Source organism: Paragemmobacter kunshanensis (assembly GCF_011059185.1).
Taxonomy (GTDB): domain Bacteria; phylum Pseudomonadota; class Alphaproteobacteria; order Rhodobacterales; family Rhodobacteraceae; genus Paragemmobacter; species Paragemmobacter kunshanensis.
In genome coordinates this window covers 1-50,371 of the sequence record NZ_JAALFE010000023.1, presented here as the reverse complement: position 1 = coordinate 50,371, position 50,371 = coordinate 1, and the positions used below count along the sequence as shown (strand labels likewise).

The following is a 50,371-nucleotide window of genomic DNA, read 5'->3' as shown; positions in this document are numbered from 1 at the left end:
GCCGTCAACGCCATGATTTATATGCGAAATATCACGATTACGACAGCGAAATCAGCGACTTACTTGGAGAATGTGGGATAAAGGTGCTGAACGTGGGCAACATTTTACCGAACGGTACCATCGATCTTTCAAGGACTGATAGGCATCTGTCCGTCGAAGAGTTTGATCGTAAGTATAGACATTTCGCAGTGGATGCGGGCGATTTGGTGATCGCGAGCAGCGGCATATCCTTCGACGAGGACGGCTTTCTGCGCACTAAGGTTGCATTTGTTCACGAACAACACCTTCCGCTGTGCATGAACACAAGCACGATACGCTTTAAGGCCAAGACCGATGTATCCGATCTGGCATTCCTGAGGCATTGGTTTCAGTCAGCATCCTTTCGGACGCAGATCAGTCGGCTAGTCACAGGTAGCGCCCAGTTGAACTTTGGGCCAAGCCACCTGAAGCAGATGACTATCCCCCTCCCCCCCTTGGAGGAGCAAAAGCGCATCGCGGCGATCCTTGATCAGGCGGACGCGCTGCGCCGTCTCCGCGCCCGCGCCCTCGACCGCCTCAACGCCCTCGGGCAGGCGATCTTTCAGGAGATGTTTGGGGATGACCAAGCGTCGGCTGAACGACAAAAACTCGGGGAGGTTTGCGTCAAGATTGGAAGCGGTGCCACGCCTCGCGGTGGTGACAGTGCATACAAGGAACAGGGGGTCCCCCTTATCCGAAGCATGAACGTGCGGGACGGCTTTTTTGACAGGAAGGGCTTAGCGTTCCTTGACGACGCACAGGCCGACGGCCTGAAGAATGTGATCGTGCAGGGGCGTGACGTTCTTCTGAACATCACCGGAGCATCCGTCGCGCGGGTCTGTATAGCTCCTCCTGAACTAAGTGGGGCGCGGGTAAATCAGCACGTGGCGATCATTCGCCCCAATAGGATCGTGGTGCCTGAGTTCTTGGAGGCTTTTCTCCTGTTGCCAAAATCAAAATCCGAGCTTCTTCGAATTGCAGAGGCTGGTGCAACACGCCAAGCGATCACCAAAGCCCAGATAGAAGACTTCGAAGTCCCAATTCTGCCGCTGGCAGAGCAGCAGAAGTTCTTGGACCGCCGAAACGAAGTGGCAAATCAGACCCTTGTTGCCGAGAGGCAGGCTATGGCTTTCGACCAGCTATTCGGATCGTTACAGCATCGAGCTTTCCGAGGTGAACTGTGACCGCCCCTATCCATAAGTTAACTCTGCCAGGTCCAATGCTGCGCCGAGGTTTCTGGCTCTATGTTTGGCGTGTAGACGCCGGAGATAACACGCTGCTCTACGTTGGGCGAACCGGCGACAACTCCAGCCCCCATGCAACCGCGCCATACACACGCATGGGTCAGCATCTGGGGTTCCAGACCACCCAAAACGCCCTGCGAAAACACCTGCTGAAACGCGACATCCGTCCCGAAGATTGCAACAGCTTCGATCTGATTGCACACGGGCCGATCTACGATCAGGTCGCGCATGACGGCGCTGACCGTGCCGCACTGATGTTAAAGCATACCCCGCTACGCAATCAGGTCGGTGCAATGGAAAAGCTGCTTTGCGACGGGCTGAAGGCTGTCGGCTACAACGTGATGAATACGGTCGCCTGCAGCTGGTCGCTGTCACCGGACGGTTTAGAAAAATGGGAGGCGGCCAAGGAAGCCTTCCGGAGCGAATTTCCTGAACTTCGGTAAAATTCGAAGCTGCGCATCGCAAGGCTTGTTCTGGTTTAGTCTTCGCGTAACATTTGGTCTGATTGCATCAAGGGTGTACATTAATGATCATTGATAACCAGTGGCGTCACGGCATCAAGGACTTCGCGCTCCCGCCCCTGCCCAGAGAGATGCGGACTTACGGGTGTGGTTTCTATCGAGTGACCTTTGACGCCGACGTTGGCGACGAGGTTGTCGTCTTCTTTAGGGAGGAACCGCCGCACGCCAAAGGTCTTGCGCACGTTCAGCCCATGACCCTGATTGCCCATAAGGGGATCGTCAGCACTCCGCACGGCATCGTTGCCTATGTCGTCTGGCAGATCGCTGCAGGGACGCCACAAGAAACCTATGTTGAGACTTTCCTGAACCCCTTCCAGTTCGGCACGCTGAAACTGGTCGCCGATGCGTCCAGTCAGACGCACTTGAAGTTCCTCGCCTACGATCTGGGATCGCATGAGGTCGTTTCGATGGTAGATTTCGAGAACGTCTTCGATCTTGACCAGCTACTGTTTCAGATGGCGATGAACTTGGGGAACGAAGAAGAGGGCGATTTCTCGCAAGCCGTACAGTTCATCATGTCAAACGCCTCGGTGATGGACCTCGTCACGCGGTCGATATGACCCAGTTCGCATTTCTGCGCGCCGAATTTAAAGACCTCGCCGATCCGGCCCAGCGGGCCGAGGCCTCCGCTTTGTCTGACCCGCGTGGCGCGTGCTTCTACGCAAGGCTCGCGCTCGAAGTCGGCCTCACATGGCTCTACCAACGTGAACCGCTGCTGAAACGGCCCTACGAGACGACCCTCGCCGCCCTGATCGCCGAACCCAGCCTGACGGCCCTCGCTGGCCCCGCCATCGTCACCAAAGCGCGGTTCGTCAAGGACACCGGCAACCGCGCCGTCCATGACATGAAGCCCGTAACCACCGCCTCAGCCTTGGCGGTGCTGAAGGAACTGCACCACATCTGCTACTGGATCGCCCGCACCTATGCCAAAGGGGCCAAGCCTGACGCGGGCATAGCCTTTGACCCCGCCAAGCTGCAAAAGACGCTGACGATCAGCGCTTCCACGGTCGACCAGATCAGGAAGCTGAAGGAAGACCACGACCTAGCCGTAAAAGCCGCCAAACAGGCCGAGGAGGCGCGCCGCGCCACCGAAGAGGGGCGCGCAGCGGTCGAGGCGGAACTGGCCGCCCTGCGCGCCGAAATCGCGGCCATCCGCAAGGCGAACCAAGCCGCCCCCGACACCCACGACTACAACGAAGCCGCCACCCGCGACGCCTTCATTGACCTCTTGCTGGCTGAGGCTGGCTGGCCCCTGACCGACGCCCGCGACCGCGAGTTCGAAGTGCACGGCATGCCGAACGCGGAAGGTAGGGGTTTCGTCGATTACGTCCTCTGGGGCGATGACGGCCTGCCCTTGGCGGTGGTCGAGGCCAAGCGCACCCGCAAGGACGCGCTGGTTGGCCAGCAGCAGGCGAAGCTTTACGCTGACTGTCTGGAAAAGGCCTTTGGCCGCCGCCCCGTGATCTTCTGCACCAACGGCTACGAGCATTGGCTCTGGGATGACGCGATGTACCCGCCGCGCCCCGTGTCCGGCTTCTACAAGAAGGACGAACTGCAGCTCCTCCACCAGCGCCGCGCCAGCCGCAAGCCTCTGGAAACGGTCGACGTCGACGAAGACATCGCAGGCCGCTTCTACCAAGCCCGCGCCATACGCCGCGTGGGCGAGGCGTTCGAGAAGGACCGCCAGCGCAAGGCGCTGCTGGTTATGGCCACCGGATCGGGCAAGACACGCACCGTCATTGCGCTGATAGACCAGCTGATGCGGGCGAACTGGTGCAAGCGCGTCCTCTTCCTCGCCGACCGCGTGGCATTGGTGAAACAGGCCCACGGCGCGTTCAAGAGGCACCTTCCCACGGCCCCAAGCGCCAACCTGCTGGAGAAGCACGATCCGAAGAAGAACGACCACAGCGCCGCGCGCGTGTGCCTGTCGACCTATCCTACCATGATGGGCCTGATCGACGAGGTGAAGGACGGCACCAAACGCTTCAGCGCGGGCCATTTCGACCTGATCGTGATCGACGAGGCGCACCGCTCGGTCTACCGCAAATACCGCGCGATATTCGACTACTTCGACAGCCTGCTCGTAGGTCTGACCGCCACTCCGCGGGACGAGATCGACCGCGACACATATTCGCTCTTCCAGCTTGAACGCGGCGTCCCGACCGATGCCTACGACCTCGACGACGCCGTGGCCGATGGCTACCTCGTCCCGCCGCGCGTGGTATCGGTGCCGCTGAAGTTCCAGCGCGAAGGGATCACCTATGACCAGCTGTCCGAGGAAGAGAAATCCGAGTGGGACGCACTGGAGTGGAACGAAGACGGCGAGGTTCCTGACCGCGTCGACGCCAATGACCTGAACAAGTGGCTATTCAACGAGGATACTGTCGACAAGGTCCTCGAATACCTGATGACCCACGGCATCAAGGTGGCTGGCGGAGACCGGCTTGGCAAGACGATCATCTTCGCCAAGAACAGCAAGCACGCCCAGTTCATCGTCGAGCGGTTCGACGCGAACTACCCGCATCACGCGGGCCAGTTCGCCCGCCTGATCGACTACAGCGTGGTCTATGCCCAAAGCCTGATCGACGACTTCTCGGAAGCCGAAAAGGCCCCGTACATCGCCGTTTCGGTCGACATGCTCGACACCGGCATCGACGTGCCGGAGGTGGTAAACCTCGTCTTCTTCAAGATCGTCCGCTCGAAGACCAAGTTCTGGCAAATGATCGGTCGCGGCACCCGCCTGCGCCCAGACCTTTTCGGCGTCGGGCAGGACAAGGAAAGCTTCCAGATTTTCGACTTCTGCCAGAACTTCGAATTTTTCAACCAGAACCCCGACCGCGTCGAACCCACGATAGGCCTGCCCATCGGCGCGAGGCTATTCAACACCCGCGTCGAGTTGATCGCCGAGCTGGCGGGCAAGGAAGACCATGCGGACCTGACCACCACCCTGCGTGACCGACTGTATGAAGAGGTGGCGGGCATGTCAGTCGAGAACTTCCTCGTCCGGCAGCAAAGGCGCACGGTTGAACGGTTCCAGAAGCGCGACGTGTGGGACAGCCTTGGCATCGAGGATCGTCTAGACCTGACGACCAAGGTCTCCGGCCTGCCCAGCGCCTTCCAAGACGACGACCTCGCTGCAAAGCAGTTCGACCTTCTCGTACTGGGCGCGATGCTCCGTCTGCTGCAGCAGGACGCCACCTTCATCCAGTATTCAAACAGGATCAGGCAAGTGGCATCGGACCTTGAGGCGCTGGCAAACGTGCCGCTGGTCAAGAACCACTTGCCGCTGATCCTTGAAGTGCAGACCGACGAGTTCTGGCAGGACACCTTAGCAGAGGACCTCGAACGCGTGCGCCGCTCGCTGCGCGATCTGGTCAAGCTGATCGAGCCGGTTGAGCGCAAGATCGTCTACACCGACTTCACCGACGAGATTGGGGCAGGCACAGAGGTCACCGTCGAAGCCATTGGCACCGGCATCGACAAAGCCCGCTTCACCACAAAGGTGCGCCGCTTCCTTGAAAAGCACAGAGACCACATCGCCTTGCAGAAGGTTCGGCGCGCCGAGCAACTCACCCCGATGGATCTGGCCGAACTGGAAAAGATGTTTGATGCCGAAGGCGTGCCCGTGTCCGATGGAGCTCAGGAGATCGCGCAAGCTGGCGGTCTCGGACTATTCTTGCGTTCATTGGTTGGTCTTGACCGGAAGGCCGCCAAGGAGGCCTTCAGTGCACTTACAGAAGGAAAGACACCAACAAGCGCACAGAAAGAATTTCTCGACTTGCTTATAAATCACCTCACCGAACAGGGTGTAGTAGATCCGGCTCGGTTCTACGAAAGCCCTTACACTGACCTTAGCGACCTTGGCATCTCAGGTATTTTTCCGGAGGCAGACATTCAACGGATCATCGCTACGGTAGATGATCTCCGCAGAAAGGCGGTTGCGTGAAAAGTGTACCGAAACCGATCAGAAGATGCAGACGGTAGCCCAAAACAGCCAGAAATCGATCCAAAGATCTGCGAATAGCCTTGCCTACGCGCGTTAATCACACTCTCGCGCTGACATGCAAGCAGGCGATCTCGCTACTTTGCCGAAAGGCGGGGTCATGCTCCAAGGGAAACGTTCTGCCTCAACTCGTGCAAGATATATGCAAGATCTGTCTCGCTTTATCTCACGAACGAAACAACAAACTCGGCCTAGGTTGTTGTTTTTATTGGTGCCCCCAGAGGGGCTCGAACCCCCGACCCCCTGATTACAAATCAGGTGCTCTACCAGCTGAGCTATAGAGGCACGTCCCGCGCGAAATAGCCCGTTTCCCGCAGCCGCGCAAGTCCGCGCCGCGGCTCAGGCCCGGTTTGCCCGCGCCAGAAGGGCCACGGCGCAAAGCCCCACAGCAATCACCACCAGCGCGGCGGGCGAGGCTTCGCCCAACCTCTCAAGGCTGGCAAGCTCATAGACCCGCGTCGACAATGTGTTGAAGTTGAACGGCCGCAACAGCAGCGTCGCCGGCAGTTCCTTCACGCAATCGACAAAGACCACCAGCATGGCCGTGGCCACCGATCCCCGCATCAGCGGCAGATAGACCGCCGTCAGCGTGCCGCCCGCATCCCGGCCAAGCGACCGCGCCGCCATCGGTAGGTTGGGCGAGATGCGCCCGAAGGCCGCGTCGACCGCCCCCTGCGCAATCCCGAAGAACCGCACCCCATAGGCCAGGATGATCGCCCCCGCCGTGCCCGTCATCAAGAGGCCCGGATCATGCCCCGTCAGCGCAAGCACGGCATCGGCCAGGCGGTTGTCCAGCGCGGCCAGCGGGATCAGCAGCCCCACCGCCAGCACCGCCCCCGGCGCGGCATAGCCCAGCGTCGTCAGGGGCAGCACCACCCGCGCGACACCCCGCCCCGCCATCCGCACGGCATAGACCAGAAACACCGCCGCCCCCACCGTCAGAAGCGCGGCCACCCCGCCCACCGTCAGCGTATTGCCCATCGCCGCGATCAGGCCCGGCGCCAGCCAGACCTCCGGATTGGCCAAGGCGTGATGCAGCATCACGCCCACCGGCAGGCCGAACCCCATCAGAAAGGGAAACAGGCACAGCCCCGTCGCGGCCCAGGCCCTTGCCCCCTGCAACTGCGCCCGCTCCACCGGGCGGGCCGACCGGCCCATCCGGTAGAACCGCGCATTGCGCCGCCCCACCCGTTCCAGCGCCACCAGAAGCAGGATCAGCATCAGGATCACCCCGGCGATCTGCGCCGCGCCCCCGGCATTGTTGCCGTTCAGCCAGGTGGAAAAGACCCCCGTCGTCAGGGTCTGCACCCCGAAATAGGTCACCGTCCCGAAATCGGCCACCGTCTCCATCAGCGCCAGCGCCACCCCCGTCGCGATGGCCGGCCGCGCCAGTGGCAGGCCCACCCGCAGGAACAGCCCCCAGGGCCCCGCCCCCAGCGCCCGCGCCACCTCATAGGCGCAGCCCGAACTTTCCCGAAAGGCCGCCCGCGCCAGCAGATAGACATAGGGATAAAGGACCGAAGCCAGCACCAGGATCGCCATCTCCTCGGATCGCACCTCGGGAAACCAGTAGTCCCGCGCGCTTTCCCAGCCCATCATCGCCCGCAGCATGCCCTGCACGGGCCCGGCATATTGCAGGAAATCCACAAGCGCATAGGCCCCCACATAGGCCGGAATGGCCAGCGGAAAGAGCAGCGCATAATCCAGCCAGCGCACCCCCGGAAAGCGGTACATCGCCACCAGCCAGGCCGTCACCGTGCCTGTCACCGCCGTCAGCAGCCCGACCCCGGCCATCAGATAGAGCGTGGTTCCGAAATAGCGGGGCAGCACCGTCGATGCCAGATGCGGCCAGATGTTCTCGGTCGGGTGAAAGGCGATCCAGACCACCGACAGCATCGGCGCAAGAACGACCGCCGCGATCAGCACCGCGCCCACTGTCCAGACATCCGGCCTGAACCGGGGCCAAGACTGCGAAACCCGACTGTCCTGCTTGGTCATCATGTGCGGCGCATAGCGGAAAGCGGTTTCCCTGTCCAGAAAGGGCGTATAGTCTGCCCCCAAAGACGACAGGAAGCAGTTCAGTCCCCATGCGTATCGTTTACCACCTCGGCGCCCATTGCACGGATGATGAGCGGCTGATCCGTTGTCTATGGAAAAACCGCGACATCCTCGGCGCGCAGGGCATCGTCGTGCCGCCGCCGACGCGCTATCGCTCGCTCCTGCGCGACACGGCGGTCACGCTCAAGGGCCGCGCCGCCAGCCGCGACACCCAGGCCGTCGTCCTTGACCAGATCATGGAGGAAGAGCGCGCAGATCGCCTGATCCTGTCCTGGGACAACTTCCTCAGCTATCCGCAATGGGTGATCCGCTCGCGCAGGCTCTATCCTGCCGCGGCCGAACGCATCCGCGCCTTCACCCAGATCTTCCCCGAGATCGAGGCCGAATTCCACATGGCGATCCGCAGCCCGGCCAGCTTCCTGCCCGCGCTGCATTCCCGCCTGAACGGCAAATCCTTCGAAGAGGCGATGGGCGGTGCCGATCCGATGGATATCAGCTGGTTCCGCCTGGTCGAGGAAGTGCGCACCCTGAACCCCGACGCCAATCTCACCATCTGGTGCGACGAGGATACGCCGCTGATCTGGCCGGAAGTGCTTCAAGCCGTCTCCGGCCATTCCCCCGGCACCCTGCTCGAGGATACGGATCAGCTTCTGGTGGAACTCATGTCGCCAGACGGGATCGAACGGATGCGGGCCTATCTCTCGGCCAATCCCCCCGCCAGCGTCACCCAGAGACGGCGCATCGTTTCGGCCTTCCTCGACAAGTTCGCCCTGACCGACCAGATCGACATGGAACTCGATCTTCCCGGCTGGGACGAAGACCTCGTCGACCGGCTCGAGGAAAACTATCGCAACGACATCGCACGCATCCGCGCCACGCCGGGCGTGACCTTCCTCGATCCCTGATCGGGCCGAAAAAGGCCGCGCGCCCGGCGCAAGGCCGGGCTCAGTTCATCCCGAGCGCGGCCTTGTACATCTCCAGCACCGCCTCTTCCTCGGCGATCTCGTCGGGCTTGCGCTTGCGCAGCGCCACGACCTTGCGCAGCACCTTGGTGTCATAGCCGCGCCCCTTGGCCTCGGCCATCAGCTCTTTCTGCTGCTCGGTCACATCCTTCTTTTCCGCCTCAAGCTGCTCATAGCGCTCGATGAACTGACGCAGTTCATCGGCGGTGACGTTATAGGCGTCGGTCGGGTCGCTCATCCTGCCCTCGTGAAATGAAAGATTGCCTCGCCCCTCCCTACCCCGGCTTTCGCCCCGGGTTCAAGCCGATGCTGACGGCACCACGACAGCATCGCCCGCCTTGCCCCTGTCCGCCTGCCAAGCTAGGACGATGGCCGGACGGGAAGAAGCGGGTGGCGGGAATGGATTATCTGATCTGGGGCGGCGCGGCGCTGTCGATGCTGGGCATCCTGGGCCTTGGCTGGTGCGTCGTGCTGGCCGTGCGGGCGCGCAAGTCCGGCCTGCCCGACGATCAGATGAAGGCGCGCCTGCAACAGGTGGTGGCCATCAACCTCGGCGCGCTGGCGATTTCCGCGCTGGGCCTCATGGCCGTGGTGATCGGGATCATCCTCGGCTAGGCGGCCCGCGCGGCATCTGCCGCCAGGGGCCGCCCCTCGGCGATCAGCCGGTCGAACAAGGGGGCCGGGCTGAACAGGTCCGGCGCCTCGGCGGCCCAGACCCGCAGATCGCGGCGCAACACGATCAGCCCCCGCCGGTCCGCCTGCAGCATCGGCCCGCCAGTCCAGCGCGCCATGATGCCCGCCCCGATGGCCACGGCATCGACAGTTGCACTGTCGCGCGCCGTGCCCGCCTCGATCAGCCGCGCCCCGGCATTGGCCAGCGCGCCCAGACAGCGCCGCGCCACCGCCTCTTCCGTGGCCCGCGGCTGGCCTGCCCGCCCCTCGCCCGCGATCCCCGCCAGCGCCAGCGCCTGCGCAATCACCGCCCGCGGCACGCCGCGCCCTTCCAGATGCGACACCGCCTCGGCCAAAGCCGTGGCCAGCACCACCGCCACCGGCCCGCCAGCGCCGACCGGCACCACCGACCAGCCCAGCCGCCGAACAAAGGCCACCGCATGCGCGGCACGCTGGGGGGCGATGGTTTCCCCCGTCAGCCCCATCTCGGCCAGCGTTCCGCCAGCCCCACCCGGCGGCGGCACCACCGACAGGCTCACCGCCCCCGGCAGCGCGGGCACGCCGAGGGCCAGCACGCTGCGCGGGGCCTTCAGCGCCAGATCCGGGCGCGTCGTCACGATCACCTCTCCCTCGCCCAGTCGCGCAGGGCCAACCAGCGGGATCAGCCGCGCCCAATCCGCATCCCGCGCTTCCGGCGCAAGACGCCCCGCCTGAACCGCCGCCTCCTGCCGCGCGGCGATCCGCTCCAGCGCGGCGATCAGATCCTCGCGCGCCGGATCCGCCAGAAGCACCGTCATCCCCGCCTCCAGCGCGGCCATCGCAACCAGCGTTGCATCGCCCCGCGCCCCCCATATCGCCAGACGCGACGGAACCGGCACAGTCAGGCCCGCCACCTGCCGCGGCAGGCGCATCGCCGCCCGCTCCACCCGCGCGGCATGGCGCAGGCCCTGCGATTCCGCGGTGGCGAGAAGATCCTCGATCACGGCCCCCTCAAAGGCCAGGCCCTGTTCAAAGGGCAGCAGCAGCGCCGCCTCGACGCAATCCACGATCCGCCCCGGCGCCGGCAGACGCGCGCCCCGCAGGCGCTGCCGTGCGGCATCCACCGCCCCGCGATAGGCCGTCACATCCCGCAGCCCGGACCGCAGATCGCAGACCCGCTGCCATACCGCGCCCCCGCTCAGACCCGGCCGACCTGCCGCCTCCGCGGCAATGGCCCGCGCCCCTGCCACGGGATCCTCTCCCGGCATCCTGTCGAACAGTCCGGCGGCAAGCCCCTCTGCCGCGCCGATCGCCCGCCCCGACAGCATCAGATCCAGCGCAAACCCAGCCCCCACAAGCCGCGGCAACCGCTGCGTCGCACCCGCCCCCGGCGCCAATCCCACCCGCACCGCTGGCAAGGCCCAAGTCACCCCTTCCGCAGCCAGCCGCAGATGCACCGCCAGCGAAAGCTGCGCCGCATCGCCACCTACCACCTTGTCAAGAAGCATGATCACCGGACAGCCAAGCATCTCGATCCGCTGGCAAAGCGGCCCCAGGGCCGGCACCGGCCCCTCTGGCCCGTCCTCCGCCGCTTCCGGCCCGGCCTCGGCTGCATCGCCCGCGCGCAGAAGCACGGCCCGGCACCCGGTCGTTTCCGCAAGATCCAGCGCCCCGGACAGCGCGCGGCACAGATCAGGACCGAAACCCCGCGACAGCGGGGCCTGCAGGACAATCTCCAGAACGGGGCCGATCCGCCCCAGGGTCAACCCTTGCCCCGCTCCGTCCGTCATGCCGCGCCGCGCTCCGCCACCGTTTGTCTCCATTAAGAGCTGCGCGCCGCGGCTTGGCAATGGCCCCGGTCCGATCAGACCGGCATGTTGTCAAATCCCGCCTCGATCTCGGCCTCTTCTGCCGCATGGCGCGCCTCGGCCTGCGCGGCATCCTCTGCGGGCTCGGCCCCCGGCATCACCTTCGAAAGCGCCTCCATCTCGGCCCGCAGCACCGCCAGGCCCATCGCCTGCCCCGCCGCCGCAGCCTCCACAGCCTCGCCCATCAGACCCGCAATATCCGTCAATCTGGTCATCGCCATGTCGGTCTCCTCCTTCTCAGGCCGCGCAGTCGCGGCAGAACGGGGTGAAGGGCAGCACATCCAGCCGCGCCGCGCCGATCTCGGCCCCGCATTTCACGCAATATCCGTATTCGCCCGCGGCGATCCGCTGCAGCGCCGCCTCGATCATGCGAATCTCCTGCTGCCCGCTCAGGCCCATGCCTTCCAGCACCTCATCGCCTTCGCGTTCGGTCGCCAGTTCCTCCCAATCGGCGGCATTGTGGGAATCAAGCTCGGCCTCGATCCCCGCAAGCCTGCCCTGCAGATCGGCCAGCCGGGCCTCCAGTTGTTCCCTGCGCATCGTGAGCGAAGTCATCGGCACCCTCCTGCTTTCCGGTTCGCCAATCCTAACAGGCCCGCATTTCCCGTCCTTGACCTCGATCAAGACTCACGCCGATTTCATACATTCAAGACTTGTGATATCTTCTCTCTGCCCCATATGATCGGCACCGGCGGCGCGATGCCGCCCCCACCACCCCCCGCAAGGGGCCCTGCAGGATGACCCACATGTTCGATATTGCCTGGCTCTGGGGCCTTCTCGGCGGCCTGATGATCGGCGGCGCCGGGGCGCTCTATCTTCTGGTCAATGGCCGCGTCATGGGCGCCTCGGGCATTGTCGGCGGTCTGGTCGATGGCAGCGGGCGCGACAGCTGGGCCGAACGCGCCTCCTTCCTTGCCGGGCTGATCGCCCTGCCCGGCCTTGCCGTCCTGCTTTCGGGCGGATCGGACACGCATCTCACCGGCAACTGGGCGCTGGTGATCCTGGGCGGCCTGCTGGTCGGGCTTGGCACCCGGCTCGCCAATGGCTGCACCTCGGGGCATGGGGTCTGCGGGATCTCGCGCCTGTCGCTGCGCGGGATCGTGGCCACGGTCTTCTACATTCTCGCCGGGGGCATCGTCATGGTGCTGGCCCGTCACGTGCTGGGATGGATCTGATGATGAAACGCAACCTTGCCGCCGCCCTTTCGGGCGCAATCTTCGGCCTCGGCCTGCTGATCTCCGGCATGACCGACACGACCAGGGTCCAGGGCTGGCTGGATGTCTTCGGCGATTGGGATCCGACGCTGGCCTTCGTCATGGGGGGCGCGCTCATCCCCATGGCCATTGCCTGGCGCATCGCGGCACGACAGCGCACCGCGCTTCTGGGCCGCACCATCCCCCTTTCGCCCGGCGGCCGGACCGTCGATTCCCCGCTTGTCATCGGTTCCACCCTCTTTGGCGCGGGCTGGGGGCTTTCGGGCCTCTGCCCCGGCCCGGCGCTGGCCTCTCTCGGCTGGGGCGGAACTGGCGGTCTGGTCTTCCTTATCGCCATGCTGGCGGGTATGGTCGCCGCACCCGCCGCCCGCGCGCGGCTTGAACGGATGGCCCCGGCGACCTGATCCCCGCCCCGGCCGCGCGACTGGAGTATGCAATGGAAATCCGCGCCCTGACCCCAAGCTATGCCGTATCTCCCCAGATCGACCCTGCCGATCTTCCGGCCATCAAGGCGGCGGGCTACAGCCTGATCATCGACAACCGCCCGGATGGAGAGATCCCGCCCGACCTGCATACCGATGTCATCCGCGCCGCGGCCGAGGCGCTGGGTCTGGCCTTCGTCGCCAATCCGGTGATCGGCGGGGCGCTGACGATGGACAATGTCGCCACCCAGCGCGCCGCGATCGAGGCCGCCACCGGCCCGGTCTTCGCCTATTGCGCCAGCGGCAACCGGTCATCGGTCGTCTGGGCGCTGGCCCATGCGGGCCAGATGCCCATTGATGACCTGATCGCGATCCCGGCCCGCTTCGGCTATCAACTGGAACATCTGCGCCCCACGCTCCAGGGCCTGTCCCAGCAGGGCTGAGCCCGCCAGCATCGCCATGGGGGCGGGCGCGGCCAGACAGGCCGCCCGCCACCCTACATCCGTCCCGCCGAAAGCACCGCCACCGCGGTCTGCTGCGGGCGCTCTTCCGCCTCGCCTGCCAGGCGAACCGCCCGCGCCGTGCCCTGCCGGCCAAGCCGCCCAGCCCCCACCCGGCGCCCGTCCAGCCCTTCCAGCCCGATCTGCCCGATATCGGCCAGGGGCAGCGCCACCTCCTGCCCGACCCGCAGCGCCATCACCGCCCCCAAGGGCATCGACAGCCGCATCAGCACCGCGTCCAGCCGCACTTCCGCCCCTGCCACGCGCTCGGCCAGGGCTTCGGCAAAGCGGGTATCGACGGGCGGCCGCACCTCCGCCATGCCGCCACCCAGCCCGTCAGGCACCGCCAGGATCAGCCGCCCCTTGCGGGCCCCGCCGGCCAGATCCACCTCGCCCAGCAGAACGCGAAACTCCACATCCTCCAGCATCAGCGACAGCGCCCGCCCGCCATCAACCGTTGCCGCAAAGCGGAACCCGCGCGCCCATTCCGTCAGATCGGCCTCGGCTGCGGCAGCCTCGAACCCGGCCAGCGCCCGGTCCAGCACAGGTGCCAGCAACGCCGCATCCGTCCGTGTCGGCCGTCGCCCGGCCCGGTCCAGCGCCGTCACCGTTCCGGTTGTCAGCGCCTCCACCATGCCCGCCATCAGCCCGGCATCGACAACCAGCACCCCCGTCGCTTCGCCCGCACCTTCATCCAGCGCGGCGATCAGCGCGGGTTCCGGCAGCAATTCGCCAAGTTCGCCCAGGGTCCGCCGTTGCAATCGGCAATCCCCAAGCGACAGCGCAATCCCCAACTCCTCCTGTGCGGCCCGGGCAAGCGCCAGCGCCCAGACCCGCTCCACCGCCGCGGTGGAGTCCCCCGCCATCGCGGCAGTGGAACGCTTCAACTGAATCAACGACATCCGGCCATCCTGCATTCTGCACAAGGCAGTCTCACGCAAGAGAACGAAGAAATCCTTAAGCCGCCTTCTGCTCCAGTCGCAGCGGCAGCATCACGCGAAAGGCTGCCCCGCCCTGACCCGGAAGATAGGTGATCGTGCCGCCCAGATTGGCCATCACCTCGCGGCAGATCGCAAGACCAAGCCCGGCGCCCCCCGCCCGCGTCTGATCCGTCAGCCGCGCGAATTTCTCGAAGATGATGGCCTGGCTCTGCTTGGGAATCCCCGATCCGTTATCGGCGAAATCCACCGATACCCGCCCCGATTTCTGCCGCACGGTGATCTTCAGCTCCGGCGCCGCCGCATCGCAATATTTCCGCGCATTCGAGATCAGGTTGATGAAGACCTGCACCAGCCGGTCCGCATCCGTCCGCACGAACAGGTTCTCTGACGGCAGGTCGCGGTGGATGACGAACACCCGCTCCGGCCGCGTATGGCTGGCCGAGGCCAGCGCCCGGTCGATCAGTTGCTGGATATTGGCCAGCCCCAGATTCAGCTGAACCGATCCGTTCTCCAGCACGCTCAGATCCAGCAGGTCATCCAGCAGCCGCGTCAGGCGGATCGCCTCTTCATGGATGATGCGCCCGTAATTCGCCACCATCTCGGGCGGCAGATCGCCCTCGGTCAGGATTTCGGAAAAGGCCCGGATGGATGTCATGGGGGTGCGCAATTCATGGCTGATCTGGCTCAGGAAGGCATCCTTCTGCACCGAAAGCTGGGTCAGCTTTTCATTCGCCTCGCGCAACTGCCGCGCGGTGCGGGTCAGTTCCTCGCGCTGGGTTTCCAGCTGGGCGGAATATTCCATGATCTGCGCGGTCTCATTGGCCACCGCCATCAGGTCTTCCACCGATACCGTCGCCCGCCCGACGATCTGGCTGATCATCGCATGCGCCGTCGCCGCCCCCACCGATCCGGCCAGCCGCCGCTCCAGCCCGGCCACGAAATCGGGCGTCGCGTCCGGCAGATAGCCGTCCTTCCCCTGTGTCCGCGCCTCGGTTGCAAACAGCGCCAGCGCCGCCTCGTTGCCAAGGATCCGCTGCGTCATCACCAACAGCGCCTCGGGCTCTGCCCGCCCCCGCGCCCATCCCTGCGGCCCGCCGCCTTCGGCATCGAAGACATTCACGAAGGCCACGCCCTGCATCCGCTCCACCGGGCCGGGAAAGGTGAACAGCGACACGATGCAGAAAGCCGCCGTATTCAGCGCCAGCGACCAGACCAGCGAATGCAGCAGCGGATCCGCCCCCGCCACCCCGAACAAGGCCTGCGGCCGCAGCCAGCCGATCCCGCCCGGCCCCTGTTCGAAGACCGCCACACTCAGCGCCGCACCCGGCCCGAAGGACGGCAGATAAAGCGTATAGATCCAGACGGCAAAGCCCGTCACCAGCCCCGCCGCCGCCCCGGTCTTGGTGGCCCCCCGCCAGTAAAGCCCCCCCACCAGAACCGGCAGCACCTGCGCCACGCCCACAAAGGCGATCAGCCCGATCGCCGCCAGCGCCGCCGATCCCCCGGACAGGCGATAGTAAAGATAGCCCAGCGTCAGCACCGCCACGATGGCCAGCCGCCGCGACAGGATCACGATCCGCCGGACATCCCCCGACATCGCCGCCTTCGGCCGGAGCTTCAGCCAGATCGGCATCACCACATGGTTCGAAACCATCGTGGCCAGCGCGATGCTTTCCACGATCACCATGGAGGTGGCGCTGGAAAACCCGCCCAGAAAGGCCAGCATCGCCAGCGCGCCCTGCCCCTCGGCCAGGGGCAGCGTCAGCATGAACATGTCCGGATTGGCCCCCTCGGGCATCCGCTCCAGCCCGATCACCGCAATCGGCACGATGAACAGGCTCATCAGCAGCAGGTACAGCGGAAAGGCCCAGCTCGCCCGCGCCATATGGCGCTCTTCGCCATCCTCGACGATCATCACCTGGAACATCCGCGGCAGGCAGATCACCGCCGCGCCCGACACGAACAGAAGCCCGGCCCACCGCCCCGGCTGCAATTCCCAATCCGCAATGGGCGAGGCCTCGATCCGCTGGAACAGCTCCACAGGCCCGCCGGCCAACCCCCAGACGACAAACACCCCCACCGCCAGCAGCGCCACCAGCTTCACCACCGCCTCCACCGCGATGGCCAGCACCACGCCATGGTGCTGCTCCTTGGCATCCAGATTGCGCGTCCCGAACAGGATGGTGAACAGCGCCAGCCCCCCCGCCACCCAGATCGCGGTGGAATCCCGGTCCGGCAGGGCCCAGCCTTCCGGCGTTCCGCTGGCAAAGACACCAAAGGACAGCGTCACCGATTGCAACTGCAGCGCGATATAGGGCGTCGCCGCCACCACGGCCAGCAGCGTCACCACCACGCCCAGAAAGTTCGATTTTCCAAAACGCGACGAAATCAGATCCGCGATCGACGTCACGCGCTGCTGCCGCCCGATCGCCACCAGCTTGCGCAGAAGCAGCCACCAGCCCACGAAAACCAGCGTCGGCCCCAGGTAGATGGTCACGAATTCCAGCCCCGACCGCGCCGCATAGCCGACCGCGCCATAGAAGGTCCAGGCCGTGCAATAGATCGACAGCGACAGCGTGTAGATCATGGGCGATCGCAGCCAGCCGATCCGCCCCATCGCCGCGCGCCGCTCGGCCAGGAAGGCCACCGAGAACAGCACCGCGACATAGGCAAGGCAGGACAGGACAAGCAGGTTGAAGGGCATGGCCTAGCGTTCCTCGCCCTCGTCCCCGCTGGTTTCCTCGGCCAGTCCCGGGGCCAGCAGCGCCGCCACCACCACCAGCCCGAACCAGACCGCGAACAGGTAAAGCCCGTCGCGCGCCGTATCCGTGGCCTCCGTCTCGGCCGGGGCCCAGAGGATCGGCAGCAACAGCAGGAACAGCCCAAAGACCGGCAGCATCCGCGCCCCGTCGCGCAGGCGCCGCTTGCGATAACTGCCCCGTTTCAGAAAGAGGGGGGATCGCGCCCGCTTCATCGCCCCACCAGCGCCCGGACAGAGGCCAGCATCTCGGCATTCGAAAAGGGCTTGGTCATGAAATGGCTCACCCCGGCGCGTTCCGCCGCCTCGCGGTCGCGGCCCTGGCCCTTGGCCGTCAGCATCATCACGGGCGTCGTCTCCGTCGCCGGATCCGACCGGATCGCCTGCAGGATCTCCAGCCCCGAACAGCCGGGCAGCATCAGATCGAGGATCACCAGATCGGGCCGCTCCTTGCGCACCGCCTCGGCCGCGCCGCTGCCATCGCCAAAGGTCGATACGGTCAACCCGTCCCGGCTCAGGATGAACCGGATCGCCTCGGCAATATGGGGCTCGTCCTCGATCAAAAGGACATGGCTCGTCATTGCAGCCTTCCCTCCCACGGGCGCCAGACATGCGCCTGGTCCCCTCCGGTTCCCCACCGGTCTGCTGCCGGCATCCTGCCCCGACGATGCCCCGATTCCCGGCACCCTGTCAAAAGCCCATTCGCAGCGCCGGGTCAGACCGCCTCGCCCATGATCGCAGGCTCCCGCCGGGCCGGGCAATCCCGCCGCGGGCAGATCCGGCAACTCGTGCCCACCTGCAACGCTTCTCCACCCGTCGCCGCCCCCGCCACCGGGCGGATCAGCATCGCCGCCTCCCGCAACTCCACCCCGGCCAGCCCACCCGGATGCTGCAGGTCGCACCAGGCCAGCGCCGCGAACCGCCGCGCCCCACGCCCCGCCGTCGCCAGATCGGCCGCAACCGGGCTCATCGGCCGCCCCAGCGCCGCAAACAGCGGCCAGAGCGGACAGGCCGCCCCGAATCGCGGTAGGGCAAAGCCCTCCGCCGGCTTGCGAAAGACCAGCGTGCCCGAGGCATCGCAGATCACCAGCCCGAAGCCCGCCCCCGGCAGCAGCGCCAGCCGCCGCATCACCCCCGTCACGGGCAGCCCCCGCGCCCGCGCCAGCCGCAGCGGATCGGGCCCCGCGGGCCCGGCCGCCGCCATCTCCGCCTCCAGCACCGCCATGGGCAGGCGCGCGGCCTCCTCCGCCGCACGGCGCAGCCAGTCGCGCGCCAGTTGCCGCGCCGCCCCCGAAACCAGGCCCCCGATCTCGCCCGACAGGGCGGCCAGTCCCGCCCCCCCGTCCTCCAGTTCCGGCAGATGCCAGTCGCGCGCCGCCAGCCAGCCCTCGAATTCCTCCTGGGGCGATGCGATGCCCTGCACCCCCGCCTGTTCCGACCCGTCCAGATAGGCCACCAGCGCCTCCGAAACCGCGGCCAGCCGCTCGCTGTCGGAAAACAGGTTGCGCAGGAACCGCCCCTGCCAGTCCGGGTCGATCTCGCCCGGCTCTGCCAGGATCTCCGCCGTGCTGCGCACCGACGACACCGCCGAAAGCATCTCATGCAACGAGGCCGACAGATGCGGGTCATGCGTCATGCGGTCGTTCAGCGCCTCCACCGCGCGCTCCAGCCCCGCCACCCGCCGCTCCAGCGCGACCAGCGTCCCCGCCCATCCCGGAAAGCGCCCCGCGAATTCCTCGATCCGGTCCAGTTCCGCCCCGGTCCCCTCGCCCGCCGCGGCGGCGGCCAGACGCAGGTCTTCCAGCAGCGTGCTACCCTCGCCCTCGCGCAGCACCTCGACCGGCACACCCAGCACCCCGGCCAGCGCCGCCAGCACCTCCTCCGTCACCCGCCGCCGGTTATGCTCGATCAGATTGAGGTATGAGGCCGACACCCCCGCCGCCTCGGCCACCACCCCCTGCCGGAGGCCCAGCGCAAGACGCCGCTCCCGCAACCGCGTTCCCGTCAGCGCCGATAGCGGCATGGCCCCTCCCATTGGCAAGGCCCACAGATTTACAACGCCCGGAAAACTTTACAACCGCCCCTTCATCTTGGCCCAAATACCCAAATCCGCCATCTCCCCCAGCGCCCGGCATGAAAAAGGCGCGCGCAGGTCTCCCCGCGCGCGCCCCGTCCTTCCGTCCGGCGATGCTTACTGCAGCGCCTTGTCCGTGATCGCCGAAGTAAAGGCCCCCGCATCCGGCGCCTTGGTGATGGCCGGGTTCTCCGGGCTCACCGCCGCCAGCAGCGCCTCGACCGTCGCGTTGAAATCGGCCGGATCCAGCGCCCCGTTCGACCCTGCGGTCAGCTTGGCCACCTCACCCATCATGTAGGTCTGATGCTCAAGCGTCTGCAGACCGGTCTGATCCGCATCCACCACGATCTGTGCCGCCTCGGCGGGGTTCGCCTCGGCATATTTCCAGCCCTTCATCGAGGCGCGGACAAACCGCACCATCTTGTCCTCGAAGGCCGGGTCCTTCAGGCTTTCTTCCAGCGCATAAAGCCCGTCCTCCATCACCTTCACGCCCTGCTCGCCATAAGAGAAGAACGTCAGCTGATCCGGCGTCAGCCCGGCATCCAGCACCTGACCATATTCGTTATAGGTCATCACGCTGATGCAGGCCGCCTGCCCGTTCAGCAGGGCCTCCACGTCGAAGGCCTGCTTCAGCACGGTCACGCCGCCCTCGCTGCCATCGGTGGCAAGGCCCAGCTTCGCCATCCAGGCATAGAACGGATATTCGTTCCCGAAGAACCACACGCCCAGCGTCTTGCCGGGGAAGTCGGCGGTCGACTCGACCCCCTGATCCTTGCGGCAGACAAAGGACAGACCCTGATTCTTGAACGGCTGCGCGATGTTGACCAGCGGCACCCCCCGCTCCCGCGCGGCAAGCGCTGCGGGCATCCAGGTCGTGATGACATCCGCGCCACCGCCCGCGATCACCTGCTCCGGCGCGATATCCGGCCCGCCCGGCAGGATCGTGACGTCAAGGTTCTCCTCGTCATAGAACCCCTTCGCCTCGGCCACGTAATAGCCCGCGAACTGCGCCTGCGTCACCCATTTCAACTGCAGCTTCACGCTGTCCTGCGCCGAAGCGGCCCCCGCCGCCATCAGCGCCATCATCGCGCCCGCCATCAAACCCTTCATCATGTCTCCGACCTCCATGTCGCCAGTTGGATGTGTTTCTTCATTATCCCCGCACTCTCTGGGAGGGGTGCCAGAACGTGACCCGTCTCTCGATCATGGCCACGAAACCGTAGAACAGCGTGCCCGCAAGGGCTGCCACGAAAATCTGCGCCCAGACCATGGGCAGTGCAAGCGATCCGACAGCGGTCGAGATGCGGAACCCCATCCCCCGCGTCGGAGAGCCGAAGAATTCCGCAACGATGGCCCCGATGACCGCCAGGGTTGTGGCAATCTTCAACCCGTTGAAGATGAAGGGCGCAGCACTCGGCAGCCGCAGCTTGAAGAGCGTCGTCCAGTATCCGGCGGCATAGGTGCGCATCAGGTCGCGATGCATCCGGTCGGCGGCCGTCAGCCCCGCCACCGCATTCACCAGTACGGGGAAGAAGACCATAGCAAAGACCACCGCCGCCTTCGACTGCCAGCCAAAGCCGAACCAGGTCACCATGATCGGCGCCACGCCCACGATGGGCAGCGCCGCCACGAAATTCCCCACCGGCAACAGCCCCCGCGTCAGCACGGGCGACCGGTCCACCAGCACCGCCACCACCAGCGCCGCGCCGCAGCCCATCGCATAGCCCGAAAAGGCCCCCTTCACGATGGTCTGCACGAAATCGCCCCAAAGCGTGCCAAGATTCGCGCCGATCGCCGCCACCACCACACTCGGCGCGGGCAGGATCACCTCCGGCACGGCAAAGGCCCGCACCGCCCCCTCCCACAGCACCAGCACCGCCAGCCCGAACAGCACCGGCGGCACCATCCCCGCCAACCGCCCCCGCGCCCGCCGCGCAATCCAGACATTCGCGCCCCAGGCCGCGATCCAGAAGACGATGGCCAACCACAGCCCGCTCATGGCCGCACCCCCATCGCCCGATCCGCCGCCCGCTGGATGGCACCGACCCCAAGGATCAGCATCCCCGCGACCAAAGCGGCAGCAAAGAGCGATGCCCACATCAGCAGGGGCTGCCCGAACTGGCTCGCCACCAGCATCCGTGCGCCCAGCCCTTCCACCGCCCCGGTCGGCAACTCGCCCACGATGGCCCCCACCAGGGCCGCCGCAATGGCGACCTTCAGGCTGGCAAAGAAATAGGGCATCGACGACGGCAGCCGCAGGTATTTGAAACTCTGCCACCCGCTCGCATTCCAGGTCGCCAACTGGTCCACCTGCATCGCATCGGGGCTGCGCAACCCCTTCACCATGCCCACCAGCACCGGAAAGAAGCTGAGATAAGCCGAAATGATCGTCTTCGACACCAGCCGGTTCTCCAGCCCCAGCGCCTCACCCAGCGAAAGCGTATTCGACAGCACCACGATCATCGGCGCCAAGGCCACGATGGGAATGGTCTGGCTGATCACCGCCCAGGGCATGACGGTCGCCTCCATCACCCGGAAATAGACGATCCCCACGGCGAGCGAGACACCCAGCACGATCCCCAGCGCGAAGCCCGCCAGCGTCGCCTCCATCGTCACCCAGCCATGATAGACGAGGCTCCGCTTGCTGGTCACCGCCTGCCCTGCGATCCCGTCCCACAGCGCCGCTGCCACCTGATGCGGCGCAGGCAGCATCGGCCGCTCCTGCACCATGGTGGCCTGCACCAATTCGCCAAACCCGACCGTCCGCCCCGTGCGCCCGGCCTGATCGTAGACCCAGGCGGCATTCATCCAGACCGTGCAGAGATACCAGATCACAAGGATGATCCCCAGCACGATCAGAACGGGTATCGCCTTCCCCTTCATCCCCGCGCTCCCTGCGGCCAGGCGATCATCGCCACGGCCACGATCCCCAGCACCACGCCCGCCGCCTGCAATCCCGTCAGCCGCTCGCCGAACCACAAGACCCCGATCAGTGCGAGCGCCACCAGTTGCACCACCGAAGAAATCGAAACCGCCAGCGCCAGCCCGCTCTCCCGCATCAGCCGCACCATCATCAGGTTGCCCACCAGAAAACAGCCCAAAGCCAGCGCCAGCGTCGGCCATGCCCCCGACCCCGCATAGGCCCGCAGCACGGAATTCGCCGCGATGAAGGCCGCCATCGCGCCCGAAAGCCACAGCATCAGCCCCGCGCTCATGCCCGCCCCCCGGCTTCATCTTGGCCCAAATACCCAATTGCACCGCGGCCCACCCGCGCGCCGCCCGCGCAGCGCAGACTCCCTCCCCCGGCACGGGGGAGGGTCGGGGAGGGGGTGCCCCCGGCTGACAGGGGATCATACCTCATCGCCATGCCCCGCCCGCAACCCGTCCCGCACCCGATGCGCGATCTCGATGAACGCAGCCGAGTCGCGGATGTCGAGCGGCCGCTCCTTCGGCAAAGGCGAGTCGATCACATCCGTGATCCGCCCCGGACGGGGCGACATCACCACGATCTTCGTCGAAAGATACACGGCCTCGGGGATCGAATGGGTGACAAAGCCGATGGTCTTCCCCGTCGCCGCCCAAAGCTTCAGCAACTCCTCGTTCAGCCTGTCCCGCACGATTTCGTCCAGCGCGCCAAAGGGCTCGTCCATCAAGAGGATATCGGCATCAAAGGCCAGCGCCCGGGCAATCGAGGCCCGCTGCTGCATCCCCCCCGAAAGCTGCCAGGGGAACTTCTTCCCGAACCCCTTCAACTCCACCAGATCCAGCACCCGCTCGATCCGCTCCGCCTGCTCGGCCTTGGAAAACCCCATGATCTCCAGCGGCAGCGCAATGTTCCCCGCAATCGTCCGCCAGGGATAAAGCCCCGCCGCCTGAAAGACATAGCCATAGGCGCGCCGCCGCCGTGCCTCGTCCGGGGTCATGCCATTCACCGTCAGGCTTCCGCCCGTCGGATGCTCCAGCGCCGCCACGCAGCGCAGGAAGGTGGTCTTGCCACAGCCCGACGGCCCGATGAAACTGACGAACTCCCCCCGCTCCACCGACAGGTTCACATCCCGCAGGGCATGCACGGGCCCGTCCCCCGTCTCGAAGGTCAGGTTCAACCCCTTGGCCTCGATCACCGGCGCGTCTGCGTTCAACGTATCCTTCATTCCCACCCGTTCCCGGCGCGTCCGCGCGCACCGTCATCAAACCGTCGCAGCCTGCGGGCATCCTGCCCGCATCCCCCGAAGAAAGGCCCCATCCCGATGCCCGGCACGCTCGCCTTCGCCCCCATGCCCGAGGATCTGGAAGACAACCTCTTCGCCATCCCCGTCCTCACCTTCGCCCCGCAACCGGACCCCTCGCCCGCCGAAGAAGACGGCTGACGCAGGCCCCCGCGCCATGCCATGCTCCGCCCAGACCATGAATGGAGCGTTCCACGATGACCAGTGCCCCCCGTCCCGCCTGCCACAAACTCCGCCCCTCGGCCGACCACAGCTATGACGGCAAGCAGGGGTTCAGCTATTTCGAAGGCATCGCCCGCGAAACCACCGGCGCGCAGGCCATCTGCATGCACCTGCTGACGATCCCGCCGGGGGGCCGCGCCAGGGCGCACAAGCACGCCACCCACGAAACCGCCATCTTCATGCTCGACGGGATCGCCTCGATGTTCTGGGGCGACGCTCTCGAACACCGCATGGAACTGGCGGCCGGCGATCTTCTCTACATCCCCGCCGACATGCCCCACCTGCCCTTCAACCCCGGCAGCACCCCCGCACGCGCCGTCATCGCACGGACCGACCCGCACGAACAGGAAAGCGTGGTTCTGCTGCCGGAACTGGAGCATCTGGTCCCTTAGACCCCCATCCCTCACACACCCGTCGCCGGAATGCCCGTCCGCACCACCGGGCGCGGCGCGGTCAGGTCCTTCCACTGGCTCAGCGCCCGGTTCACCGCAGGCCGCGCCTCGCGACCCACGAATTTCCCGTGGCCCTCCTGCGTCTGCACCGCCCCGTCATTCACGGCAACCTGCCCCCGCGTCAGCACGAAACGCGGCAGACCCTTCACCTTGTGGCCCTCGAACACGTTGTAATCGATCGCCGACTGCTGGGTGCTGGCGGAAATCACCTTCTCCTTTTCCGGGTCCAGCACGACAAGGTCCGCATCCGCCCCCACCAGCACCGCGCCCTTCTTCGGGTACAGGTTCAGGATCTTCGCGATATTGGTGGAGGTCACCGCCACGAATTCGTTCGGCGTCAACCGCCCCGTCCCCACCCCATGCGTCCAGAGCATCGGCAGACGATCCTCCAACCCGCCCGTCCCGTTCGGGATCTTGGCGAAATTCCCGACGCCAAACCGCTTCTGCTCGGTCGTGAAGGCGCAATGATCCGTCGCGACACAGGACAGCGACCCCGACATCAGCCCCGCCCAAAGGCTCGCCTGATGCTCCTTGTTGCGGAAGGGCGGGCTCATCACGCGCCGCGCGGCATGGTCCCAATCGGGATGGAAATACTCGCTCTCATCCAGCGTCAGGTGCTGGATCAGCGGCTCGCCCCAGACCCGCTTGCCCGCCTGCCGCGCCCGCCGGATCGCCTCATGCGCATCCTCGCAGGACACGTGGACGACATAGAGCGGCACCCCCGCCATGTCGGCAATCATGATCGCGCGGTTCGTCGCCTCCCCCTCCACCTGCGGGGGCCGGGAATAGGCATGCCCCTCCGGCCCGGTATTCCCCTCGGCCAGCAGCTTCGCCGTCAGCTCCGCCACCACATCGCCATTCTCGGCATGGACCATGGCCAGCCCGCCCAGATCACCCACCCGGCGGAAGGACGAGAACAGCTCGTCATCATTCACCATCAGCGCGCCCTTATAGGCCATGAAATGCTTGAAGGAGGTGATCCCCGCCTTCACGCTGTCTGCCATGCCCTCCCAGACCTTCTCGCCCCACCATGTCACGGCCATGTGGTAGGAATAGTCGCAATTCGCGCGACCCGACTTGTTGTGCCACATCTGCGCGGCATCCATCAGCCCCTGCCCCTGCCCCGGCAGCACGAAATCCACGACCATCGTCGTCCCGCCCGACAGCGCGGCGCGCGTCCCGCTCTCGAAATCATCCGCCGAATAGGTGCCCATGAAGGGCATCTCCAGATGCGTATGCGGGTCGATCCCCCCCGGCATCACATAGCAGCCCGTCGCATCCAGCACCGTCCCACCCGTCAGGTTCGCGCCGATCTCGGTGATCTTCCCCCCCTCGATCCGCACATCCGCCTTGTAGGACAGGTCCGCCGTCACAACAGTGCCGTTCTTGATGATGGTGGCGCTCATCCGCTTCTCTCCCTCTCGAAACCCTCAGGCTTCATCTGTTCCCAAATATCCTGCGGGGGTCCGGGGGTGCAAAACCCCCGGGGGTTCCATCAGGAAACCACCTCCGCCACCTCAAGCGCCGCATGCAGCAGAACATCCGTCCCCGCCGCCGCCCATTCCGGGCTGATCGCCTCCGCCTCGTTATGGCTCAGCCCGTCCACGCAGGGACACATCACCATCACCGTCGGCGCCACGCGGTTGATCCAGCAGGCGTCATGCCCCGCGCCGGAAACGATATCCATATGCGAATACCCCAACCGCTCGGCCGCGCCCCGCACCACGCCCACCAGACCGGGATCGAAGGTCACGGGATCGAAATGCCCCACATCCTCGATCTCGCAGCCCAGACCCAGCTCCTTCGCCACAGCCTGCGCCGCGCGGATCACCTCCGCCTTCATCGCATCCAGCTTCCCCTGCTCAGGGCTGCGGATATCCACCGTGAAGACCACCTTCCCCGGAATCACGTTGCGGCTGTTCGGGAAAACCTTCACCTGCCCCACCGCGCCCACGGCGTTCGGCTGATGGCTCATCGCGATCTGATGCACGCGCTCGGTGATCCGCGCCATGCCCAGCCCCGCATTGACCCGCATATGCATGGGCGTGGACCCGGTATGCGCATCCTTCCCCGTCAGCGTGATCTCCAGCCACCACAGCCCCTGCCCGTGGGTCACGACGCCGATCGTCTTCCCCTCGGCCTCCAATATCGGCCCCTGCTCGATATGCAGCTCCAGCATCGCATGCATCTTCCGCGCGCCGACCTTCTCATCCCCTACCCAGCCGATGCGCGCCAGTTCCTCGCCAAAGACCTTGCCCTCAAGGTCCCGCCGCCCCTTCGCATATTCCTCGGTATGGATCCCCGCGAACACGCCCGAGGCCAGCATCGCAGGCGCGAACCGCGCCCCCTCCTCATTCGTCCAGTTCGTCACCACGATGGGGCGGCGCGTCTTGACCCCCAGATCGTTCATCGTCCGCACCACCTCCAGCGCGCCCAGCACACCGAGGACACCGTCATATTTCCCGCCCGTCGGCTGCGTATCCAGATGCGATCCCATGTAAACCGGCAGGGCCTCCGGGTCCGTCCCCGCCCGCGTCGCGAACATGTTGCCCATGGTATCCACGCCCATGGTCATCCCCGCCGCCTCGCACCAGCGCTGGAACAGATGCCGCCCCTCGCTGTCGGCATCCGTCAGGGTCTGCCGGTTGCAGCCGCCTGCCACGCCCGGCCCGATCAACGCCATCTCTTCAAGGCTGTCCCACAGCCGCGCGGAATTGATCCTGAGGTTCTCCCCGGGTGCTGGCATCGGCTGGCTCTCCCTGTGGTGCGGGCTCTGTCGGCCCCTGTCCCACGCTTGTTGATCGACTCGCATCCTGACCATATGGTCAATACGAAACGCATCACAACCTGACCATCCGGTCAATGAAAATCACGAGGACGAATGCCCGGAACCGCCCGCATTTCCCGCATCCGCCCCGGCCGTCGCACAGATATCCGGCAGCAGAATGAGCGCCTCATCCTCGACGCCGCCGAACGCGTCTTCGCCGAGGCGGGCTTCGGCGGCGCGACCATGCAACTCATCGCCGATATGGCGGGCCTGCCCAAGGCCAACCTGCATTACTACTTCCCCACGAAAGAGGATCTCTACCGCCGCGTCGTGCAGAACATCTTCGAAATCTGGCTCGACGCCGCCTCCTCCTTCGACGGCGCGGCAGGCCCGGTGGAAGGCATCGGCGCCTATGTGGAGGCGAAGATGGATATCTCCCGCCGCCACCCCCACGGCTCCAAGGTCTGGGCGGCCGAGGTGATGCATGGCGCGCCCGTGATCCAGGACTATCTCGAAACCACCCTGCGCCAATGGACCGAAGGCCGCATGGCCGTCATCCAGCGCTGGATCGACGAAGGGCAGATGGCCCCCATCGACCCGCGCCACCTGCTCTACATGCTCTGGGCCACGACCCAGCATTACGCCGATTTCGGCCACCAGATCGAAACCCTGAACCAGGGCCGCCCCCTGACCGACGCGCAATGGCGCGAGGCCACCGAAAGCGTCAAGCAGATCATCCTGCGCGGCATCGGCGCGATCTGACCATCGCCCTGCCCGCGGGCCATCTATCCAAAGCCGCGCCCTTGGCCTAGGCTGGCCGCAGTCCCTATCGGTTTGAGTGTTCGCCATGTCCTCCGCCTCCCCTCCCGCGCTGCCAGCCCATGTCAGCCTGCTCCTTGCCAGCCTGCCGCTGCCGCGGCCGACCTCCATCCTCGATGTCGGGGCAAATCCGATCAACGAGGCCCCCTATGCCGCCCTCCTCCGGGCGGGCGGCTGCCATGTCACGGGGTTCGAACCGCAGCCCGCGGCCTATGCCGAACTCCAGCGCATCAAGGGGCCGCAGGAAAGCTATCACCCCCATGCCGTTGGCGATGGCAGCCTCCAGACGCTGCATATCTATGCCAGCAGCGGCCTCACCTCGATCTTCCCGCCGCACCTGCCGGGCCTGCGCGCCCTTGGTCGCGGCCGCTGGGCGCGGGTTCTGGAAAAGCTGCAGATGCAGACCCTCAGCCTAGACCGGATCGAAGGTCTCGCCCCCTGCGACCTGCTCAAGATCGACATTCAGGGCGGCGAGAAGCTGGTCTTCGACCATGCCACCCGCGTCCTGGCCGATGCCGTCGCCGTCATCGTCGAACTGCGCTACATGCAGCTTTATGAGGACGAGCCGATGATGGGCGGCGTCGACGAAAGCCTGCGCGCACAGGGCTTCATGCTGCACAAGTTCCTGTTCAACAAATCCCAGCCCATGCCCAATTCCCAATCCGCGCGCCTGCATCGCCGCCGCAATGCCGATCAGCTGATCGACGGCGACGCCGTCTATCTGCGCCATCCGGGCCGGATCGACGGCTTCAGCGACGGGCAGGTGATGCAGCTTGCCCTCCTCGCCGCCGCCGTGATCGAAAGCCACAGCCTCGCGCTCTATGCGCTGGATGAACTGGTGCGGCGTTCCCTCGTCCCGGCAGATCTGCCCGGGCGCTATGCCGATGCCCTGCCCCCCGCGCTTCTGGTCCGGGATGAACGCGGCGAGGCCGCGCAGGCAGACCCGACGCCCGCCCCATCCCCTGCCGCTGCGGCACCTGCCCCGGCCGCAAAAACCCGTGTCCCCCCCACAAAGCCCGCCGCTTCACGTGCCAAACCCGGCCCGGCCAGCCCGAAAGCGACCCCCGCCAGGAAACCCACGCTGCGCTCTTCGGGTGCATGACCGCCCCCCGATCCGCAAGCAAGGACCGAAAGCCCGATATGGATATCACCGATCTCGAAGCCGAAGCCGCCCGCCTTGTCCTTGCGGAATTCACTGAAGAAACCGCTCTTCGCCTCGGGCTGACCATGATGAACATGGCAAAGCTCGACCGCCTTCCCGTCGTGATCGACATCCGCACCCCCGACCGCACGCTCTTTCACCTCGCCATGCCGGGCTCCGCCCCGATCAACGATCGCTGGGCACGGCGGAAATCCAACACCGCCCTGCATTTCCACCTCGCCTCGCTGCATGTCGGGCGGAACATGGCGGCCAAAGGAGAAAGCCTCGCCATGCACGGCCTCTCCGAAGACGATTATGCCATTCACGGCGGTGCCGTGCCGGTCTGCGTCGCCGGCGCCGGGCTGGTCGCTTGCGCGACCGTCTCGGGCCTGCCGCAGCTGGAAGACCACCGTCTCGTCGTGCGCGCCCTCGACACGCTGCTTCCCGGGGCCTGACACCATCCCGCGCGACCGCCGGTCACGTTCCCGTGATCGTCGGCTGTCCGCGCCCCTGCCTGCACCTAGATCAAATCCTGCAGAACCACAGGAAACAAGAGGGACAGCATGAATTTCAAGGGATTGACCCGTTCGCTCGCCATCGTCGTCGGGATGCTGGTGGCGGTGCCCTATCTGATGATCCTCGCGGTGGAATGATCCGCGCCCCCGCGAAGGCCCTGCGGCCTTCGCGACTGGCCGGGAAAGCGCATGTCGGGCCGCAGGCCCATGGTCACCCCATTTGCCGCTAACGCTTTGCATCCGCCCCGGATATGGGCCAAGGTCGCACAATCGACCCCTGCAAGACCAAAGCCCGCAAAGATGACCCGACCCCGGACCCGCATCCAGAAGAAGAATTCCGAAACCATCCTCGAAGCCGCGCTCGAGGTGTTTTCCACCTACGGCTTCCGGGGGGCGACGCTGGACCAGATCGCCGAGGTGGCGGGCCTGTCGAAACCCAATCTTCTCTATTACTTCCCCTCGAAAGAGGCGATGCACCAGGCCCTGCTGACCCGTCTCCTCGATACCTGGCTCGATCCCCTGCGCGACATGGATCCCGCCGGCGATCCGCTCTCGGAAATCCTTGCCTATGTCCGCCGCAAGATCGAACTCAGCCGCGACTTCCCCCGCGAAAGCCGCCTCTTCGCGAACGAGATCCTGCAAGGCGCGCCGCGCATGCGCGACGCCATCGAAGGCGATCTCAAGCAGTTGGTCGACAGGAAATCGGCCATCCTCGCGGGCTGGATGGACGAAGGGCGCATCGCGCGCCTGCCGCCGCATCACCTGATCTTCTCGATCTGGGCGCTGACGCAGCATTATGCCGATTTCGACATGCAGGTCCGGGCCGTGCTCGGCCCGGATCACGACCCCTTCGCCGAGGCCGGGGCCTATCTGGAAACGCTGTTCCGGAAACTGCTGGCGGTATAGGGGCCGTTAACCCCGACTTTACCCTTGGCTGCCAAACTGGCGGCATGGCACATGACATGACATATCCCCGCCGCACCTCCTGGGCCGAGAGCATCTTTGCCGCCAAGGCGGTCGCGAAGGGTGGCGTGATCCGCCGCGCCATCCGCGATGTGGAGCGCGACATCGGGCGCGCCGCCTTCGAACTCGAAGTTCGGCGCAGAGGCTATCACCTCATAGAATGCGACAGCCAGTATATCGTGATCTGCAACGCAGGCCGCATCAACGTCATCTGCTGACCCCGCCACCGGGCCGGAAAGTTTTCCAGAAAACTTTCCGGCACCCCTTTCCCGAAATCTTCCACTGGAAGATTTCGGGACCAGCGCCCGAAAATTTTCCGCGGAAAATTTTCGGGCTTCGCCGTCTTCGCCCCTACTCGGCCGCCTGCGCCGACGGGTTGTTCGGATGGGTCGTCCAGTTGGCATAGTCCGAAACCACCCGTCCCGTGCGCGGGTCGGTCGCGCCCTTCGGCATCTCCACCATGGTGATGCAGTTCTCCACCGGGCAGACATTGACGCAAAGATTGCAGGCCACGCATTCGTCATCCTTCACGGTAAAGATACGCTCGGGCGACATGGCGATGGCCTGATGGCTGGTATCCTCGCAGGCTGCATAGCAGCGCCCGCATTTGATGCAGGCATCCTGGTCGATCTGCGCCTTGGTGACGTAGTTCAGGTTCAGATCCTGCCATTCGACAAAGTTCGGCACGGCCCGGCCCACCAGCTGATACAGCCGCATGCCCTTCTCGTCCAGATACTGCGACAGGCCCGAAATCATCTCCTGCACGATCTTGAAGCCATAGGTCATCGCGGCCGTGCAGACCTGCACATTGCCCGCCCCCATCGCCAGGAACTCTGCCGCATCCCGCCAGGTCGTCACCCCGCCGATCCCCGAGATCGGCAGTCCCCGCGTCTCGGCATGCCGGGCGATCTCGCCCACCATGTTCAGCGCGATGGGCTTCACCGCCGGCCCGCAATAGCCGCCATGCGACCCCTTGCCATCAATCATCGGGAAGGGCGAAAAGCTGTCCAGATCGACATTCGTCACAGACTTGATCGTGTTGATCAGCGAAACCGCATCCGCCCCCCCCCGTTTCGCCGCCATCGCAGGCGGCAGGATCGAGGTGACATTGGGCGTCAGCTTCACGATGCAGGGCATCTTGGAATAATGCTTCACCCAGGCGGTGACCATCTCGATATATTCCGGCACCTGCCCCACGGCAGAGCCCATGCCCCGTTCGGCCATCCCGTGCGGGCAGCCGAAGTTCAGCTCCACCCCGTCGGCCCCGGTATCCTCGATCCGCATGAGGATGTCCTTCCAGGACTCCTCATCGCAGGGCACCATCAGCGAAATCACCAGCGCCCGGTCCGGATAGTCCTTCTTGACCCGCCGGATCTCCTCAAGGTTCACCGACAAAGGCCGATCCGTGATCAACTCGATATTGTTCAACCCCAGAAGCCGCCGATCCGCCCCCCAGATCGCGCCATAGCGCGGGCCGGACACGTTCACGATCGGCGGCCCCTCGCTCCCCAGCGTCTTCCACACCACCCCGCCCCAGCCCGCGTCAAAGGCGCGGCGGACGTTGTATTCCTTGTCCGTCGGCGGGGCCGAGGCCAGCCAGAACGGGTTGGGCGATTTGATCCCGATGAAATTCGACGTCAGGTCAGCCATGACAAACCTCCATGTTGGCGCGCACGGTCAGGCCACAGCCCGCCGCCGTCTTGCTATCTGAATTGGAATTGCGTCTCAGAACCCGAACAGGTTCCAGAACCAGCCGATGATGATCCCGCCGACCTCGCCGAACTTCGGAATCACATAGGCCCATGCCATCGCGGCCACCACGTTCACGATCAGGAACAGCGGCAGCGACATCTTCATCATGCCCGCGAAGAGGAAGATCACCGGTCGCAACGGCCCGAAGAAATGGCCGATGAACACCGCGCCCATCCCCCATTTGCGGAAGGCCTCCTCGGCCTGCCCCACAAGGTCCGGGTGATCCCGCATCGGCCACATCTTCAGGATGCGATCCCCGAACCGCCAGCCCAGCCACCAGCTGAAGGTCGATCCGACGATAGCCCCCAGCGCCGCCCCGGCCCAGATGGGCAGGAACGGCACCGCCCCCGTGGCCACCGTCGCCCCGACCCCCACGAGGATCGCCGTCGACGGCACCAGAAGCGACAGGAAGGCCGTCGTCTCGGCCGCTGCGAACACCAGCGACAGCCAGAAGGACCACTCCTGATGCCGCTCCATGAAGGCGATGATCGCCTCGGACGAAAGATCCATGATACCTCACCGTTTCCGGCAAGGCACATGGGGCATCTCCGCGCCCCGGTAAAGGGGAGCGTGCGATTTTCATTGCTTGGCCATCAGCGCCGCGTGGATATCCTCCGCCGCATCGCGCCCTTCGGCCACCGCCGTCACGGTCAGGTCTTCGCCCCCCGCCGCGCAGTCGCCCCCGGCCCAGACACCCGGAACCGACGTCCGCCCCGCGCCCGTCACGGCGATCTTGCCACCCGCCAGCGCCAACCCCTCCGGCGCGCCCGACAGCGTCTGCCCGATCGCCTTGAACACCTGATCCGCGCGCAGCCGGAACGTCTCGCCCGTGGATGTCATGCCGTCCGGTCCATCGACGGTATAGGCGAATTCCACCTCCATCGCCGCCCCCGCCTGATGCACGGCCACGGGTGCCGCATTGGTGATGATCCGCACCCCCGCACTCGTCGCATGCTCCTGCTCATAGCCCGAGGCGCTCATCTTCTCCTGCCCGCGCCGATAGACGATGGTCACGTTCTGCGCACCCAAGAGCTTCGACTGCACGGCGGCATCCACGGCGGTCATCCCGCCGCCGATCACCACCACATCGCGCCCGATCGGCAGAACCGACTTGTCCTTCGCCTGCCGCAGTTCCGCGATGAAATCCACCGCAGGGCGCACGCCCGACAATTCCTCGCCCGGCGCGCGCAGGGCATTCACCCCCGCCAGCCCCATCCCAAGGAAGACCGCATCGAAATCCTTCTGCAACTCCGCCAGCGTGACGCCCTTCCCCAGCGCGACCCCGGTCCTCACCGTGATCCCGCCGATCTTCAGCAGCCACTCCACCTCGGCCTGCGCGAAATCATTCGTGCTCTTGTACTGCGCGATCCCGTATTCGTTGAGGCCCCCGGCCTTTGGCCGCGCGTCGAAGATCACGACGTCATGCCCCTTCATCGCCAACCGATGCGCCGCCGCCAGACCGGCAGGCCCCGCCCCCACGACCGCCACCTTCCGCCCCGTCGCAGCGGCGCGCGCAAAGGGATGCACCCCCTTCGCCATCAGCGTATCCGTGGCAAACCTCTGCAACCGCCCGATCTCCACCGGCTTGCCCTCGGCCACCTCGCGCACGCAGACCTCCTCGCACAAAGTCTCGGTCGGGCAGACGCGGGCGCACATGCCGCCCAGGATGTTCTGGCTCAGGATCGTCCGCGCCGCCGCATCCGGCGTGCCGGTCGCGATCTGGCGGATGAACAGCGGGATGTCGATGCTGGTGGGGCAGGCCGTCATGCAGGGCGCGTCATGGCAGAAATAGCAGCGATCCGCCGCCACCCGCGCCTCATGCGCGTCAAGCGGCGCCTCGTGGTCGCTGAAATTCCCGGCAATGGCTTCGGCTGGCAGACGCCCCGGAACGACGCCGGGCGTGAGCGGGCTGTTGGACAAGGCAAATCTCCCTGTTTGTTTTCTTCGTTAAGGAAAACGCTGCCACAGGCCCATATTTTTATCAAACGGTAAAATACACCCGCCGCAGGTTTTTTCCCGACAGCGCCCTCAATCCGCTTTGGGTGCTGCGAAAACAGGCAAACCCGCCCCCAACATCGGCGCTTTTCACCCCCGCGCCTGTCGCGTATAAGGCTCGGCAACCTCCGGGCCACCGCCACCTCGTGGAACCCGGCGAAACCAAGAAACCCGGCGCAACGTCGCCAGCAGAGGACCGGCATGAGCAAGAACACCACCGAAGCCGATGTCGCCTTCATCCAGGCGCTCGCAGAACTTCTGAACAAGAACGAACTGACCGAGCTTTCAGTGAAACGCGAATATGGCGATGACGACAGCCTCGAAGTGCGCGTCATCAAGCAGGTCACCGTGGTTCAGGCAGCACCGTCCTTCGTGCAGCACGCCGCCCCCGCTGCGGGCCCTGCCGCAGCCCCCGCCGCCGCCACCCCGGCCGCCGCCTCCGCAGCGCCGGAAGACCCGGCCCAGCATCCGGGCGCCGTCACCTCGCCGATGGTCGGCACCTGCTACCTCGCCGCCGAACCCGGTGCCGCGCCCTTCGTCACCGTGGGTGCCACCGTGACCGAAGGCCAGACCGTCCTCATCATCGAAGCGATGAAGACCATGAACCACATCCCCGCCCCCAAGGCCGGGACCGTCAAGCGCATCCTCGTCGAAGACGGCACCCCCGTCGAATACGGCGCACCGCTCCTCATCATCGAATAAGGGAACACCCGATGTTCGAGAAAATCCTGATCGCCAACCGGGGCGAGATCGCGCTGCGCGTGATCCGTGCCGCCCGCGAAATGGGGATCAAGTCGGTCGCCGTGCATTCCACGGCGGACGCCGACGCGATGCATGTCCGCATGGCCGACGAATCCGTCTGCATCGGCCCCGCCTCGTCGTCCCAAAGCTACCTGAACAAGGCCGCCATCATCTCGGCCTGCGAAATCACGGGCGCGCAGGCGGTCCATCCCGGCTATGGCTTCCTGTCCGAGAACGCCGCGTTCTCGCAGGCCTTGGAGGACCACGGCATCACCTTCATCGGCCCCTCGGCGGAACATATCCGCATCATGGGCGACAAGATCACCGCCAAGGAAACCGCCAAGGAACTGGGCATCCCGGTCGTCCCCGGCTCTGACGGTGGCGTGCCGGATTACGAAACCGCGCAGACTGTCGCCGCCGAGATCGGCTATCCCGTCATCATCAAGGCCACCGCCGGCGGCGGCGGGCGCGGGATGAAGGTGGCGAAGAACGCCGAAGAACTCGAAATCGCCTTCCGCACCGCGCGCAGCGAAGCCAAGGCCGCCTTCGGCAATGACGAAGTCTATATCGAGAAATACCTGCAAAAGCCCCGCCATATCGAGATTCAGGTCTTCGGTGACGGCAAGGGCAAGGCCGTGCATCTGGGCGAACGCGACTGCTCGCTCCAGCGCCGCCATCAGAAGGTCTTCGAAGAAGCCCCCGGTCCCGCCATCACGCCCAAGATGCGCTCCGAAATCGGGGAAATCTGCGCCAACGCAGTGGCCAAGATCAACTATATCGGCGCGGGCACCATCGAATTCCTCTACGAAGACGGCAAGTTCTACTTCATCGAAATGAACACCCGCCTTCAGGTCGAACATCCGGTGACCGAGGCGATCTTCGGCGTGGACCTCGTCCGCGAACAGATCCGCGTCGCGGCAGGCCTGCCGATGTCCTTCTCGCAGCAGGACCTCGAAATCAACGGCCACGCCATCGAAGTCCGCATCAACGCGGAAAAACTGCCGAACTTCGCCCCCTGCCCCGGCAAGGTGCGCGTCTTCCACGCGCCGGGTGGCCTCGGTGTCCGCATGGATTCGGCGCTTTACGGCGGCTATTCCATCCCGCCCTATTACGACAGCCTGATCGGCAAGCTGATCGTGCATGGCCGCGACCGCCCCGAAGCGCTCGCCCGCCTGAAACGCGCGCTGGGGGAGTTGATCATCGACGGCATCGACACCTCGGTCCCGCTTTTCCACATGCTGCTGGCGGAACCCGATATCCAGAACGGCGACTACAACATCCACTGGCTGGAAAAATGGCTCGCCGCGCAATTCGCGGAATGAAACGGCGCGGCGCCCCACCGGGGCGCCGCTTCCAAATTCCTTCGAAGGAATTTGCAAAATTCTTCGAAGAATTTTGCCCCGGCCCCCGATGAACGCACAGGCCATCACCCCGGAAATCCTGCTCCGCGCCTATGCCGCGGGCATCTTCCCCATGGCCGAAGGCCGCGACGATCCCGAAATCCACTGGGTCGATCCCCGCCGCCGCGGCATCCTGCCCCTCGACGGCTTCCACATCTCGCGCTCGCTCCGCCGCACCCTCCTCCGCTCCGGCTGGCGCGTCACCGCCGACACGGCCTTCGCCGCCACCGTGGACTCCTGCGCCGACCGGGATGAAACCTGGATCAACGACACGATCTTCACGCTTTATGTCGCCCTGCACCGCATGGGCCACGCCCATTCGGTCGAGGTATGGGAAGGATCAGAACTCATCGGCGGCGTCTATGGCGTCACCCTGGGCACCGCCTTCTTCGGCGAAAGCATGTTCTCGCGCCGCACCGATGCATCAAAGGCCGCGCTCGCGTGGTGCGTCCACCGGCTCAAGGCAGGCGGCTTCACCCTCTTCGACACGCAATTCCTGACACCGCATCTGCGCAGCCTCGGCGGCATCGAAATCCCGCGGTCCGACTATCACCGCCGCCTCGCCACCGCGCTGCAAGGCCGGGCTGAGTTCCACCCTGCGGGCTACTCCCCCTCGCCCTCCGACGTGGCAGGCTCCGCCTCTTCCGCCGGGGCCGCCGCCGGGGTCACGCAGCGCAACACCCAGACATCGTAACGCGGATGATCCAGCGCCGACAGCGCGGGTGAAGAGGCCACCATCCAGCCCTCGAAAACCGGCTGGGCGACGCTCGCATCGCGGATCGTCAGATGCGCCTGGGCGTCCGAGGCCGGGTTGTCCGCCGGATAACGGCAGGCATCCATGCGGATCGACAGCCGCCCCGATACCGCCTCCTGCCCCAGCACAAGCTCGATATCCGCCGTCTCGCCCGTCAGCTTGTCCAGCCAGCGCAGGATGCCCGCCTCGGCATTGCGAAACTCCTGCGCCTGCCCCACCCCCGGCAGGGCCGCTGCCATCAGGCAGCAGAGCGCGAAGGCCAGCCGCCGCCTCATTCGACGGCCCCGCCCTCCGCAGCAGGGGCCGCGCCATCCCCGCCGCCGCCCGCGAATTTCATCATCAGCGAGATGACGGAAACCGCCCCCTGCGTATCCTCGATCTCGGCGCCCGGGGCGAGGTTGTCCAGCGATCCGCCCGGCACCAGTTCCACGAAATTCCCGCCCAGCAGCCCTTCGGAAGAAATCAGCGCGGCCGAGTCATCGGGCAATTGCACCGCACTGCGCACGGTCAGCACCGCATCGGCGAAAAAGGTCTGCGGGTTCAGGTCCAGCCCCGTCACCGTGCCCACCTTGACGCCCGCCAGCCGGACATCCGTGCCCACCCGTATCCCCTCGACCGACCGGAAGGAGGCCACCAGATCATAGCTGTCCGTCGTCCGCTCCGTCAGGCCGGTCTCCTGCCCGACATAGACAAGAAAGCCCAGCGCCGCGGCAAGAACCGCGGCCCCTGCCAGAATCTCTGCACGATTCTCGGCCATCACTCGGGCTGCCACGCCTCATAGTCCCGGCGCGCCACCGGATCGGGCCGGCGGATGGATCCGGGCGGGGCATAGGCGGCCTCGGTGCCGGTCAGGTTCTCCTGATGCGGCTTTTCCCAGGGCTTGTGCTTCAGCGGTGCCTTGGTCGGCGGCTGGTCCCAGGTGTGGTGCAGCCAGCCATGCCAGTCGGGCGCAACCCGGCTCGCCTCGGCCTCGCCCTTGAAGATCACCCAGCGCCGCTTGCCGTCGCGGGTTTCGTAATAGACGTTGCCCTGATCGTCCTCGCCCACCTTCACCCCCTTGCGCGAGGTGTAAAGCTGCGTGCCCAGTGTCTGGCCGTTCCACCATGTGACAAGCCGCTTGAGGAAATCCATCATAAGCCTCCGGGAAACCATTGGTCCCCATATGGCCGAAGCCGCCGCAAAGGTCCAGCGCCAAGCCGCCACAGCTGCGGGAAAGTGACCATCTCTTCGGGGCGGCACGATTTTTCTGCGAAAAATCCCGCCCCGCCCCACCCCGATCTTTCGCAGAAAAATCGTCCTTCAGAACGCAGAAGGCGGGCCGCAAGGCCCGCCCTTTCGCCTGGCTTCCGCCGGGGGGATCAGCCCGCCGTCGCCGGTTCCTTCTTCTTCGTCTCGGTGTAAACGAGCATGGGCTTCGCCTCGGCGGAATTCACCGCCTCCTCGTTCACCACAACCTCCTCGACACCGTCCATCCCGGGCAGTTCGAACATGGTATCCAGCAGGATATCCTCCATGATCGACCGCAGCCCCCGGGCGCCGGTCTTGCGCTTGATCGCCCGCTTGGCAATCGCCGTCAGCGCATCCGGCGTGAAGGTCAGCTTCACCCCCTCGATGTCGAACAGCCGCTGATACTGCTTGACCAGCGCGTTCTTCGGCTCTGTCAGGATCGTGACCAGCGCCGCCTCGTCCAGATCGGTCAGCGTGGCGATCACCGGCAGGCGGCCCACGAATTCCGGGATCAGCCCGAACTTCAGCAGATCCTCGGGCTCCAGCTCCTTGAACAATTCGCCCACGCCGCGATCCTCGGGCCCCTTCACCTCGGCCCCGAAGCCGATCGCGCTGCCCTTGTTGCGCTGCGCGATGATCTTCTCCAGCCCCGCAAAGGCCCCGCCGCAGATGAACAGGATGTTCGTCGTGTCCACCTGCAGGAATTCCTGCTGCGGATGCTTCCGGCCCCCCTGCGGCGGAACGCTCGCCACCGTGCCTTCCATGATCTTCAGAAGCGCCTGCTGCACCCCCTCGCCCGATACATCCCGCGTGATCGACGGGTTGTCCGACTTGCGCGTGATCTTGTCCACCTCGTCGATATAGACGATCCCGCGCTGCGCCCGTTCGACGTTGTATTCCGACGCCTGCAACAGCTTCAGGATGATGTTCTCCACATCCTCGCCCACATAGCCCGCTTCCGTCAGCGTCGTCGCATCCGCCATGGTGAAGGGCACATCCAGGATCCGCGCCAGCGTCTGCGCCAGCAGCGTCTTGCCGCAGCCTGTCGGCCCGATCAGCAGGATGTTCGACTTCGACAGCTCGATATCCGCCTTCGACGAATGGTTCAGCCGCTTGTAATGGTTGTGAACCGCGACCGACAGCACGCGCTTGGCATGGATCTGGCCGATCACATAGTCATCCAGCACCTTGCAGATCTCGCGCGGCGTCGGCACCCCTTCGGACGATTTCAGCCCCGAGGTCTTCGTCTCCTCGCGGATGATGTCCATGCAAAGTTCGACACATTCATCGCAGATGAAGACGGTCGGCCCTGCAATCAGCTTGCGCACTTCATGCTGGCTCTTGCCGCAGAACGAGCAATAAAGCGTGTTCTTGCTGTCGCTGCCGGAGTTGTTCGCCATTCCGTCGTCCTCTGCCACGCGCAGGCCGCCCGGGCCCGCCCTTGTCGTGAAAGTCTAGGCCAAGGCCCGCGCCCCCACAATGCCAAAAAGCCCCCGCCCGGTCCGCCCGGACGGGGGCGAAACATCACTTCGACTCGTCTTCCGCCTTGCCGCGGCTTTCCACGATCTCGTCGATCAGACCCCAGGCCTTCGCATCCTCGGCCGACATGAAATTGTCCCGCTCCAGCGCCGCCTCGACCGTGTCGTAATCATTGCCGGTATGCTTGACATAGATCTCGTTCAGCCGCCGCTTCAGCTTCTCGGTCTCGCGCGCATGGATCATGATATCCGTGGCCTGCCCCTGATAGCCGCCGCTGGGCTGGTGGACCATGACCCGCGAATTGGGCAGGCTGAAGCGCATCCCCTTCTGCCCCGCCGTCAAGAGAAGCGATCCCATGGAGGCCGCCTGCCCGATCACCAGCGTGGAAACCTTCGGCTTGATGTATTGCATCGTGTCATAGATCGACAGGCCCGACGTCACCACGCCACCGGGGCTGTTGATGTACATGCTGATTTCCTTCGACGGATTCTCCGCCTCAAGGAACAGAAGCTGCGCGCAGATCAGCGACGACATCCCGTCATGCACCGGGCCGGACAGGAAGATGATCCGCTCCTTCAGCATGCGCGAGAAGATGTCATAGGCCCGCTCGCCCCGGCTGGTCTGTTCAACGACCATGGGAACAAGGGTATTCATGTAGTGTTCGACGGGATCGCGCATTTCGGCCTGCCTTTGTGTCTCACATGATCTAAACGACGGAATGTTGCCAGAGTCTTAGTTGCGTGGACGGGGGGCTGCAAGGGCACCCGGTCGGATTGCCGCTCGCCCCGCCCGGCCCGTGAGGGGGGCTGTCTGCCCCCCACGGCGCGTGCCGCGCCTCCCCCCGAGGATATTTTCCCAACAGATGAAGAGGATAGGCCGGTTCTGCATGGTCTTGCCCCCTGGGCCTCCTCCCTGCCGCGCCCGGGCCGCAGGCGCCTCGCCATGATGCGGCGCCACGACACGCCCGCCTTGCCGGAAAGGGCCGCCCCCCTACCTCTCGCCGCATGACCGCGCTCCCCCTCCCCCTGCCCGCCACACGCGCCGCCGCCACCGCCCGGCTCGACCATTTCCTCCCCCGTGCGGGCCAGGCCTATGCCGCCCGCCGGAACGAGGATCTGCCCGGACATCCCCATGTCTCGGGCCTTGCCCCCTATATCCGCCACCGCCTCCTGACCGAGGCCGAGGCGATCGAGGCCACCCTGCGCGCCCATCCGCAAGGCGCCGACAAGTTCCTGGCAGAGCTTTGGTGGCGCACCTACTGGAAAGGCTGGCTCGAACGCCGGCCCGCCATCTGGTCCGCCTATCGCCAGGGCCTGACCGAGGCACTGAACCGGGTTCAGGCCGAAGCGGGCCTCCGCGCGCAATGGGAGGCCGCCTGCACGGGCCAGACCGGGATCGACGGCTTCGACCACTGGGCGCAGGAACTGGCCGCCACAGGCTATCTCCACAACCACGCCCGCATGTGGTTCGCCTCGATCTGGATCTTCACCCTGCGCCTGCCATGGGAATTGGGGGCGGATTTCTTCCTGCGCCACCTCATCTGTGGCGACCCGGCCTCCAACACCCTGTCATGGCGCTGGGTGGGCGGTCTGCACACGCCCGGCAAGACCTATGCCGCCACGCCCGACAACATCGCCAGGAACACCGGTGGCCGCTTCCGCCCCACGGGCCTTGCCCGCGACTGCCGCCCCCTGCCGATGCAGCCCCACCCCGCCCCACGCCCCGTGCCACAGGGCGACATCCTCCACCCCGATGACCCCACCGCGCTCCTCCTGCATGAGGATGACCTTGCCGGCGACGGCTTCCCCCACCTGCCGCCAGAGACGCCGCTCCTATTCCTCACCACGACCGCGCGCCGCTCTCCCCTTGCCGTGAACCCGCTGGTGACCGCCTTCGTGGACGAAGGCGTCGCCGACACCGCCATCCGCAGGGGCCAACCCGACGCCCCCCGCTTCACCGAAGCCGGGCTCGACGCTCTCGGCGACCAACTCGCAGCCCAAGGCATCCGGCAGCTGGCCACCCCCTACGCCCCCATCGGCCCCACCGCAGCCGCGCTCCAGCGCCTTGCCCCGCTGCTGGCCGACCGGGGCATCCGCCTCGCCCGCCTCCTGCGCGACCATGACGCGCAGTCATGGCCCCATGCGACCCACGGCTTCTTCCGCTTCCGCGAGGCGGTGATGCCCTGACCCGGCGCCGTAGGGCGGGGTTCACCCCGCCACGCGCCAGCGTAAGGCGGGGGTCTCCCCGCCATGCGCCAGCGTAAGGCGGGGTAAACCCCGCCCTACCCGGCCACCATTCCTTAACGCCTCCGGAACCCACCGGTCGCTGCGTGCATACGCCCGTCTGCACTGCGCATCTGCACCGGCCGCTGCACCTATCGGAACGTCCGCACCGCCAGCCAGACCCGCGCCCCCGCCGTCACGAAACACAGCGCCCCAAAAGCCCAGGCCAGGGGTGCAAAGGCCCATGGCACAAGGCAAAGGATCAGGAAAAACCCAATCGTCTCCGTGCCTTCCAGCAAACCGGCGGTGAAATAAAGCGACTTCTCTCCCCGCCCCCGCGTCTCCATCCCCCGCTTTTCGGCCAGCACGGCAAAGCCAAGGAAGGTCGTCCCGTTCACATAGAAGGACGCCAGCAGAAACGCCCCCGCCACCGCATTCACGCCCGGATCGCGCAGCACGAAAGCCATTGGAATCGCAGCATAAAAGACAAAGTCGCAGACGATATCCAGATAGCCCCCGAAATCCGTCTTCCCCCGCGCCCGCGCCACTGCCCCATCCAGCCCATCCGCCACCCGGCTGGCGAGCAATGGCAGCGCCGCCGGCCATCCCGGCCCACCCACAGCGATGATCGCCGCCGCCACCAACCCCAGCCCAAGCCCCGCCAGCGTCACCGCATCCGCGCCAACCCCCTGCGCCGCAAGGCTTTTCCCCATCCGCCCCAGCGCCGGGTCAATGATCCCCCGCATCCAGCCGTCCAGCATCGGCATCACCTTTCCGTATCCCGGGCCACAAGACTGTTGCCAGCCGCCACCCGCCCTAGCTATCCCGGTCCGACCGCGCCTCACAAGCACCGCCAAGGGAGAACCCATGCACCGCCGCACCGCCCTCCAACTCCTCGCAAGCCTCCCCGCCTTCGCCGGGCTTTCCACAAAAGCCCTTGCCGCAGAATGGGATGGCATCCTGTCAGAGGCGCGCGGCCAGACCGTCTACTGGCACGCATGGGGCGGCGATCCCAAGATCAACGATTTCATAACCTGGATCGGGGAAAAGGCGCAGGAACGCTACGGAGTCACCCTCGAACATGTCAAACTCGCCGCCACCTCCGATGCCGTCGCCCGCGTGCTGGCCGAACAGCAGGCAGGGCAGACCGAAGGCGGGGCCGTCGATCTCATCTGGATCAATGGTGAAAACTTCGCCGCCATGAAATCGCAGGGGCTTCTTTACGGTTCCTTTACCGAATACCTGCCCAACTGGCCGCTCGTGGATGTCGCGGGCAAACCCGCCACGGTCACCGATTTCACCCTTCCCACCGAAGGCTTCGAATCCCCATGGGCCATGGCGCAACTCGTCTTCGAACATGATACCGCGCGCCTGCCCCAGCCCCCGCAAAGCCTTGACGCGCTTGCAGAATGGGCCATCGCCAATCCCGGCCGCTTCACCTATCCGCAGCCGCCGGATTACCTTGGCACCACCTTCCTCAAACAGGTCCTCTACGGCGTGATGGAAGACCCCAGCCTGCTGCAATCCCCGGTGGACGAGGCGGCCTATGACGCGCAGGTCGCCCCGCTCTGGGCCTTCCTCGACCGGCTCCACCCCGCGCTCTGGCGGCAGGCCAAGGCCTTCCCGCAGAACGAACCCGCGCTTGGCCAACTGCTTGCCGATGGCGAAATCGACATTTCCTTCGCCTTCAACCCCGGCCGCGCCAGCGCCGAAATCGCCGCCGGAAACCTGCCCGACACCGTCCGCACCTTCGTCCTGCAGGGCGGCACCATCGGCAACGCCTCCTTCGTCGCCATCCCCTTCAACGCCGCCCACCGCGCCGGCGCCCTCGTCATCGCCAACCTCCTCCTCGACCCCGAAGTGCAGGCCCGCGCACAGGACCCGGCCGTCCTCGGCTTCCAGACCGTCCTCGATCTTCAGGCCCTTGCCCCGGAAGACCGCGCAAGGTTCGATGCGCTGGAACTGGGCATCGCCACCCTTTCGCCCGCCGATCTCGGCCCCGTCCTCCTGGAACCCCATGCCTCATGGATGACCCGCATCGCACAGGACTGGACCGCCCGCTACGGGGTGGCGCAGTGAGGCAGGCCGGGCGGGGCAGCCTCCTCCGCCTCGCCCCCCCGCTCACCCTTGCGCTGATGATCCTGCCCGTCCTCGCAGGGCTGGCGGGAACCGTCATTCCCGCCTTCCGCAACGCAGGCGCAGGCGTGGCATCGCTCTTCGCATGGCCCGGCCTGCCCCGCGCCGCCGCCCTCTCCCTCGGCACGGGGCTTGCCTCCACGCTCATCGCCCTCGCACTCACCCTCCTCATCCTCGCGGCCTTCGCGGGCACCCCCACCTTTGCCCGCATCCGCCGCAGCCTTGCGCCGCTCCTTTCGGTCCCCCATGCCGCCGCCGCGCTCGGCCTTGCCTTCCTCATCGCCCCCTCCGGCTGGATCGCCCGCCTCCTCTCGCCCGAGGTGACGGGCTGGCAATCCCCGCCCGACCTCCTCATCCTCAACGATCCATGGGGCCTTTCCCTCACCCTTGGTCTGATCACCAAGGAACTGCCCTTCCTCCTCCTGATGGCCCTCGCCGCCCTGCCGCAACTCGATGCCGACCGCCGCCTCACCACGGCGGCCAGCCTTGGCTACGGGCGGATCGCAGGCTTCACCTTCACCCTCCTGCCCGACCTCTACCGCCAACTCCGCCTGCCCACTTACGCCGTGCTGGCCTATGGCATGACGACGGTGGACATGGCGCTGATCCTCGGCCCCACGCTTCCCCCCACCCTTGCCACCCAGATCACCCTCTGGATGGGCGAGGCCAGCCTCACCATGCGCGACACCGCCGCCGCCGCCGCACTTCTTCAACTGGCACTTGCGATTTCCGCCATAACCATCTGGCGTATAACGGAAATACTTGTCCAAAACCTCCTCGTCCGCGCCGCGTTCCAAGCCCCCCGCCTGCCCAACCTCGACCGTCCCGCCGCCGCCGCCGCCCGCGCGGCCAGCCTCGTGATCACCGGCAGCCTCACCCTCGGCCTCGCGGGCCTCGCGCTCTGGTCGGTCGCGGGCCTCTGGCAATTCCCCGACGCCGTCCCCCAATCCCTCACCCTCCGCACCTGGGTCAGCGCCGCCCCCGCCCTCGGCCAGACCACCGCCACCACGCTGGCCATCGCCGCCACGGCCACGCTGGCCGCCCTCATCCTCACACTCGCCTGCCTGCAGGCCGAGGCGACGCTCAACCTCACACCCACCACCCGCGCGCTGACCCTGCTCTACCTGCCGCTCCTCATCCCGCAGATCGCCTTCCTGCCGGGTCTCCAGATGCTCACCCTCCCCCTCGGCATCGACGGCACCCCCGCCGCCGTCGCCGCCATCCACCTCGTCTTCGTGCTGCCCTATGTCTTCCTTTCGCTCTCGGGTCCCTTCCGCGCCTGGGACAGCCGCATCGCCACCGCCGCCGCCACACTCGGCGCGTCCGAGACGCGTATCTTCTGGCGCCTCCGCCTGCCCATGCTGGCAGGCCCCCTGCTGACGTCCGCCGCCGTGGGCATGGCCGTCTCCATCGGCCAATACCTGCCCACCCTCCTCATCGGCGGCGGCCGCGTCGAAACCCTGACGACCGAGGCCGTCGCCCTCTCCTCCGGTGGCAACCGCCGCCTGATCGGGGCCTATGCCGCGCTCCAACTCCTGCTGCCCGCGCTGGCCTTCGGTCTTGCCATCGCGGCCCCGCTCCTCCTCTGGCGCAACCGCCGCCTGATGCGGGGGCTGGCATGACCGGCACCCTCACGCTTGACCATCTGACCATCACCCTCGGCCCCCGCCGTCTCGTGGCACTCACGCTCTCGATCAAGGCAGGCGAGGTCGCCACCATCATGGGCCCCTCCGGCTCGGGCAAATCCACGGCCCTTGCCGCCATCACCGGCACCCTTGCAGCCGAATTCACAAGAACAGGCCGCATCCTCCTGAATGGAAAAGACATTTCCGAAGAACCGACGCGCCGCCGGGGCATCGGCCTGATGTTTCAGGACCCGGTCCTCTTCCCCCATCTCTCGGTCGGCGGAAACCTGGCCTTCGCCCTTCCCACCCATGTCCGGGGCCGGGCCGCCCGCCAAGCCCGCATTGAAGAGGCCCTCGCCTCCGCCGGCCTCAAAGGCCATGCCGACCGCGACCCCGCAACCCTCTCGGGCGGGCAGAAGGCCCGCGTCGCGCTCCTGCGCACCCTGCTCGCGGAACCGAGCGCCCTCCTGCTCGACGAACCCTTCTCCCGCCTCGATGCCGACCTGCGCGCCCAGATCCGCGCCTTCACCTTCGACCGCGCGCGCCAGGCAGGCATCCCCACCCTCCTCGTCACCCATGATGCCGAAGACGCCCGCGCCGCTGGCGGCCCCGTCCTCTCTCCCCTGGGCGAAACCCTGCCGCTCTGATCCCCACCCCCTCGCGCAAGGCGCGCGCCCCGCCTAGGCTTCCCCCATCGACCCGCCACAGGTGCCCCATGCTCCGCCACGCCGCCCTCTGCCTCGCCCTCGCAGCCACCCCCGCCGCCGCCTGCACCCTCCCCGCCAATGCGAAGGCACTGGCCGCCGAAACGCTGGCCGCGATCAATGCCGAACGGCAGGCCAATCGCCTTTCCCCCCTCACCGCCGATCCCCGCCTTACCCGCGCCGCACAGGACCACGCCTGCGACAGCGCGACCCGCAACCGCATGGGCCATGACGGCAGCGACGGCAGCGATCTGGGCGACCGCGCCGCCCGGGCCGGTTACGATTACCGCGAAATCGCCGAGAACGTGGCGCAGGGCTACCCCTCGCCCGCCACCGTCACCCAAGGCTGGATGGAAAGCCGCGGCCACCGCCGCAACCTCCTGATGCGCAACGCAAAAGACGCTGGCATCGGCATCGCCATCGGGCGCGGCGGCGATCTGCACTGGGTGCTGAATCTCGGCCGGAACTAGGCCCGACCCGCCCCTTCATCTTGGCCCAAATACCCAAATTCCAACGGCAACACCAAGGCCGACGCCGGGATCACAGCGCCAGCAGCACCTCCGCCCGCAACCCGCCCAGACTGGCGCTCTCCCCCAGCCGCAACTCGCCGCCATGGCTCCGCGCGATATCCGCCGCGATGGAAAGGCCAAGCCCCACGCCGCCGCCCCGGTTCGGGTCGCGCGCCGCATCAAGGCGGCTGAAGGGCTGCACCGCCTCGGCCCGCCGCGCCGCCGGGATGCCCGGCCCGTCATCCTCCACCACCAGCCGCAGCCAGCGCTCGCCCATCGCCACCGTCACCACCGCCCGGCTGCCATAGCGCAGCGCATTGTTCACAAGGTTCTCCAGCGCCCGCGTCACCGCCTGCGGCCGCAGCATCACCTGCCCCACCGCCTCCGGGGCCCGCATCTCCACCCGTTTGCCCAACCGCGCCGCGTTCTCCACCACATGCCGCACCAGCGCCAGCGGATCGACCGCCTCCACCGCCTCGGTCGCATCGCCCCGCGCAAAGGACAGGAATTCGTCCACCAGCCGCTCCATCTCGGCCACATCCGACAACAGCGCCCGCGTCTCCTCATCCTCGGGCAAGAGCGAAAGCCCCAGCCGCATCCGCGTCAGCGGCGTGCGCAGGTCATGGCTCACCCCCGACAGCATCAGCGTCCGCTGCTCGATCTGCCGCTCGATCCGCGCGCGCATGTCCAGAAAGGCCCGCCCCGCCGCCCGCACCTCCGTCGCCCCGCGCGGGCTATAGGGGATCACCTGCCCCTTCCCGAAGGCCTCCGCCGCCCCCGCCAGCCGCTCGATGGGCCGCAACTGGTTGGACAGGAACAGATAGGCGATGATCGTCATCAGGATGGATGTCGCGATCATCAGGACCAGCAACTGATGCGGATTGGTGGCCGACATCCGCGCCCGGTTCACCACCACCGCCATCTCGCCCCAGCGCGTCGGCAGATGCAGCCGCACCTTGCCATCGCCCTCCACCAGATCGACAGGCGCCAGCCCGGGAAGTGCTGCCCGCAGCGTGCGGATCACCACCCGCCCCGACAGATCGACCAGTTCCGTCCGATCCGCCACCGGGGCCGCATCGCCCGCAGGCAAGGCCACCTCCACCTCCAGCGGCCCCGCCGCGCGCAGCACCTCCGCCCGCGCGGCATCCAGCGATCCCGCCGCCTCCGCCAGATCCAGCAAAAGCTGCAACTCCGCCGCCACCCCGCCCGTCAACTGCTCGGTCACCCGTTCGAAATGGCGCTGGATGAAGGTCACCGAAACGACAAGCTGGATCGTGACGATGGGCACGATCAGGATCAGCGCGGCGCGGCCATAAAGACCACGGGGAAGGAGGGACTTGCGGGCCATCGACCGTCAGCCTAGCCTCCTGCCCGCAGCTTGGGAAGAGGAGCCCATGGCACAGTCACCCTTTCCCCTCCCCCCAGACCGGGACATGCCGCGCCTGCGCCATCTGCTGGCCCCCAACCCCTCGCCGCTCACCTTCCACGGCACCAATACCTATCTGCTCGGCTCCGGTCAGGTGGCCGTCATCGACCCCGGCCCCGAGGATGACCGCCACCTCGCCGCGATCCTTGCCGCCCTCGACCCCGGCGAAAGGATCAGCCACATCCTCGTCACCCACAGCCATCGCGACCATAGCGCCCTCGCCCCCCGCCTCTCCGCCGCCACGGGCGCACCTGTCCTCGCCTTCGGCAGGGCGACCGATGGGCGCTCCCCCCTCATGTCCCGCCTCGCAGCGGCTGGCCTCACCGCAGGCGGCGACGGCCTCGACACGGATTTCACCCCCGACGCACGGCTTGACGACGGCAGCACGCTCCACGGCCCGGACTGGTCGCTCACCGCCCTCCACACGCCCGGCCATCTCGGCAACCACCTCTGCTTCGCCTTGGGCGGGTGGCTCTTCTCCGGCGATCACGTCATGGGATGGAGCAGTTCGGTCATCTCCCCGCCCGATGGCGACATGGCCGCCTATTGCACGGCGCTCCAGCGCCTGCAGGGCGAGCCTTGGGACCGCTTCCTCCCCGGCCACGGCGATCCGATCCCGGACCCGGCCGAAAGGCTGCACGCCCTCCTGACCCACCGCCACCAGCGCGAGACGCAGATCCTCGCCCTCCTGTCCGGGGCCCCGGCCGATCCCGGCAGCCTGACGATGCGGCTCTACCACGACACGCCCCCCGCGCTCCATCCCGCCGCGCGCCGCAACGTCCTTGCCCATTTGCTTGATCTGCTTGAAAATAACCGCGTCCGAACGTCAGACCCCACCGCCCCCGACGCGATCTTCCACCTGACCTGACCGCACCCGCGCTTTTTCTCTCCACACCCCCTTGCCCCCCCGAAACACCCTTGCTATACGGCCCACGTGTTCCGGCGTAGCTCAGCGGTAGAGCAGTTGACTGTTAATCAATTGGTCGTAGGTTCGATCCCTACCGCCGGAGCCAAATCTTCCAGATTTTTCAGCTACATACAGAACCACCCCAAGGGGCGGTTTCTGGTGTGGGTTTTCTGGGGAACGCGGGGGGAACACGCGGGATTGCCTTTGCGCCAGGACGAGGCCAACAAACGAAATTGCGCGCAAGGCCAAGATGATTGCCGGTTCCTGTCTAGAACCAATGATCGCTTCCGTGTGCAGACATATTGCAAGATTCCACAAGCAAACTTCAGACCCCATGTCTCGCGGAAGCGATATCAAATAGATCAATCTTATCAATTTTCGATCCGTGAATCACTATCGTCAATATCGCAGGATGCTTGAAGCGCATCTCACTAACTCGAAAAGTCCACAACATGATCTTTAGCAACTCCTCATCATTGATTAATTTGTGACCCTTGATTCTCGTTATTCCTGACCCAAACACCGTTACGGAAACACTCTTTCCGGCATAGACTTTGTTCACACGATCCCAAAAGTTCATGAGAAACTCTAGATACTCTGGCATTGTGAGAGTGGCCCGATCGCTATCGTCAAACTTAGCAAAGGCAGTAAGGAGAAAATCACCATACCTTACAATAGTTCCAAGCCTGTAGCGTTGAGTCTTTCCGGATGTCCTGTTTGAATTAACAGATCCGACCTCATTTTCTTCAAACCTATACGATTCGATAAAAGCATCAAGATGTGAAACTGGAATATCAAGGTAGCTCGTGATAAATGCGCCATTGACAGTGTTTTTGGCGATTATTTTATCATCGACGATTGTGTCAAAATACTCATTGCATGCAATCACCTTAAGGTCGTCTTCTTCAAAAATGTCACCAACCTTAATTTTGACAGTTGTGCCCTCAATCTTCACAGAAATGCTTCTAAGTTTATTGGCGCGCAACCAAACGTACACGTATATGATTGCCAGCACCAATGCAAGAAGTGCCAGACCACGCAATCTCCAGCTCTCCGGGACTTGGACAAACAACAGAACCCCACATTCTCCAAGTAAGTCGCTGATTTCGCTGTCGTAATCGTGATATTTCGCATATAAATCATGGCGTTGACGGC

51 protein-coding genes, 2 tRNA genes and 1 pseudogene are annotated in these 50,371 nt (G+C 65.8%); 25 read left to right on the top strand and 29 right to left on the bottom strand.

All coding sequences use genetic code 11. The features are described 5' to 3' along the window. From G5V65_RS18190 to G5V65_RS18175, 4 genes are all read left to right on the top strand, one after another. Positions 1 to 1,202: restriction endonuclease subunit S (locus G5V65_RS18190; RefSeq protein ID WP_165052977.1), on the top strand; the 1,202-nt coding region annotated here is incomplete at its 5' end. A 155-nt stretch (positions 1,203 to 1,357) separates the two neighbouring features. Further along, complete coding sequence (locus tag G5V65_RS18185) at positions 1,358 to 1,705, top strand: hypothetical protein (protein WP_206526868.1); 348 nt, start codon at positions 1,358 to 1,360, stop codon at positions 1,703 to 1,705. 83 nt (positions 1,706 to 1,788) lie between these two features. Next, complete coding sequence (locus tag G5V65_RS18180; protein ID WP_165052973.1) at positions 1,789 to 2,343, top strand: hypothetical protein; 555 nt, start codon at positions 1,789 to 1,791, stop codon at positions 2,341 to 2,343. Then, a complete protein-coding gene (locus tag G5V65_RS18175; RefSeq protein ID WP_165052971.1) occupies positions 2,340 to 5,729 on the top strand; it encodes a DEAD/DEAH box helicase family protein in 3,390 nt (1,129 codons plus the stop codon). Before G5V65_RS18180 ends, G5V65_RS18175 begins: the two co-directional genes overlap by 4 nt. Positions 5,730 to 5,995: 266 nt before the next feature. Here the strand turns inward: G5V65_RS18175 and G5V65_RS18170 are convergent. After that, a tRNA-Thr gene (locus tag G5V65_RS18170) sits at positions 5,996 to 6,071 on the bottom strand. A gap of 54 nt (positions 6,072 to 6,125) precedes the next feature. Beyond that, complete coding sequence (locus G5V65_RS18165) at positions 6,126 to 7,784, bottom strand: ABC transporter permease (protein ID WP_165052989.1); 1,659 nt, start codon at positions 7,782 to 7,784, stop codon at positions 6,126 to 6,128. An 89-nt stretch (positions 7,785 to 7,873) separates the two neighbouring features. Here G5V65_RS18165 and G5V65_RS18160 point away from each other — a divergent pair, with 89 nt between their 5' ends. Beyond that, positions 7,874 to 8,749: a hypothetical protein gene (locus G5V65_RS18160; protein WP_165052969.1), complete on the top strand. Its 876-nt coding sequence runs from the start codon at positions 7,874 to 7,876 to the stop codon at positions 8,747 to 8,749. A 40-nt stretch (positions 8,750 to 8,789) separates the two neighbouring features. Here G5V65_RS18160 and G5V65_RS18155 read toward each other — a convergent pair whose 3' ends face one another. Continuing rightward, positions 8,790 to 9,044, bottom strand: coding sequence for a DUF2312 domain-containing protein (locus G5V65_RS18155; protein WP_165052967.1), 255 nt, complete (start codon positions 9,042 to 9,044; stop codon positions 8,790 to 8,792). 161 nt (positions 9,045 to 9,205) lie between these two features. Between G5V65_RS18155 and G5V65_RS18150 the strand changes: the two genes are divergently transcribed. Next, positions 9,206 to 9,421, top strand: coding sequence for a hypothetical protein (locus G5V65_RS18150; protein WP_165052965.1), 216 nt, complete (start codon positions 9,206 to 9,208; stop codon positions 9,419 to 9,421). Here the strand turns inward: G5V65_RS18150 and G5V65_RS18145 are convergent. The 3 genes from G5V65_RS18145 to G5V65_RS18135 form a co-directional block, all read right to left on the bottom strand. Next, the gene (locus tag G5V65_RS18145) at positions 9,418 to 11,247 is read right to left on the bottom strand and encodes an enoyl-CoA hydratase-related protein (RefSeq protein ID WP_165052963.1); all 1,830 of its coding nucleotides are present in this window, start codon (positions 11,245 to 11,247) and stop codon (positions 9,418 to 9,420) included. The genes G5V65_RS18150 and G5V65_RS18145 overlap by 4 nt on opposite strands. Before the next feature lie 74 nt (positions 11,248 to 11,321). Further along, the gene (locus G5V65_RS18140; protein WP_165052961.1) at positions 11,322 to 11,546 is read right to left on the bottom strand and encodes a hypothetical protein; all 225 of its coding nucleotides are present in this window, start codon (positions 11,544 to 11,546) and stop codon (positions 11,322 to 11,324) included. A gap of 16 nt (positions 11,547 to 11,562) precedes the next feature. Next, the gene (locus G5V65_RS18135; RefSeq protein WP_165052958.1) at positions 11,563 to 11,880 is read right to left on the bottom strand and encodes a TraR/DksA family transcriptional regulator; all 318 of its coding nucleotides are present in this window, start codon (positions 11,878 to 11,880) and stop codon (positions 11,563 to 11,565) included. Between the two features lie 143 nt (positions 11,881 to 12,023). On the opposite strand from G5V65_RS18135, the pseudogene G5V65_RS18130 reads away from it, so the two are divergent. From G5V65_RS18130 to G5V65_RS18120, 3 genes and pseudogenes are all read left to right on the top strand, one after another. Next, a pseudogene (locus G5V65_RS18130) lies at positions 12,024 to 12,500 on the top strand (YeeE/YedE family protein); the annotation flags it as partial. A gap of 2 nt (positions 12,501 to 12,502) precedes the next feature. Further along, complete coding sequence (locus G5V65_RS18125) at positions 12,503 to 12,943, top strand: DUF6691 family protein (protein ID WP_165052986.1); 441 nt, start codon at positions 12,503 to 12,505, stop codon at positions 12,941 to 12,943. Between the two features lie 32 nt (positions 12,944 to 12,975). Continuing rightward, positions 12,976 to 13,404, top strand: a complete 429-nt coding sequence (locus tag G5V65_RS18120) for a TIGR01244 family sulfur transferase (protein ID WP_165052953.1) — start codon at positions 12,976 to 12,978, stop codon at positions 13,402 to 13,404. A gap of 53 nt (positions 13,405 to 13,457) precedes the next feature. Here the strand turns inward: G5V65_RS18120 and G5V65_RS18115 are convergent, their stop codons facing one another. The 10 genes from G5V65_RS18115 to G5V65_RS18070 all read right to left on the bottom strand — a co-directional run bounded on the left by G5V65_RS18115 (position 13,458) and on the right by G5V65_RS18070 (position 23,385). Beyond that, on the bottom strand, positions 13,458 to 14,363 hold the full coding sequence (locus tag G5V65_RS18115) for a FliM/FliN family flagellar motor switch protein (RefSeq protein ID WP_165052950.1): 906 nt from the start codon (positions 14,361 to 14,363) through the stop codon (positions 13,458 to 13,460). Positions 14,364 to 14,418: 55 nt separating this feature from the next. Next, positions 14,419 to 17,106 (bottom strand): ATP-binding protein, encoded by a 2,688-nt coding sequence (locus G5V65_RS18110; RefSeq protein WP_165052947.1) that lies wholly within the window; start codon positions 17,104 to 17,106, stop codon positions 14,419 to 14,421. A gap of 3 nt (positions 17,107 to 17,109) precedes the next feature. Beyond that, positions 17,110 to 17,376: a hypothetical protein gene (locus tag G5V65_RS18105; protein ID WP_165052944.1), complete on the bottom strand. Its 267-nt coding sequence runs from the start codon at positions 17,374 to 17,376 to the stop codon at positions 17,110 to 17,112. Continuing rightward, complete coding sequence (locus G5V65_RS18100) at positions 17,373 to 17,741, bottom strand: response regulator transcription factor (protein ID WP_165052941.1); 369 nt, start codon at positions 17,739 to 17,741, stop codon at positions 17,373 to 17,375. Before G5V65_RS18100 ends, G5V65_RS18105 begins: the two co-directional genes overlap by 4 nt. 134 nt (positions 17,742 to 17,875) lie before the next feature. Further along, positions 17,876 to 19,183 (bottom strand): XRE family transcriptional regulator, encoded by a 1,308-nt coding sequence (locus G5V65_RS18095; protein ID WP_165052938.1) that lies wholly within the window; start codon positions 19,181 to 19,183, stop codon positions 17,876 to 17,878. A 168-nt stretch (positions 19,184 to 19,351) separates the two neighbouring features. Continuing rightward, positions 19,352 to 20,344: an ABC transporter substrate-binding protein gene (locus G5V65_RS18090; RefSeq protein WP_165052983.1), complete on the bottom strand. Its 993-nt coding sequence runs from the start codon at positions 20,342 to 20,344 to the stop codon at positions 19,352 to 19,354. A gap of 43 nt (positions 20,345 to 20,387) precedes the next feature. Beyond that, positions 20,388 to 21,233 (bottom strand): ABC transporter permease, encoded by an 846-nt coding sequence (locus G5V65_RS18085; protein ID WP_165052935.1) that lies wholly within the window; start codon positions 21,231 to 21,233, stop codon positions 20,388 to 20,390. Continuing rightward, on the bottom strand, positions 21,230 to 22,117 hold the full coding sequence (locus tag G5V65_RS18080) for an ABC transporter permease (protein ID WP_165052933.1): 888 nt from the start codon (positions 22,115 to 22,117) through the stop codon (positions 21,230 to 21,232). Before G5V65_RS18080 ends, G5V65_RS18085 begins: the two co-directional genes overlap by 4 nt. Next, complete coding sequence (locus G5V65_RS18075; protein WP_165052931.1) at positions 22,114 to 22,449, bottom strand: hypothetical protein; 336 nt, start codon at positions 22,447 to 22,449, stop codon at positions 22,114 to 22,116. Before G5V65_RS18075 ends, G5V65_RS18080 begins: the two co-directional genes overlap by 4 nt. A 135-nt stretch (positions 22,450 to 22,584) precedes the next feature. Further along, a complete protein-coding gene (locus G5V65_RS18070) occupies positions 22,585 to 23,385 on the bottom strand; it encodes an ABC transporter ATP-binding protein (RefSeq protein ID WP_165052928.1) in 801 nt (266 codons plus the stop codon). A gap of 272 nt (positions 23,386 to 23,657) precedes the next feature. Between G5V65_RS18070 and G5V65_RS18065 the strand changes: the two genes are divergently transcribed. Continuing rightward, positions 23,658 to 24,074 (top strand): cupin domain-containing protein, encoded by a 417-nt coding sequence (locus tag G5V65_RS18065; RefSeq protein WP_165052926.1) that lies wholly within the window; start codon positions 23,658 to 23,660, stop codon positions 24,072 to 24,074. Between the two features lie 11 nt (positions 24,075 to 24,085). Here G5V65_RS18065 and hydA read toward each other — a convergent pair whose 3' ends face one another. Both hydA and G5V65_RS18055 read right to left on the bottom strand, forming a co-directional pair. Beyond that, positions 24,086 to 25,540: a dihydropyrimidinase gene (gene hydA / locus G5V65_RS18060; RefSeq protein ID WP_165052924.1), complete on the bottom strand. Its 1,455-nt coding sequence runs from the start codon at positions 25,538 to 25,540 to the stop codon at positions 24,086 to 24,088. A gap of 89 nt (positions 25,541 to 25,629) precedes the next feature. Beyond that, positions 25,630 to 26,880 carry a Zn-dependent hydrolase gene (locus tag G5V65_RS18055; protein ID WP_165052921.1) on the bottom strand — a complete coding sequence of 417 codons (1,251 nt, stop codon included), beginning with the start codon at positions 26,878 to 26,880 and terminating at the stop codon, positions 25,630 to 25,632. Between the two features lie 135 nt (positions 26,881 to 27,015). On the opposite strand from G5V65_RS18055, the gene G5V65_RS18050 reads away from it, so the two are divergent. From G5V65_RS18050 to G5V65_RS18030, 5 genes are all read left to right on the top strand, one after another. Further along, entirely contained in the window at positions 27,016 to 27,663 is a 648-nt protein-coding gene (locus tag G5V65_RS18050) for a TetR/AcrR family transcriptional regulator (RefSeq protein WP_165052918.1), read from the top strand. 85 nt (positions 27,664 to 27,748) lie between these two features. Then, positions 27,749 to 28,822, top strand: a complete 1,074-nt coding sequence (locus tag G5V65_RS18045; RefSeq protein ID WP_165052915.1) for an FkbM family methyltransferase — start codon at positions 27,749 to 27,751, stop codon at positions 28,820 to 28,822. Beyond that, positions 28,819 to 29,316, top strand: coding sequence for a heme-degrading domain-containing protein (locus tag G5V65_RS18040; protein ID WP_241250635.1), 498 nt, complete (start codon positions 28,819 to 28,821; stop codon positions 29,314 to 29,316). Before G5V65_RS18045 ends, G5V65_RS18040 begins: the two co-directional genes overlap by 4 nt. A gap of 360 nt (positions 29,317 to 29,676) precedes the next feature. Then, positions 29,677 to 30,282, top strand: coding sequence for a TetR family transcriptional regulator C-terminal domain-containing protein (locus G5V65_RS18035; protein ID WP_165052913.1), 606 nt, complete (start codon positions 29,677 to 29,679; stop codon positions 30,280 to 30,282). Between the two features lie 56 nt (positions 30,283 to 30,338). Then, a complete protein-coding gene (locus tag G5V65_RS18030) occupies positions 30,339 to 30,557 on the top strand; it encodes a hypothetical protein (RefSeq protein ID WP_241250634.1) in 219 nt (72 codons plus the stop codon). Between the two features lie 133 nt (positions 30,558 to 30,690). Here G5V65_RS18030 and preA read toward each other — a convergent pair whose 3' ends face one another. From preA to G5V65_RS18015, 3 genes are all read right to left on the bottom strand, one after another. Further along, positions 30,691 to 31,989, bottom strand: a complete 1,299-nt coding sequence (gene preA / locus G5V65_RS18025) for an NAD-dependent dihydropyrimidine dehydrogenase subunit PreA (protein ID WP_165052909.1) — start codon at positions 31,987 to 31,989, stop codon at positions 30,691 to 30,693. Between the two features lie 75 nt (positions 31,990 to 32,064). Beyond that, positions 32,065 to 32,601, bottom strand: a complete 537-nt coding sequence (locus G5V65_RS18020) for a DedA family protein (protein WP_165052907.1) — start codon at positions 32,599 to 32,601, stop codon at positions 32,065 to 32,067. Between the two features lie 69 nt (positions 32,602 to 32,670). Further along, complete coding sequence (locus G5V65_RS18015) at positions 32,671 to 34,011, bottom strand: NAD(P)-dependent oxidoreductase (protein ID WP_165052905.1); 1,341 nt, start codon at positions 34,009 to 34,011, stop codon at positions 32,671 to 32,673. Positions 34,012 to 34,287: 276 nt separating this feature from the next. Between G5V65_RS18015 and accB the strand changes: the two genes are divergently transcribed. The 3 genes from accB (at position 34,288) to aat (ending at position 36,921) form a co-directional block, all read left to right on the top strand. Continuing rightward, positions 34,288 to 34,788: an acetyl-CoA carboxylase biotin carboxyl carrier protein gene (gene accB / locus G5V65_RS18010; RefSeq protein ID WP_165052903.1), complete on the top strand. Its 501-nt coding sequence runs from the start codon at positions 34,288 to 34,290 to the stop codon at positions 34,786 to 34,788. A gap of 11 nt (positions 34,789 to 34,799) precedes the next feature. Then, positions 34,800 to 36,149 (top strand): acetyl-CoA carboxylase biotin carboxylase subunit, encoded by a 1,350-nt coding sequence (accC, locus tag G5V65_RS18005; RefSeq protein ID WP_165052901.1) that lies wholly within the window; start codon positions 34,800 to 34,802, stop codon positions 36,147 to 36,149. Positions 36,150 to 36,237: 88 nt separating this feature from the next. Continuing rightward, on the top strand, positions 36,238 to 36,921 hold the full coding sequence (aat, locus tag G5V65_RS18000; RefSeq protein ID WP_165052899.1) for a leucyl/phenylalanyl-tRNA--protein transferase: 684 nt from the start codon (positions 36,238 to 36,240) through the stop codon (positions 36,919 to 36,921). Here the strand turns inward: aat and G5V65_RS17995 are convergent. From G5V65_RS17995 to G5V65_RS17975, 5 genes are all read right to left on the bottom strand, one after another. Beyond that, positions 36,831 to 37,256, bottom strand: a complete 426-nt coding sequence (locus G5V65_RS17995; RefSeq protein ID WP_165052896.1) for a DUF2155 domain-containing protein — start codon at positions 37,254 to 37,256, stop codon at positions 36,831 to 36,833. The genes aat and G5V65_RS17995 overlap by 91 nt on opposite strands. Beyond that, a complete protein-coding gene (gene mlaD, locus G5V65_RS17990; protein ID WP_165052894.1) occupies positions 37,253 to 37,738 on the bottom strand; it encodes an outer membrane lipid asymmetry maintenance protein MlaD in 486 nt (161 codons plus the stop codon). Before mlaD ends, G5V65_RS17995 begins: the two co-directional genes overlap by 4 nt. Continuing rightward, positions 37,738 to 38,112 carry an NADH:ubiquinone oxidoreductase subunit NDUFA12 gene (locus G5V65_RS17985; RefSeq protein WP_165052892.1) on the bottom strand — a complete coding sequence of 125 codons (375 nt, stop codon included), beginning with the start codon at positions 38,110 to 38,112 and terminating at the stop codon, positions 37,738 to 37,740. The genes mlaD and G5V65_RS17985 overlap by 1 nt, the downstream gene beginning before the upstream one ends. A 227-nt stretch (positions 38,113 to 38,339) precedes the next feature. Then, positions 38,340 to 39,608 carry an ATP-dependent Clp protease ATP-binding subunit ClpX gene (gene clpX / locus G5V65_RS17980; RefSeq protein WP_165052890.1) on the bottom strand — a complete coding sequence of 423 codons (1,269 nt, stop codon included), beginning with the start codon at positions 39,606 to 39,608 and terminating at the stop codon, positions 38,340 to 38,342. Positions 39,609 to 39,732: 124 nt separating this feature from the next. Beyond that, positions 39,733 to 40,365 (bottom strand): ATP-dependent Clp protease proteolytic subunit, encoded by a 633-nt coding sequence (locus G5V65_RS17975; protein WP_165052888.1) that lies wholly within the window; start codon positions 40,363 to 40,365, stop codon positions 39,733 to 39,735. 326 nt (positions 40,366 to 40,691) lie between these two features. Between G5V65_RS17975 and G5V65_RS17970 the strand changes: the two genes are divergently transcribed. Next, on the top strand, positions 40,692 to 41,873 hold the full coding sequence (locus G5V65_RS17970) for an FAD-binding domain-containing protein (RefSeq protein WP_165052886.1): 1,182 nt from the start codon (positions 40,692 to 40,694) through the stop codon (positions 41,871 to 41,873). Between the two features lie 188 nt (positions 41,874 to 42,061). Here G5V65_RS17970 and G5V65_RS17965 read toward each other — a convergent pair whose 3' ends face one another. Then, entirely contained in the window at positions 42,062 to 42,670 is a 609-nt protein-coding gene (locus tag G5V65_RS17965) for a CDP-alcohol phosphatidyltransferase family protein (RefSeq protein WP_165052979.1), read from the bottom strand. Positions 42,671 to 42,776: 106 nt separating this feature from the next. On the opposite strand from G5V65_RS17965, the gene G5V65_RS17960 reads away from it, so the two are divergent. The 4 genes from G5V65_RS17960 to G5V65_RS17945 all read left to right on the top strand — a co-directional run bounded on the left by G5V65_RS17960 (position 42,777) and on the right by G5V65_RS17945 (position 46,844). Further along, a complete protein-coding gene (locus tag G5V65_RS17960) occupies positions 42,777 to 43,988 on the top strand; it encodes an ABC transporter substrate-binding protein (protein ID WP_165052885.1) in 1,212 nt (403 codons plus the stop codon). A 56-nt stretch (positions 43,989 to 44,044) separates the two neighbouring features. Further along, complete coding sequence (locus tag G5V65_RS17955) at positions 44,045 to 45,667, top strand: ABC transporter permease (protein ID WP_241250636.1); 1,623 nt, start codon at positions 44,045 to 44,047, stop codon at positions 45,665 to 45,667. Next, positions 45,664 to 46,317, top strand: a complete 654-nt coding sequence (locus G5V65_RS17950; protein ID WP_165052881.1) for an ATP-binding cassette domain-containing protein — start codon at positions 45,664 to 45,666, stop codon at positions 46,315 to 46,317. Before G5V65_RS17955 ends, G5V65_RS17950 begins: the two co-directional genes overlap by 4 nt. Positions 46,318 to 46,385: 68 nt before the next feature. After that, positions 46,386 to 46,844 carry a CAP domain-containing protein gene (locus tag G5V65_RS17945; RefSeq protein ID WP_165052879.1) on the top strand — a complete coding sequence of 153 codons (459 nt, stop codon included), beginning with the start codon at positions 46,386 to 46,388 and terminating at the stop codon, positions 46,842 to 46,844. A 70-nt stretch (positions 46,845 to 46,914) separates the two neighbouring features. Here the strand turns inward: G5V65_RS17945 and G5V65_RS17940 are convergent, their stop codons facing one another. Beyond that, a complete protein-coding gene (locus tag G5V65_RS17940; protein WP_165052876.1) occupies positions 46,915 to 48,231 on the bottom strand; it encodes an ATP-binding protein in 1,317 nt (438 codons plus the stop codon). A gap of 85 nt (positions 48,232 to 48,316) precedes the next feature. Here G5V65_RS17940 and G5V65_RS17935 point away from each other — a divergent pair, with 85 nt between their 5' ends. After that, a complete protein-coding gene (locus G5V65_RS17935; protein WP_241250633.1) occupies positions 48,317 to 49,177 on the top strand; it encodes an MBL fold metallo-hydrolase in 861 nt (286 codons plus the stop codon). 70 nt (positions 49,178 to 49,247) lie between these two features. Continuing rightward, a tRNA-Asn gene (locus G5V65_RS17930) sits at positions 49,248 to 49,322 on the top strand. A gap of 219 nt (positions 49,323 to 49,541) precedes the next feature. On the opposite strand, the gene G5V65_RS17925 is transcribed toward G5V65_RS17930, so the two are convergent. Then, on the bottom strand, positions 49,542 to 50,371 hold an 830-nt coding region (locus G5V65_RS17925), incomplete at its 5' end, for a macro domain-containing protein (RefSeq protein ID WP_165052872.1).

Bases quoted from the DNA above. Each gene is read 5' to 3' on its own strand.
- G5V65_RS18185 (WP_206526868.1), top strand. From the start codon at position 1,358: ATGGGTCAGCATCTGGGGTTCCAGACCACCCAAAACGCCCTGCGAAAA.
- G5V65_RS18180 (WP_165052973.1), top strand. From the start codon at position 1,789: ATGATCATTGATAACCAGTGGCGTCACGGCATCAAGGACTTCGCGCTC.
- G5V65_RS18175 (WP_165052971.1), top strand. From the start codon at position 2,340: ATGACCCAGTTCGCATTTCTGCGCGCCGAATTTAAAGACCTCGCCGAT.
- G5V65_RS18165 (WP_165052989.1), bottom strand. From the start codon at position 7,784: ATGACCAAGCAGGACAGTCGGGTTTCGCAGTCTTGGCCCCGGTTCAGG.
- G5V65_RS18160 (WP_165052969.1), top strand. From the start codon at position 7,874: ATGCGTATCGTTTACCACCTCGGCGCCCATTGCACGGATGATGAGCGG.
- G5V65_RS18155 (WP_165052967.1), bottom strand. From the start codon at position 9,044: ATGAGCGACCCGACCGACGCCTATAACGTCACCGCCGATGAACTGCGT.
- G5V65_RS18150 (WP_165052965.1), top strand. From the start codon at position 9,206: ATGGATTATCTGATCTGGGGCGGCGCGGCGCTGTCGATGCTGGGCATC.
- G5V65_RS18145 (WP_165052963.1), bottom strand. From the start codon at position 11,247: ATGACGGACGGAGCGGGGCAAGGGTTGACCCTGGGGCGGATCGGCCCC.
- G5V65_RS18140 (WP_165052961.1), bottom strand. From the start codon at position 11,546: ATGGCGATGACCAGATTGACGGATATTGCGGGTCTGATGGGCGAGGCT.
- G5V65_RS18135 (WP_165052958.1), bottom strand. From the start codon at position 11,880: ATGACTTCGCTCACGATGCGCAGGGAACAACTGGAGGCCCGGCTGGCC.
- G5V65_RS18125 (WP_165052986.1), top strand. From the start codon at position 12,503: ATGAAACGCAACCTTGCCGCCGCCCTTTCGGGCGCAATCTTCGGCCTC.
- G5V65_RS18120 (WP_165052953.1), top strand. From the start codon at position 12,976: ATGGAAATCCGCGCCCTGACCCCAAGCTATGCCGTATCTCCCCAGATC.
- G5V65_RS18115 (WP_165052950.1), bottom strand. From the start codon at position 14,363: ATGTCGTTGATTCAGTTGAAGCGTTCCACTGCCGCGATGGCGGGGGAC.
- G5V65_RS18110 (WP_165052947.1), bottom strand. From the start codon at position 17,106: ATGCCCTTCAACCTGCTTGTCCTGTCCTGCCTTGCCTATGTCGCGGTG.
- G5V65_RS18105 (WP_165052944.1), bottom strand. From the start codon at position 17,376: ATGAAGCGGGCGCGATCCCCCCTCTTTCTGAAACGGGGCAGTTATCGC.
- G5V65_RS18100 (WP_165052941.1), bottom strand. From the start codon at position 17,741: ATGACGAGCCATGTCCTTTTGATCGAGGACGAGCCCCATATTGCCGAG.
- G5V65_RS18095 (WP_165052938.1), bottom strand. From the start codon at position 19,183: ATGCCGCTATCGGCGCTGACGGGAACGCGGTTGCGGGAGCGGCGTCTT.
- G5V65_RS18090 (WP_165052983.1), bottom strand. From the start codon at position 20,344: ATGAAGGGTTTGATGGCGGGCGCGATGATGGCGCTGATGGCGGCGGGG.
- G5V65_RS18085 (WP_165052935.1), bottom strand. From the start codon at position 21,233: ATGAGCGGGCTGTGGTTGGCCATCGTCTTCTGGATCGCGGCCTGGGGC.
- G5V65_RS18080 (WP_165052933.1), bottom strand. From the start codon at position 22,117: ATGAAGGGGAAGGCGATACCCGTTCTGATCGTGCTGGGGATCATCCTT.
- G5V65_RS18075 (WP_165052931.1), bottom strand. From the start codon at position 22,449: ATGAGCGCGGGGCTGATGCTGTGGCTTTCGGGCGCGATGGCGGCCTTC.
- G5V65_RS18070 (WP_165052928.1), bottom strand. From the start codon at position 23,385: ATGAAGGATACGTTGAACGCAGACGCGCCGGTGATCGAGGCCAAGGGG.
- G5V65_RS18065 (WP_165052926.1), top strand. From the start codon at position 23,658: ATGACCAGTGCCCCCCGTCCCGCCTGCCACAAACTCCGCCCCTCGGCC.
- hydA (WP_165052924.1), bottom strand. From the start codon at position 25,540: ATGAGCGCCACCATCATCAAGAACGGCACTGTTGTGACGGCGGACCTG.
- G5V65_RS18055 (WP_165052921.1), bottom strand. From the start codon at position 26,880: ATGCCAGCACCCGGGGAGAACCTCAGGATCAATTCCGCGCGGCTGTGG.
- G5V65_RS18050 (WP_165052918.1), top strand. From the start codon at position 27,016: ATGCCCGGAACCGCCCGCATTTCCCGCATCCGCCCCGGCCGTCGCACA.
- G5V65_RS18045 (WP_165052915.1), top strand. From the start codon at position 27,749: ATGTCCTCCGCCTCCCCTCCCGCGCTGCCAGCCCATGTCAGCCTGCTC.
- G5V65_RS18040 (WP_241250635.1), top strand. From the start codon at position 28,819: ATGACCGCCCCCCGATCCGCAAGCAAGGACCGAAAGCCCGATATGGAT.
- G5V65_RS18035 (WP_165052913.1), top strand. From the start codon at position 29,677: ATGACCCGACCCCGGACCCGCATCCAGAAGAAGAATTCCGAAACCATC.
- G5V65_RS18030 (WP_241250634.1), top strand. From the start codon at position 30,339: ATGACATATCCCCGCCGCACCTCCTGGGCCGAGAGCATCTTTGCCGCC.
- preA (WP_165052909.1), bottom strand. From the start codon at position 31,989: ATGGCTGACCTGACGTCGAATTTCATCGGGATCAAATCGCCCAACCCG.
- G5V65_RS18020 (WP_165052907.1), bottom strand. From the start codon at position 32,601: ATGGATCTTTCGTCCGAGGCGATCATCGCCTTCATGGAGCGGCATCAG.
- accB (WP_165052903.1), top strand. From the start codon at position 34,288: ATGAGCAAGAACACCACCGAAGCCGATGTCGCCTTCATCCAGGCGCTC.
- accC (WP_165052901.1), top strand. From the start codon at position 34,800: ATGTTCGAGAAAATCCTGATCGCCAACCGGGGCGAGATCGCGCTGCGC.
- aat (WP_165052899.1), top strand. From the start codon at position 36,238: ATGAACGCACAGGCCATCACCCCGGAAATCCTGCTCCGCGCCTATGCC.
- G5V65_RS17995 (WP_165052896.1), bottom strand. From the start codon at position 37,256: ATGAGGCGGCGGCTGGCCTTCGCGCTCTGCTGCCTGATGGCAGCGGCC.
- mlaD (WP_165052894.1), bottom strand. From the start codon at position 37,738: ATGGCCGAGAATCGTGCAGAGATTCTGGCAGGGGCCGCGGTTCTTGCC.
- G5V65_RS17985 (WP_165052892.1), bottom strand. From the start codon at position 38,112: ATGGATTTCCTCAAGCGGCTTGTCACATGGTGGAACGGCCAGACACTG.
- clpX (WP_165052890.1), bottom strand. From the start codon at position 39,608: ATGGCGAACAACTCCGGCAGCGACAGCAAGAACACGCTTTATTGCTCG.
- G5V65_RS17975 (WP_165052888.1), bottom strand. From the start codon at position 40,365: ATGCGCGATCCCGTCGAACACTACATGAATACCCTTGTTCCCATGGTC.
- G5V65_RS17970 (WP_165052886.1), top strand. From the start codon at position 40,692: ATGACCGCGCTCCCCCTCCCCCTGCCCGCCACACGCGCCGCCGCCACC.
- G5V65_RS17965 (WP_165052979.1), bottom strand. From the start codon at position 42,670: ATGCTGGACGGCTGGATGCGGGGGATCATTGACCCGGCGCTGGGGCGG.
- G5V65_RS17960 (WP_165052885.1), top strand. From the start codon at position 42,777: ATGCACCGCCGCACCGCCCTCCAACTCCTCGCAAGCCTCCCCGCCTTC.
- G5V65_RS17955 (WP_241250636.1), top strand. From the start codon at position 44,045: ATGATCCTGCCCGTCCTCGCAGGGCTGGCGGGAACCGTCATTCCCGCC.
- G5V65_RS17950 (WP_165052881.1), top strand. From the start codon at position 45,664: ATGACCGGCACCCTCACGCTTGACCATCTGACCATCACCCTCGGCCCC.
- G5V65_RS17945 (WP_165052879.1), top strand. From the start codon at position 46,386: ATGCTCCGCCACGCCGCCCTCTGCCTCGCCCTCGCAGCCACCCCCGCC.
- G5V65_RS17940 (WP_165052876.1), bottom strand. From the start codon at position 48,231: ATGGCCCGCAAGTCCCTCCTTCCCCGTGGTCTTTATGGCCGCGCCGCG.
- G5V65_RS17935 (WP_241250633.1), top strand. From the start codon at position 48,317: ATGCCGCGCCTGCGCCATCTGCTGGCCCCCAACCCCTCGCCGCTCACC.